Source organism: Phenylobacterium sp. (assembly GCF_035569475.1).
In the GTDB taxonomy this organism is placed as follows: domain Bacteria; phylum Pseudomonadota; class Alphaproteobacteria; order Caulobacterales; family Caulobacteraceae; genus Phenylobacterium.
Window position 1 is genome coordinate 1 of the sequence record NZ_DATMNA010000055.1, and the last position, 54,508, is coordinate 54,508.

Genomic DNA, 54,508 nt, shown 5'->3' on the forward strand with positions numbered 1-54,508 from the left:
ATGGGCCGCGGTTGCGAATAGAGGATGATGTTCTCGCCGGAGGAGCCGAAGATCTGGCCGGAAACGTTCGACGCGGCAGGCGTGACCATGGCCACCGAGAAGCGGGCCGGCTGGTCGGCGCGGACCTTCTCGGCCATCACCGCGCGGCGGGCGGCGGCGGCCTCGTCCTTGATCGGCACCGACTGGGTCATCCGCGTCCACGCGACCGGCGCCAGGCAGTTGGAGCGGACGTTGTTGCGGGCGCCTTCCATGGCGATGATGCGGGAGAGGCCGGCGATGCCCATCTTGGCCGCGCCGTAGTTGGCCTGGCCGATGTTGCCGAACAGGCCGCTGGTCGAGGTGAAGAACATGTAGGCGCCGTCGTTCTGTTCGCGGAACAGCTCGATAGTGGCGCGGGCCACGTTGAAGGAGCCGCGCATGTGGACCTCGATCACCTGGTCCCAGTCGCGCTCGGTCATCTTGTGGAACATCACGTCGCGGAGGATGCCGGCGGGATTGATCACCGCGTGCAGGCCGCCAAAGGTCTTCTTGGCCTGCTCGACCATGCCGTAGACGGCGTCCAGGTTGGTGACGCTGTCGGAGTTGGAGACGGCCTCGCCGCCGGCGGCGCGGATCTCTTCGCAGACCTTCTCGGCCGGGCCGGAGGAGCCTTCGTCGTCGCCCTTGAGGCCCGCGCCCAGGTCGTTGACCACGACCTTCGCGCCTTCCTGGGCGGCGATCAGCGCGCAGTCGCGCCCGATGCCGTTGCCGCCGCCTGTAACCAGGACCACCTTGCCGTCTAACGCGCCCATGGAAGTATCTCCCTATAAGAATAGGGCGACAGTTATTCGAGCCGGTCGGCCTTGCGCAAGGCGGGAAACAGCGCCCCCCAGGCGCCGGTGACGACCAGGGCGCCGATCCCGCCGAACAGGGCCGCGCCGACGGGGCCGAGGAGGCGGGCCACGACGCCGCTCTCGAACTCGCCCAGTTCGTTGGAGGCGCCGATGAACACCGACGACACCGCCGCCACCCGGCCGCGCATGGCGTCCGGGGTGACCAGCTGCACCAGGGTCTGGCGGACGTAGACGCTCAGCATGTCGGCGGCGCCCAGGATCGCCAGGGCGGCCACGGAGAGCCCGAGGCTGCGCGACAGGGCGAAGACGCAGGTCGCCGCGCCGAACATCGCCACCCCGCCGAACATGAACCAGCCCGCCCGGTGGCGGATCGGGTTGGCGGCCAGCAGCAGGGCCACCGCCGTGGCGCCGATGGCCGGGGCGGAGCGCAGGACGCCGAAGCCTTCGGCCCCGATGTGCAGGATGTCGCGGGCGAACACCGGCAGGAGCGCGGTGGCGCCGCCCAGCAGGACGGCGAACAGGTCGAGCGAGATCGCCCCGAAGACGATCTTCTGGTCCCAGACGTAGCGCAGGCCCTGCTTCATCAGCGTCCAGCGGGAGCCCGGGTTGACCGTCGGCTGGCCGGATTTGCGGATCATCAGCACCGCGGCCGCGGCGGCGAGGTAGAGGCCGAAGGTCACGAAATAGGCGTCGTGGGTCGAGCGTGCGACGAGGAGGCCGCCCGCCGCGGGCCCGACGATCGAGGCGGTCTGCCAGGCCAGCGAATTCCAGGCGATGGCGCGCGGCAGCAGCGCGCGGGGCACCAGCATGGGGCCGAGCGCGGTGCTGGCTGGGGCGAAGAAGGCTCGCGCCGCGCCGAACAGGAAGGCGACGACCAGCAGCAGCGGGACCGAGGCCCAGCCCTGCCAGGTGGCGATGGCCAGGGTCAGCACCGTGGCGATCTCGCCCACCCAGCAGAGCAGCAGGACCCGCTTGCGGTCGTGGCGGTCGGCGGTCTCGCCGGCGGTAAGCGCCAGCAGGAAGACCGGCATGAAGGCCGCCAGGCCCAGCATGCCCACCAGGAAGGAGCTTTCCCTGACCGAGTGGCCGGCGAGGCGGGCCAGGCTGTACATCTGCCAGCCCATGGCCACGCTCTGGATCTGGGCGGCGAAGCTGCCGGTCCAGCGCGAGACCCAGAAGCAGAGGTAGTCGCGCTCCTTCAGAAGCGCGCGGGCCGAAGGAACGGCGTCGGAAGCGGTCTCGGCCATGGGGCCGCGAACCTGCCCGCAGTCGCGGTCGCGGGCAACGCCTTACCTCCCCTCCCGCCATCGCCGCCAAGGTGGGGGCTGTAGAGCCGAAGCGTTGACCTGGGCCGCCATAGGCCCTATTTGCGCCCGCCTCGACCATGGGGTTGGCTTCCGATGCGACGCCTTCGACGAACCGGGCGCATGAACCGCGCCAAGTGATCCGCCTCCGGGCCGCGGCGACGCGCGTCCGGGCTCTCGTCGTCCTGTCAGTCGAAGTCCCTTAGTCAATGTCCGCACAACCTGCCGAGCCCGCGCCGGCTATCACCCTGCGATCCGAACGGCCGCAGGACGGCGCGGCGGTCGACGCCCTGATCGCGCGCGCCTTCGGGCCCGGCCGCTACGCCAAGTCCTCCGAGCGGGTGCGCGAGTTCGCGACCTTCGCGCCGGAGCTGTCGGTCTGCGCCTGGTCTGGAGAGCGGCTGCTCGGCTGCGCGCGGATGTGGCGGGTGCGGGTGGGCGGCCGGGCCGTCACCTTCCTCGGCCCGTTCGCCGTCGAGCTGGGCGAGCGCAACGCGGGCTTCGGCGCGCGGCTGATCGCGCGGGCCTGCGAGGCTGCCGCCGCCGCCGGCGAGAGCCATGTGGTGCTGGTGGGCGACGAGGCCTATTTCGGCCGGGTGGGCTTCGCCGCGGCGCCGGGACGTGCGGTGGTCATGCCCGGGCCGGTGGACCAGCGGCGGGTGCTGGTCCGCGCGCTGACGGCGGACGCCGGCGAACTGGCGGGAATGGTTGCGCCGCTCTGAGGCGCCCGCTCCTCTCCCCCGCGCAGCGAGAGGGAGAGGCCGGGAGAGGGCGGTTGGGACTCTCCATAGATTTGGCGGCGAACCCGGGAGCCTGGGCTTTCCGGCCGCGAAGCACGCTCGCATGCGCCGCCCTCTCCCTACCCTCTCCCTCTCGCTTCGCGGGGGAGAGGGGCGCAGGCGCGGCTTGAGGCGGACTGCGGGCGCGCCTAGGTTCCTGGGCATGGCGGACGAGGCGGTGAGACCGGGACTGGAGGGCGTGCTCGCCGCTGCGAAGCAGGCGCCGGGACGGGGCCTGCCGCCGGTTCACCTGTGGAACCCGGCGCACTGCGGCGAGATCGACATCGTGATCCGCAAGGACGGCGTCTGGTTCCACGAGGGCACGCCGATCGGCCGCGAGGCCCTGGTGCGGCTGTTCTCCACGGTCCTGCGCAAGGACCCCGACGGCATCCACCTGGTCACCCCCGTCGAGAAGATGAAGATCACCGTCGAGGACGCGCCGTTCATCGCCACCCGCGTGGACCGGGTGGGCCAGGCGCTGACGTTCCTCACCAACGTCGGCGACGAGGTCGAGGCGGGGCCGGAGAACTATGTCCGCGTCGAGATGGGCCCCGACGGGGAACCCAGGCCCTATCTGCACGTGCGCCGCGGCCTGGAGGCGCTGATCGCGCGGCCGGTGTTCTACGAGCTGGTGGAGCTGGCGGAGGAACGCGACACGCCCGAGGGGCCGACGCTGGGCGTGGCCTCCAACGGCGCCTGGTATCCGGTGGGTCCGCCCGGGGCGCATCGACTGTGAGCTTGCGGGGCGGGCGCGGCGACCTGCGCGACTGGATCGGCGACCACCTCGACCCGCTGGACGCGCACGAGCCGGCGGACGGGGTGATCCGCTCCGACTTCGACCTCGGCAGGGTCTATGGCCCGAACGAAGTCGACCTTCCCCTGACGCCGGCGGCGGTGCTCATCGCGCTCGTGGAGCGCGACGCGGGCCTGTCGGTGATCCTGACGCGGCGGGCCGACACGCTTCGCCGCCATACCGGCCAGATCGCCCTGCCGGGCGGCCGGCGCGACCCGGGCGAGACGCCATGGCAGACGGCGCTGCGCGAGGCCCACGAGGAGATCGGCCTGGAGCCGCGTTATGTCTCGCCGGTGGGGCTGTCGACGCCCTACCGCACTGGCACCGGCTTTCTGATCACGCCCGTGGTGGGGTTCGTGCGGCCGGGCTTCAGCCTGGCGCCCAACCCGGACGAGGTGGCGGAGATCTTCGAGACGCCGTTCGGCTTCCTGATGGACCCGCGGAACCTCGAGGAGCATGAGCGGGAGCTGCCGAACGGTGAGAAACGGCGGTTCTACGCCTACACTCACGAGGACCGGTTCATCTGGGGCGCGACGGCGGGCATGCTGCGCGCGCTCTACGACCGGCTCTATGGAGCCGCCGTTGCCTAGGATCGTCCTCATCCGCCTGCTGCTGGCCGCCGTGCCGTTCGCGGTCTGGTTCGCCTGGCGCGCGGTCGCCCGGCGTTCTGGGCGCGAGATGGGCTCGACGCCCTATGCCTGGCTGGTCGCGGCGGGCGCCGTGCTGGTGGGCCTGTCGCTGGCGGCCACGGTGGTCTTCCATCCTGATAACCGCCGCGAGCGGTATGTGCCGGGCGAGGTCAGGGCCGACGGCACGGTGAGCAAGGGCTATTTCGAGAAGCCGCCGACCGCGCCCGGGACCGCCCCCAAATGAGCGAGAGCCTCGGCCAGCGCCCCTGGATGACCGCGCCGGAGACGACGGCGGTGCTGGACGCCCTGGAGGCGGCCGGCGGGCCGGACTGCGCCCGCTTCGTCGGCGGCTGCGTGCGAAACACCCTGATCGGTAAGCCGGTCAGCGACCTGGACATCGCCACCCGCCTGACGCCGGAGGCGGTGACCGCGGCCCTGAAGGCGGCGGGTCTGAAGGCCGTGCCCACCGGCGTCGAGCACGGCACGGTCACCGCGGTCTGCCGCGGCAAGCCCTTCGAGATCACCACCCTGCGCCGCGACGTGGCCACCGACGGCCGCCGCGCGGTGGTGGCCTTCACCGACGACTGGGCCGAGGACGCCCAACGCCGCGACTTCACCCTGAACAGCCTCTATGCGCGCCGCGACGGGACCCTGTTCGACCCCACCGGCCACGGGGTCGCCGATGCGCGAGCCGGGCGGATCGTCTTTGTCGGCGAGGCCGAGCAGCGGGTGCGGGAGGATTTCCTGCGCATCCTGCGGTTCTTCCGCTTCTTCGCCTGGTACGGGACGCCGCCGCCCGACGCCGCGGCGCTGGAGGCCTGCGAGGCCCTGCGGGGCGAGCTGAAGACGCTGTCGGCCGAGCGGGTCTCCAGGGAGCTCCTGAAGCTGCTGGCCGCCGACGATCCGCGCCCGGCGGTGGCGCTGATGGCGCGGACCGGGGTGCTGGGCGAGGTGCTGCCGGCCCCCATCGACCTGGCGCGCTTCGAGGGCCTGGTGGCCATCGAGGACGACCAGCTCTTCGAGAACGACCCCCTGCTGCGGCTGGCGGCCCTGCTGCCCGACGACCAGTTGGGGGCGGTGAGGTTCGCCGAGGCCCTGCGGCTCTCCAACGCCGAGCGCGACCGGCTGGCCGCGGCGCTGGCGCCCGCGCCGGCCTTGAAGAGCTGGATGAGCCCCAGGGAGATCCGGCGCACGCTCTATCGGCTAGGCGCCCAGCCGTTCCGCGACCGGGCCAAGCTCGCCTGGGCGCGGGCGCCGCGCACGGCGGCGACGCCGCAGTGGCGGGGCATGATCGCGCTCGGCGAAGGCTGGAGCCCGCCGCCGTTCCCGCTGACTGGCGAGGACGTCATCGCCGCCGGCGCGCCCAAGGGCCCCATGGTCGGCCAGGTGCTGCGCGAGGTGGAGGACTGGTGGGTCGACCACGACTTCATCGACGACAGGCTGTCGACCATCGAGAAGCTGAAATCGGTGGTGCAGGGGATGGCGTTTTGAAACTCGGAATCCTGAAGACCGGCCGCCCGCCGTCGCCCTGCATCCCGGTCTACGGGACCTATCCGGACATGTTCCGCCACCTGCTGGGCGAGGACGCCTATGCGTGGCGGACCTATGCGGTGGACGAGGGCGAACTGCCGGCCAGCCTGATGGAGTGCGACGGCTATCTGGTCACGGGGTCCTCTGCTGGGGTCTATGAGGATCTGCCGTGGATCGCGCCGGCCGAGGCGTTCCTGCGCGCCGCGCGGGGCAAGGCGGCGCTGGTCGGGGTCTGCTTCGGCCACCAGCTCATGGCGCAGGCCTTCGGGGGGCAGGTGATCCAGTCGCCCAAGGGCTGGGGCGTCGGCGAACACGAGTACCGCGTCGTCCGCCACGAGCCCTGGATGGACAGTGACGCGCCGATCCGCCTGCCTGCCTCGCACCAGGACCAGGTGGTGAGCCTGCCGCCAGGGGCGCAGGTATATGCGGCCAGCGACTTCACGCCGTTCGCGGGCCTGGTCTGGCCGGAGGATCGGGCGATGTCGCTCCAGCCGCACCCGGAGTTCGAGCCGGCCTACGCCATCGACCTGATCGAACACCGGCGCGACGCGGTCTATCCCAAGGACCAGGCCGACCGGGCGGTGGCCAGCTTCGCAGGTCCCGACGACCGGGCCCGGGTCGGCCGCTGGATTGCGAATTTCCTCAGGCGCGCAACATAGCGGCAAGCTCGGGGGTTTAGGGCGTCGCGGACATCCGCGGGAAATGCCATGGCGCCCTTGAAGTTTATGATCGTGCTGAGCAGCGGCGCCGCGGCGCTGGCGGTGGGCCTGGGTGTCGAGCTGCAGTCCAGGGGCTCGGACATCCTGGCTATGATCAGCAACGCGCTCAGCGGGATCGGCTAGCCCAAATTCTGATCCGCTCATCCCGGCGTAGGCCGGGACCCAGATGGTCAGCTCAGACGCGGGTTCTTTGAACGCCGGGCTTGTCCAATCCGCCATCCAGCTTTGAGATCTGGATCCCGGTCTTCGCCGGGATGAGCGGCGATATGAACGACTGGCCCTAGGGCCACGCCACCATCGGCGGCATCGAGCTCAGGATCGTCTCGATGTTGCCGCCGGCCTTCAGCCCGAACATGGTGCCGCGGTCGTAGAGCAGGTTGAACTCCACGTAGCGGCCGCGGCGGACCATCTGCTCCATCCGGTCCTCGTCGGTCCAGGGCTCGTCCATGCGGTGGCGCACGATCTTCGGATAGGCGTCGAGGAAGGCTTCGCCGACCGCGCAGGTGAAGGCGAAGTCGCGCTCGAAGTCGCCGGTGTCGTGGCGGTCGTAGAAGATGCCGCCGACGCCGCGGGTCTCCTTGCGGTGCGGCAGGTAGAAGTACTCGTCGCACCAGGCCTTGTACTTCGGATACCACTCCGGATCGAAGGCGTCGCAGGCCTGCTGCATGGCCTTGTGGAACAGGACCGCGTCGTCGGCCTCCTGGCTGCGCTGCTCGTCCAGCATGGGCGTCAGGTCCGCCCCGCCGCCGAACCAGCTCACCGCCGTCGACAGGAAGCGGGTGTTCATATGCACGGTGGGCACGCGCGGATTGCGCGGATGGACGATCAGGCTGATCGAGGCCGAGACGTAGGAGGGGTTCTTGTCCGCGCCCGGCATGGTGGCGGCCATCTCCGGCGAGAACCGCGCCGTGGCCGCCGAGGTGTGCACCCCGGCCTTTTCGAACAGCCGGCCCTTGAAGTGGCCGCCGATCCCGCCGCCGACGCCGGTCTCCCGCGTCCAGGGGCGCATGTCGAAGCGGCCGGGCGGGTCCGGGTAGAGTTCGGCCGGCGCCTCGTCCTCCAGCCGTTCGAGTTCGGCCACGATCCGGGTCTGCAGCGACTCGAACCAGGCCTTGGCGCGGTCGCGGCGTTCGAGGATCTCCGGCGGCAGGGCGGCGGGCGGGCTGGACGGCTGGCTGGGCATGGCTGCTTGCTAGCCGGTCGGGGCGGCGGTTGGAAAGCCATTGGTCTGCCGAAGGGCCTCGGAAAGGGCGATGGCGGCGCTCACCGTCAGGTTCAGCGAGCGGGCGCCGGGCGCCAGCGGAATGAACAGCCGCGCGTCGGCCGCCGCGTGCACCTCGTCCGGCGCCCCGGCGCTCTCGCGGCCGAACAGCAGGGTGTCGCCCGGCCGGAACGCAAAGCCGTGGAAACCGCTGGCCCCCTTGGTCGTGAAGAGCAGCAGGCGGCCCTCCCGACGCTCCGGCGCCGCCAGGAAGTCGGCCCATGTGGCGTGCCGCGTGAGGTCCGCGAGCGCTCCGTAGTCCATGGCCGCGCGGCGCACGCCGGCGTCGGAAAGCGGGAAGCCGCAGGGCTCGATCACGTCGACCGGAACGTCCAGACAGGCGCCCAGCCGAAGTGCGGCGCCGAGGTTTTGCGGAATGTCCGGTTGAAAAAGGGCCAAACGCATTCTAAGCGATCCGCGACGGGTTAAGCCGGGCTGCACGACGAATCACGAAAGCGACCTCGAGGGACGTCGTAGGCGGTTCCGGCGAGCGTTTCCGGTGGGGGCGTTCTGTGCTGACCCGTCGTGATTTTAAAGGCCTTACCAGAGCGTCTGGCAGGGTCCAAAGACATGGCGCTCCCATCCGCTTTTGGGGAGCCTCGAACGAAGGGTAGCTTTAGGTGGCCGACACCGTCGCGGGCGCAAATCCCGATCCGCATGCTTCGGGCCCATCCCTGGGAGGGGACGATCCGAATCGTCGCGACTTTATCCACATCGCCGCCGGCGTCGCCGCGGCGGGCCTGGCCGGCGGCCTCGCCTGGCCGTTCATCGACCAGATGAACCCCGCCGGCGACACCCTGGCGCTGGCCTCCATCGAGGTCGACGTGTCCAAGGTGGTCGAAGGCCAGCAGATCGTGGTGAAGTGGCGCGGCAAGCCGCTGTTCGTCCGTTACCGGACGGCCAAGGAAATCGAGGCCGCGATCAAGGACGACCACGCCGACCTGCGCGACCCGGCCACCGACGAGAGCCGTCACAAGCCCGGCAAGGCCCAATACCTGGTCCTGGTCGGCGTCTGCACCCACCTGGGCTGCGTGCCGACCTTCGGCGGCGGCGACTACGGCGGCTGGCTCTGCCCGTGCCACGGCTCGGTCTACGACACCTCCGGGCGCATTCGCCGCGGTCCCGCGCCGCTGAACCTGCCGGTGCCGGACTACACCTTCCTCTCCGACACCAAGGTCAAGGTGGGCTGATCAGATGAGCGGACACTCGACCTATGAGCCGAAGACCGGCTTCGAACGGTGGCTGGACAGCCGCCTGCCGATCATCCGGTTCGCCAACGACACCATCATCACCTTCCCGACGCCGAAGAACCTCAACTACTGGTGGACCTTCGGGGGCATCCTGTCGCTGATGTTGGGCATGCAGATCGTCACCGGGATCATCCTGGCGATGCACTACGTCCCGCACGTCGACTACGCCTTCAACTCGGTCCAGCGGATCATGCGCGACGTCAACTACGGTTGGCTGATCCGCAACCTGCACGCCAATGGCGCCTCGATGTTCTTCCTGGCGGCCTACATCCACATCTTCCGCAACCTCTACTACGGCTCCTACAAGTCGCCACGCGAGGTGCTGTGGATCCTGGGCTGCGTGATCTACCTCCTGATGATCATCACCGCCTTCATGGGCTACGTTCTGCCCTGGGGTCAGATGAGCTTCCACGGCGCGGTCGTGATCACCAACCTGATCGGCGCCCTGCCGGTCGTCGGCCCCTCGATCACCACCTGGCTGTGGGGCGGGTTCGCGGTGGACGACCCGACGCTGAACCGCTTCTTCTCGCTGCACTACCTGTTGCCGTTCATGATCGCCGGCGTGGTGGCGCTGCACGTCTGGGCGCTGCACGTGCCGGGCAACAACAACCCGACCGGGGTGAACGTGAAGTCCAAGGAGGACACCGTTCCCTTCCACCCGTACTACACGGTGAAGGACGGCTTCGCGATTTCGGTCTTCCTGATCATGTACGCGGTGTTCGTCTTCTACCTGCCGGACGCACTGGGCGACGCCATCAACTACGTGAAGGCGAACCCGCTGCAGACGCCGCAGCACATCGTGCCCGAATGGTACCTCCTGCCGTTCTACGCCATCCTGCGGGCGGTCCCGAACAAGCTGATGGGCGTCATCCTGATGTTCGGCGCCATCGCCACCCTGTTCATCCTGCCGTGGCTCGATACGTCGAAGGTGCGCTCCATGCGCTATCGCCCGACGGCGCGGCTCTACTATTTCATCTTCATCTTCGCTTGCCTGGTGCTGGGCCTCTGCGGGGCGCACGCGCCGGACGACATGGTGATCCCGAACGTCGCGGGGCCGCAGTTCCTGGACGCCAACCTGAACAGCTACGTGTGGCTGTCGCGGATCGGCGCCCTCTACTACTTCGTCTACTTCTGGGTGATCACGCCGCTGCTGGGCCTTACCGAGACCCCGCTGCCGGAGCCGGAGTCGATCTCCTCGCCCGTCCTGTCGCATCCCGCCTCCGCGCCCGCCGGCGCCGCGGCGTCGCCTGAAAAGAGGGGTTGAGCCTGATGCTGCGCAAAGGTTTCGCGTTCGCGGCGCTCGGGTTCGCCTTGCTGGCCGGTCCGGCGCTCGCCGCGACCACCAATGAGGAGCCGGCGAACGTCCACTGGTCGTTCGAGGGCCCGTTCGGCAAGTTCGACAAGGAGCAGCTCCAGCGGGGCTACAAGGTCTACCGGGAGGTCTGCTCGGCCTGCCATTCGATGGACCTGATGTACTTCCGCAACCTCGGTCAGAAGGGCGGGCCGTTCTACGACCCGAAGTACCCGAACCCGAACAACAACCCGGTCGTGAAGTCGCTGGCTCATGACATCCAGGTCAAGGACATCGACACCGACACCGGCGACGTGGTCTCGCGCCCGGCGACCCCGGCCGACAAGTTCGCCGCGCCGTTCCCCAACGAGTATGCCGCCCGCGCGTCCAACGGCGGCGCGCTGCCGCCGGACCTGTCGGTCATGGCCAAGGCCCGCGAGGGCGGCCCGGCCTACATCTATTCGCTGCTGACCGGCTTCAAGCCCGCGCCCGCGGGCCTGACCCTGGCGGCCGGCAAATACTACGACCCCTATTATGCCGGCGACCTGTCGGGTAGCTGGCACGGGGCGCCGAACAAGGTTCCGGAGGGCGGCGCGATCAGCATGCCGCCGCCGCTGACCGACGGCAAAGTCACCTTCGACGACGGGAAGCCCTCGACGATCAAGGAAGAGGCCTACGACGTGGCCGCCTTCCTGGCCTGGGCCGCCGAGCCGAAGATGGAAGAACGCAAGGCCTTCGGCCTGGGCGCGATGATCTATCTGCTGATCTTCTCGGTCCTGCTGTGGTTCAGCTACCGCAGGATCTGGAAGAACGTCGCCCACTAGGGCCGGCGGTTTCCCGCGAGATCGAGAGGGCCTCGGCGTCGCGCCGGGGCCCTTTTCGTTCTAGCGACCGCGCAGCGCCGCCAAGGCTGTGACCGTGGCGACGGTCAGGGGTTGCGGCAGGTCATCCAGCTCGAACCAGCCGATCGCGGTGTGCTTCTCCGGCTCGCAGTTGCGCGGCTCGCCCGTGAACGCCTCGGCGAGGTAGGCCGGCGAGACCCAGTGATCACCCGTGGCCCGGTCGATCTGGTCGACGACACAGATCAGGTCGATGTGCTGCAGCGTCAGGCCGGTTTCTTCCTCCACCTCGCGGCGCACGGCGTCCGGAACGGTTTCGAACGGATCGACCTTTCCCCCGGCGATGCCCCAGCAACCGGCCTCGGGCGCTCGCGCGCGGCGCAGCAGGAAGACCCGGGAACCGCGCAGGATGACCGCGCCGCAACCCACCCGAGGACCGGCGTTCGCCAGATCAGACGCCATGGACATGTCCTTTCGGCGCCTTCGCGAGCCGCGGGGCGAGATAGAGCCGGCGGCCCGGAAAGTCGAAGCGCAGGCGCCAGTGTGACAGGAGCGGCGCGCCAAGCTGGCCCGCGAGCGCCGGGTCCTCGGCCTCGATCAGCCCGGCCGGCAGGTTCTCGGTAAGACCGCCGGCGAAGGAGAGCGCCCGCAGGCGCGGGAAGGTCACGCCGTAGGGATAGACTTCCTTGGGCTTGGGCGCGCCGGGCGCGCGGGCCAGCGCATCGCTGATCCGCACGGCGGTGTCGGCGCCGACGCCCGGGGTGAAGGCGCCGGCGAAGGCGTGGGCGCCGTCGGCGACGGCCGCGCGGACGACAGGGCGGCCGGCGACCCAGGCCATCGGCAGGCTCGTCGTCGCGGCGAAGCGGCTGCTCGCGCGGCGGGACAGGCGCACGCGGCAGGGCTTGAAATCCACGTCGAGCACGAAGCCGCGCAAGACGTCGGCGCCGATGATCCCGGCGATCGGCGTGGGCAGGGCCCCGGTGCGCAGGTCCACGCCCTCCACGGCCACCCGGCGGTCCTTCAGCGCCACGCCGGCCAGCCGCACCTCGCCCACCAGCGCGGTCTCGGCGAAGCCCGCGGTCTGGGCCTGGCTGTCGGCGAGCACGGTGTGCGGGGTGGCGGTGTCGAGGATGTAGTCGCCGCTGACGCCCATGACCTCCGCGCCCACGACCACCACGCCGTTCTCGAACCAGCAGGCGGCCTCCCCCGCCAGGACCGGCGTGGCGATGAGCGCCACAGCGGCGCCGAGGATCAGGGCGGATCGACTCACAGGCAAAGCATAGCGCCAACCCACGGTTCGGCGCCGCCGCGCCTTACGCCCGCCCAAAGGGGCGCCTAACTTGCCCAAATGGGCTTCACCACCGCCTGGCGGAATTTCAAGCGGATGCAGGACCTGACGGTGGCCGCCGCCAGCCTGATCTACGCCGCCGCGGTGATCGACGCGCTGGGCCGCCTGCCGGGCGGGCCGAACCTGATCGCGCGGTGGACGCTGTTGTGGCCGGCCGCCTACCTGGGCTTTTCGCTGGCCATCCCGCTGCTGGTCCCGCCGGTGAAGCGATGGCTCGCCAAATATGTCTGGATGAGCTTCCGCGCCGGCTTCGGCCAGACGCCGGGCTCGGTGGTTGTGGGCGTGGCCCTGCTGCTGGGCTCGGGCCTGTTCATCTGGGAAGAGGTGGGCCGCGCGGCGCGGGCCGGCCTCGCGGGGGCCAACGTGTTTTCCGCCTACGCCTCCGGCATCGGCATATTGGCGGCGCAGGCGATCCTGGTGCGGTTCCTGGAAGAGACGCCCGAAGTGCGGGCGCAGATCGAGGATCGGCCCTGACCTCTTTGGGACGGCGTCCCGCCTCGCCTCGCCTCGCCTCGCCGAGCCCGCCACACCTAACCTGGGCTGTATTGTCTCGAAAAACGATCTTGAGTTGTGCCTGGCGGTTGGATGTGCTTCACTATAGAGGTTCAGGAGCCTGACCTGTCGTCGCCTGAACTCGCTGAGCGACCTGCCCGTATCGTTCCCGTAGCGTAGTTGGCCCCGCGGCGATCCGGTTCTCCTGGAAGCGCCGCGCCCTCTGACATTTGAGTTCCCAACCGACGCACCCGCGCGGGCGACACCCTGCGCCTGGGCCGCAGCCTGGAGGCTTGTCATGGCCGGTACCTGGTCCACGCTCCTGCACCAACCTGGCGTCGCCATCGACACCATGCTGCTGCTTACCGACGGCACGGTCATGGCCCATGAGCTGAGCACGCCCAACTGGCACCGGCTCTCGCCCGACAGCGCGGGGCACTATGAAAACGGGCTGTGGTCGGCCATGCCCTCCATGCCCAACAACGCCGCCATCCCGGCTGCGCTCGGCGGTCCGACCTATGCGCCGCTGTTCTACGGCGCAGCGGTTCTGCAGGACGGGTCGGTCTTCATCGCCGGCGGCGAGTACAATCACAACGTGTCCGCCGACATGGCGGCGGCCGCGCGGTTCAATCCCCAGACGAACACCTGGACGACGCTCGGCGGCCCGGCCGGCTGGACCCATGTGGGCGACGTCAGCCTGTGCGTCCTGGCCAACGGGCACGTCCTGCTCGCCAGCATCGACGACAACCGAACCGCCTTCTTCGACCCGGCGACGAACGCCTATTCGGCGGGCCCGAACAAGCTGGACCGGGGGGCCGAGGAATCGCTCACCCTGATGCCCGACGGCACGGTCCTGGTGGTGCAGTGCACGGCGATACCGGGCAGCGAGAAATATGTGCCGGGGTCGAACAGCTGGGTTTCGGCGGGCAACACGCCGGCCACGCTGCCCCAGTCTCTCCCGGGCATCGTCGCCGAGATCGGGGCCACGGTCCTGCTGACCAACGGCCACGCCTTCGCCATCGGCGCCACCGGCGCCACCGCCCTCTATTCCCCGGGGCCGATGCCGGCCTCGCCCGGAACCTGGACCGCGGGCCCGACTCTGAAGAGCGGTGCGACGACCATGCATCCCAGCGATGCGCCCGCCGTGCTGCTGCCCAACGGCAAGGTGCTGCTCACGGGAAGCCCGCCCGCGACGGCGGCGAACAGCTTCCCGGGGCCGACGACCTTCTTCGAATACGATCCGACAACCAACACCGTCGCCGTGGTCGGGGCCTCGGCGAACGCCGCGACGCCCTGCTTCCAGGGCCGGTTCCTGCTGCTCCCGTCCGGCAAGGTGCTTTACTCGAGCCAGGGCGGCACGATCGCGGTCTACACGCCGGACCTGGCGCCCGCGGCCGCCTGGCGGCCGGTCATCACCAGCATCTCCTCGACCCTGCAGCCGGGGAACACCTACACGCTCACCGGGCAGCAGCTCAACGGCCTGTCGCAGGCCTGCTACTACGGCGACGACGCCACCATGGCGACGAACTATCCGATCGTGCGCCTGACCAACACAGGGACGGGGGTCGTCACCTACTGCCGGACCGCCAACCATTCGACCATGGCGGTCGCCACCGGCGTCGCCTCGGTCACGACCCAGGTTACGGTTCCGGCGGGCCTGCCCAACGGCGCCTATTCCCTGGAGGTGATCGCGAACGGCATCCCCTCGCTAGGGCGCCCCGTGACCGTGGCCACCAAGTCCCTGATCAAGGACCACAAGGACCTCAAAGACCTGAAGATCGAGATCAAGGAGATCAAAGAGCACAAGGAGTTCAAGGTCGAAAACAAGATCGAGGTCAAGGAACTCAAGCACGAGATCAAGGAGTTCGAGAAGCCGATCGTCGAAAACAAGCTGAAGGACGCCGAGGGGGACCTCAACCAGCTCCTTCAGATGGGGGGAGACCCGGCCTGGCAATCGTCCCTGCAGCAACTGTCGGACCGGGTCGACCAACTGGCGCAGAGCCTTCAACAGCGCGCGCCGATCACGCCAACGGAAAGGCCGGCCGTAGGCGATGCGCCGTTGCTGCATTCCAAGCACAAGAAAGCCGAGGGCGCAGCCCCGGCCAAGGGCGGCGGCGGCAAACCCGGAACCAAATCCTAGGGCCGCGTCATGCTCATTGTGGTGGGCGGCGCCCGCGACGCGCAGATCGACCGGCTGATCCGGCGCCTGGGCCCCGATCGCGCCGTGCGGATGGACGTGACGGACCTCTCCGCGACGGGCTGGCGGCTGGGGACCGACGACCGCGGCGACGGCGTAGTGGTCGCAGGCGGGCGACCGCTTCCGGTGGCGCAGGTGAGCGGCGTCCTGGTTCGGCGGCTTGCGATCTACCCGCAGGAACTGACCCACGTGCACGAGGACGACCGCGCCTATGTGGCGGCCGAGCTGACAGCGATGCTGATGTGGTGGCTGACGGTGCTGGAGGTTCCGGTGTTGAACCGGCCGGCCCGGGGCGTGCTTTGCGGACCCTTCGGTCGCCCGGAGCCCTGGCTGGCGCTGGGGGCGCAGTTGGGCCTGGCGGTGGTCTCGGAGACCCGGACCCGCGACCTGCGCCCGGCGCCGGCGCCGCCCCACTGGACCGTGAGCTTGGTGGGCGACGCCGCGATTGGGACCGCGCCGCGCAACGTGATCGCCGCCGCCCGGCGACTGGCGCGCGGCGCCGGCGCGACGGTGCTTCAGGCCGCGTTCGACGCCGAGGGACGGCTGACGGCGGCGGACAGCTTCCCCCCGCTGGATGAGCCGGTGATCGACGCCATCGCCGCCAGGGTCTGGAAGCCGGCCCCGCGAGCGCTCCTGGCGGCGTCATGATCCTCCTGTGGGGCGTCTCGGAGGATGGCCCCTTGCGCGCCGTCCGCGCGGCGCTGGAGGCACGAGGCGTCGACACCGTCTTCGTCGACCAGTTCGACGCGGAAGGCTTCGACTGCAGGATCGCCACGGCCGGCGGCGACGGCGGTCGGCTTCGGCTCGGCGCGGGCGAGCTCGACCTGGACACCGTCTCTGCGGTCTATCTGAGGCCCTATCCCGGACGGCGGGTCATGGAGCTGATGGAGGTCGAGGCGGCGGCCGCCGACCGCGTGGAGCGCTTCGAGGACGCCCTGCTGCAGTGGACGGAGCTGACGCCGGCCCTGGTGGTCAACCGGCCCTCCGCCATGGCGTCGAACGGTTCGAAGCCCCTGCAGGCCCATCTGGCGGAACGGCTCGGCTTCGCGACCCCGCCGACGCTGCTGACCAGCGACCGCGACGCCGCAGCGGCGTTCTGGGCCAAGCATGGGGCGGTGATCTACAAGTCCGCCAGCGGCGTCCGCAGCCGCGTCGCCCAGTTGGACGCCGTGGTGCTGGACCGGCTGTGCGCGCCGGCTTGCCCGATCCAGCTCCAGGCCCGGATCGAAGGCGTCGATTGGCGGGCGCACGTGGTCGGGGACGAGGTTTTCGCCTGCACGGTCGAGAGCGATGCGGTGGACTATCGCTACCCGGAGGCCGACGGGCCGCGGATCACGGCGGCGACCCTGCCGTCCGCGGTCGCCGACCAGTGCCTCGCCCTGGCCCGCAGCCTGGGATTCGTCCTCAGCGGCATCGACCTGCGGCGCACGCCCGACGGCCGCTGGATCTTCTTCGAGGCCAATCCCTCCCCGGGGTTCACCTACTACGAGGATGCCACCGGCGCGCCGATCTCCACCGCGCTCGCCGACCTGCTGGCCCGCGCCGAGGCGCCCGGGCTTGGCCGATAGGGAGCCGCGCCGGGTGAACGGAGGTTTTCAGGCAGAGTTCAGGCTCGGGCGCAGATAGCCGTCACTGCGGGGGCCTCCCAAGCATTGAAGGAAGCATCTGTGATTAAAAGGCTGATCCTTGGCGCCGCCGGCGCGGCGTCGCTCCTCGGTGGCGCGGTTGCGGCGAACGCCTCGCCGTTGCTGGTCAGGGGCGTCGATGAACCCGGCGCCGCGGTGGTTGAGCAGGCCCAGTACGTCTACTCCGGCCACAATTACTGCTGGTACGACGGCGGCTGGCGCGGGCCGGGCTGGTACTGGTGCGGCTATGCCGGGCGCCGCGGCCTGGGCTGGGGCGGCGTGGCCGGCTGGCGCGGCTGGTCCTACGGTCCCGCCTTCTGGCGCGGCGGCGCGTGGGTCGGCCCGCGCGGCTATCATCACCGCGAGTGGGGCGGCTGGCGCGGCGAACACGACCACTGGCGCCACTGACCCCGGGGGCATCATCCGGCCCGCCCCCCGCGGGCCGGGTGTTGTCCGGCTCGCGCTTTCGCCGAGGGGTGCGAGATGCGCCCGGACAAGCCGGAGCCGGCGATCAGGCCTCGCCCCTCACCCCGCTGTTCCGGCTGAAATGCGCCAGGGTGCGCAGCTTGGACAGGCGCGCGCTGTCCTCATGAAACCCATTCGGCGCCACGAAGGCGTGGCCGGCGTCGTACATGTAGACGGGCAAGTCGGGGTAGGCGGCGCGGATCGCCTCGACGTCGGCGGGCGGGATCAGTTCGTCGGCCTTGCCCAGGTGCAGGATGGTGGGCGCCTGCGGGGCGTCGGCCATGTAGTCGACGATCTGGCCGCCGTAGAAGGAGGCGACGGCCGCCAGGCCCGTGCAGCGCGCCGCCGCCAGCCAGGCGGTCGTGCCGCCGAAGCAGAAGCCCATGGCGAAGACCGGCGGGGCCAGTGCGTCGATGGCGGCCTGCACCGCGTCCAGCACGTCGGCGCCCCAGTGGGTCTGTTCGGCGAAGCCGTTCTGGCGGGCCATCAGGGCGGGATCGAAATTGGTCTCGGCGAAGCCGCGGCGGAGGCGGTCGAAGAGGCTCGGGACCAGCACTTCGTAGCCCGCCTCGGCGTAGTCGTCGGCCAGTTCGCTCAGGTGCGGCGTCACCCCCCAGATGGCGTGCAGCACGACCAGACCGCCGCGTCGGGCGTCGCTGACGCCGGCGCGGTAGGCCTCGTATTCGAAGCCGTCCCTGGCGCTCCTCAGGCGGACGATCTCGCCCATCTCGCGCCTCAGGCCTTGTCGAACAGTTCCAGGGTGCGGTGGCGCGCGAGGTCGGCGGCCTCGGCGTTGTAGCGCTCCGGGCTCTGGTTGTTGAAGCCGTGGCCGGCGCCTTCGTAGATATGGACTGGGACCTTGGGGTGGTGCTCGGCCACCGCCTTGGCCACGTCGTCGGCGGGGATGCCGGTGTCGGTGCGGCCCAGGTGGACGATGGTCGGGCACAGCAGGGCGGCCGCCGCGTTGGCCTGCACCATGCTGCCGTAGTAGCTCGACGCCGCCGCCAGGCCCTCGACCTTGGCCGCCGCCAGCCAGGCCAGGGAGCCGCCATAGCAGTAGCCGACCACGCAGACCTTATCGCCGCGGGTCTTCAGGAAGTTGCGGCAGGCGGCGATGTCGCCCATGGCCTGGTCCAGCGGCGTGCCCATGGCGTGGGCCACGCCGGCCTTGATGCCGTCGGGATCGTGCTTGGCGAGGAAGCCGGGCTCGCGGCGGTCGAACATGGCCGGGGCGATCGCCTCATAGCCCATCTTGGCCCAGCGCTCGACGTCGGCGCGGACGTATTCGTCCAGGCCGAAGATCTCCTGGATCACGATCACCCCGCCTTTGCGGGGTGTGAACGAAGGCTCGTGGTAGGCGGAAAACTCGAAGCCGTCCGCGCCCGCGATCTTGATCGTCTCGCCCATTTTCCGTCCCTCAAAAGCGTCCTGGCCGGCGGTTCGCCCGCGGCGCGGCCGCGGTCAACCCATGTCGGATATACAACCTGTAATCAGCGATTCGCGCATCTGCCACCTGTGCGTGACCGGCGCCTCGAGGCGCCCAACCGCCCTAGACGTTGAACCGGAAATTCATCACGTCCCCGTCCCTGACGACATAGTCCTTGCCTTCCTGGCGCAGCTTGCCGGCGTCGCGCGCGCCGGCCTCGCCCTTCAGGCGGACGTAGTCGTCGTAGCCGATCGTCTCGGCACGGATGAAGCCCTTCTCGAAGTCGGTGTGGATGACGCCGGCGGCCTGCGGGGCGGTGTCGCCCTTGTGGATGGTCCAGGCCCGCGCCTCCTTGGGCCCGACCGTGAAATAGGTCTGCAGGCCGAGCAGGTGGTAGGCCTCGCGGATCAGCTTGTTGAGGCCCGGCTCGCTGAGGCCCAGGGTCTCCAGGAATTCCTGGCGCTCGCCGGCGTCGAGCATGGCGATCTCGCTCTCGATCTGGGCGGAGATGACGACGCTGTCGGCGCCGTCGCGCTTGGCGCGCTCGGCCACCAGGCGGGACATCTCGTTGCCCTCGGCGGCGGAGGCTTCGTCGACGTTGGCGACATAGAGGGCGGGCTTGGAGGTCAAGAGCTGCAGCATCCGCCAGGCCTTCTCGTCCTCCGCGGCGACCATGGCCTTGCGGGCCGGGCGGCCCTCCTTCAACTCGGCCAGCGCCAGGTTCACCAGTTTCAGGGTCTGGGCGCTTTCCTTGTCCCCAGCCTTGGCGCGCTTCTCGAGGTTGACCACCCGCTTTTCGAGGCTCTCGAGGTCGGCCAGCATCAGCTCGATCTCGATGGTCTCCAGGTCGGCGATCGGGTCGACCTTGCCTTCCACGTGGGTGATGTCGTCGTCGATGAAGCAGCGGGCGACGAAGGCCACGGCGTCGCAGTCGCGGATGTTGGCCAGGAACTGGTTGCCGAGGCCCTCGCCCTTGGAAGCGCCGCGCACCAGGCCGGCCACGTCGACGAAGTTGATCCGCGCCGGGATAATCTCCTTGGACGGGATGATGGCGGCCAAGGCGTCCAGGCGCGGCTCGGGCACCGCCACGTCGCCGGTGTTGGGCTCGATGGTGCAGAACGGATAGTTGGCGGCCTGGGCCGCCGCGGTCTGGGTGAGCGCGTTGAACAGGGTCGATTTGCCGACGTTGGGCAGGCCGACGATGGCGACTTTCAGGGCCATGGTGTCCTTCGGGGAGTCTTTCGGGTCTTTGCAGAAGCTAGCGGTCGGGCGACCTAGCACAGGCGGCAGGTCGGGCCTAGGCCAGGGCCCACGAAGAAGGCCGCCGCCCCTGGGGGACGACGGCCTCTTTCGAAAGTTCGAGGGTGGCTCGGTCGGTCAGGCCGGGAGGGCCGCCTGCCGACGCTTCTGGCGCAGGATGGCGCCGACGCCGCCAAAGCCCATGATCATGAGCGACCAGGTGGCCGCTTCCGGGACCGGGACGCTCGCCAGGCTGAACTCGCCGTCACCCTTGGCGGTGAAGGACCGCAGGGCCGCCGTGGGGCTGGTGGCGCCGAAGTTCGGGGTCACCGCCAGAAGCGTGTAGGCGAACTCGGGATTGATGCCCGTCGCCACGGCCGGGTCCACGGCCGAGGTCAGGTGCATCACGCCGCCGTTGCCTACTGCGAGGTTCGTGGAGCCGGAAGCGCCGGCGCCTTGGATCCAGGCGTTGTTGAAGGTGCCGCTCAGCAGGTTCTCACCATTGGTCAAGGTGATGCCGCCGATCGTCGTGCCGGTCGTGCCGGAGAAGGTGTAGCTGAAGCTCCCGTTGAGTCCGGTCTGCGTCCAGAGGTCGTTCGGCGCGCCCGAGAAGGTCGCCGGGATGTTCACGCCCGTCGCGGTGAAGGTGAAGTTCGCGGGCAGGAACGTCAGCAGGTTCAGGATGGGCCCCGAGTTCTCGAAGCTGAACGCGGTGGAGCCGGTCCCCGTGAGGGTGCCGCCGGAGCCGGTGTCGCCGGCGCCATTGTTGGTCCAGGTGAAGTTCGGGCCCGGAGCCAAGGTCGTCGTCGTCGCAAAGACGGTCGTCGCCTGTGCGGGTAGAGCCAGGGCGCTCAAAGCCAGCGCCCCCGCGGTCGTCATCATGAGTAGGGTTTTCAACTGCAGCCTCCCAGATTATCCCGCCCGTGACCCCCAAACACAAACCCGCCACAGTTAGTTCCCGGCCGGATGCAGGGCGGGCGAAGGTTTTTTCGCGGCGGTGCGAGCGTGCACGGAACGGCGCGTACGGGGCGCTGTGGCAAAGCCGATTCCGACGCCGGCCGTCATTCGGCCCAGGAGGAAATCCTGGCCGTGACGCCCCTGCGAAAGCCTAGCGGCCGGTCAGGGCGCGGACGGCGAAGTCGCGCCAGGTCTGGGCTTCCCGGCGGAACTGGCCGCGCAGCTTGGCCATCCGCTTGTCCAGGTCGTCGACCACGGCGCGCGCCTCGTCGCGGCGGCCGTGGCGGGCCATGAAGGCGGCGTAGCGGGCCAGGGCCTCGAAGCCCGGCAATCGCTCCGCCGCCCAGGCGTAGGCCGTGTCGGCCTCCGCGATGCGGCCCAGTTCCTCGTAGGCGCGGCCCAGCGACATGGCGGCCGCCGGCGTGCGGCCGTGCGCCTCGTCATTGCCGAGCTTCTCCAGAACCTCCAGGGCGTCGGCGGGACGCCGGAGCTCCAGCAGCGCGTTGGCCAGGCCCAGCAGCAGGACCGGGTCGTCCGCATGCACCCCGTGGGCGGCCGTGCGGTAGAGCGCCTCGGCCTCGCCGTAGTGGCCCAGGTGGGCCGCGGCGGCGGCCAGTCGCGACTGGTTGCGCACCGTGGGGGTTTCCTCGCAGGCCTGCTTGGCCTCGCGGTACTCCCGATGCGGATCCAGCGTCTCGCGCGCCGCGCGGCCGATCTTGCGCGCGGTGGTTCCGCCGAAGATGTCGGGGACGATGTTGAGGGCGATGTAGACCAGGCCGCCCAGGGGCTGGGTCATCAGGATGATCCACAGCCACATGGAATTGCGGCCGGTCTTCACCGCATGCCAGCAGAGCAGGATCGCCATCACCAGCGAGAGCAGAAAACCAGGAATCATCATGTCGGCCGGTCCTAGAGTTCACCCCGCGCAGCCTTGCGGGGGTCAACCTTGTCGGCCGGCGCCAGGCGCATGACTTCCGTTTGATATTTCTCGTCCTCGCCCGCCGCCAGCAGGGGCAGGGCCTCGGCGACGGCCTCGATCAGGGGCTCGACCCACTTCCGGTCGGCCTTGTGGAATTCGGAGAGCACGTGGCCGTGCACCAGCTCCTTCTGCCCTGGATGGCCGGTGCCCAGCCGCGCGCGGCGGAAGTAGGGACCCACCTGCGAGGTGATCGAGCGCACGCCGTTGTTGCCCGCCGCCCCGCCGCCCGCCTTCATCCGGAAGCGGCCGGGCGCCAGGTCGATCTCATCGTAGAAGACGACCAGGTTCTCGGGCTCGATCTTGAAGAACTTCAGCGCCTCGCCCACGGCGCGGCCACTCTCGTTGTAGAAGGTCTGGGGCTTGAGGATCAGGGCGCGGACCGGGCCGTCGGGCGTCGGGATCGACCCCTCGGCGGCGAAACCCTGGAAGCGCGAACGGAAGGGGCCGAAGTCCCACCGGCGCGCGATCTCGTCGACGGCCGCAAAGCCGATGTTGTGGCGTGTCTTGGCGTAGGTCGGTCCCGGATTGCCGAGGCCCGCGATCAGCAGCATCTGGCCCTCCGAAGACGGCCCCTAAAGCAGGTTCGGGGAGGCGAGGCCTTAAGCCTCGCCGCCTTCTTCGGTGGCGCTTTCAGCCGCCGCGCCCTCGGCGACCGCGGTGTCGGCCGCTTCGTCTTCATCGGCCTGCGAGGAGGCGCCGCTGATGGTGGCCAGCACCGTGTCGGCGGGGACCGTGGCCGCCACATTGGCCGGCAGCTTGAGGTCCGAAACGCGGACCGAGTCGCCGATGTCGAGGCCGGTCAGGTCGAACACCAGTTCTTCCGGAATGTGGTCGGCGGCGCAGGCCACCTGCACGTCGTGGAACACCACGTTGAGCGTGCCGCCGCGCTTGATGCCCGGCGCGGCGTCGTGGTTCTGGAAGTGCACCGGAACGTTGATCTTGATCTGCTGGTTGGCGTCGACGCGGTAGAGGTCGAAGTGCCAGGGCGTGTCGGTGACCGGGTGCATGTCCACGGCCTTGGCGATCACCGGCTGGGTCTCGGAGCCGTACTTCAGGGTCACCAGGTGGCCCAGCAGCTTGCCGGTGTAGAGCGCCTTCTTGAACTCGTTCATCTTGACCGAGATCGCGACGGGATCCTTGTCGCCGCCGTAAAGGACGCCGGGAACCAGGCCTTCGCGGCGGGCGACGCGCGCGCCACCGGTGCCGGTGCGCTCGCGGACTTCGACGTTCAGAACGATATCGGCCATGGCCTTGCCTCAGAAACGAAACCGCCGCGCGAAGAGCGCGCGGCGACGCAGGATGCGACCCGGGTGGGCCGAAAGGTGCGCGTAGATACACAAAAGCCCCCGTCCGCGCAACGGGCGAGGGGCTTAAATTCGCTCAGCGCGCCCTGGTTCGCCGACAGAGTCCGGACACAATTCCGCTCATCCCGGCGAAGGCCGGGATCCAGATCTCGAAGCGGGATGGCTGATGGGACGAGCGCCGAGGCCGTAGAGCCCACGCCTGAGCCATTCCATCTGGATCCCGGCCTTCGCCGGGACGAGCGGTTGGAAAATCCTAAGTATCGGAATTTATTGCAGGCCTAGCGCTTCTTGCTGTGCGAACGCGATGAGGCGGGCGTCGAGGCCTTGGTCAGGGCCGCGTCGGCCAGGGCCTGGACGCGCGGATCGATCGGCGCGGGAACCCCGGCGCCCTTCATCAGGCAACTGCCGGTGTCCTCCAGCACGTGCTGGCCCAGGCAGAAGACGTCCTCGTAGTGCGGCCGGGCCACCGCCAGGCACTGGTAGAGGTTGAGCTTGGCCATGTTCAGGCAGACAGCCCCGGCGGGCTCCGCGAGGATCGGCATCACCTGGGCGAGGCTCGCATCGTCGGCGTAGCCGAGGGCGGCCAGGGCGGCCACGGCCAGGGCGTGGATCACCTCCGGCGTATAGGGCGGCTCGGCGCTCATCGGCGTCAGGCCCATCTGGCCGGGTCCCGACACCGCCGTCTGCAGGCGCACGGTCTCGGAGACCTCGCCCAGGGTCGGCGTGGCGGAGAGCTCCTTGGCGAGCGCCAGCCGGCTTTCGCGGGCCGGGACGTCGGCCTTCGACCAGGCCTGGTGCTGCACCTCATAGGCCGCCTGGCGCACGTTGCGGCCCAGCTCGACCAGCTTGCGGCCGTCCTCGCCGAGCGCGCTCATCACGAGGCCTGCGGCGCCGGCGGAGCCCGAGAAGCCCACGGCGTAGGCCGGATCCTTCATGATCTCGTAGGCGACGGTGCGGCGCTGTTCCGGGTCGGCCGCGAACTTGCGCACCCCGGCGACGAAGGCTGGGTCCTGCAGGGCCACCACCGCGCCGTAGGCGATGGCGCCGCGCAGCAGGGCGCCGGGTTCATAGGACTCGCCGGTCTTCAGGCTCTGGGCCACGTCCGAGCCGGTGGCGAACCCCGTGGAGATGGCGCTGGCGCGGTTGACGTAGGCCCGATAGCCGCTGGCCAGTTCGACGACCCGCGGCGAGAGGCTGACGGACGGGATCACCACGGCGACGGGCGCGGGGGGCGGCGGCGGGGCGGGCGGCGGCGCGGACGAGCAGGCGGCCACGACCAGGGCCAGGGCCGCCGCAAGGGCGCTCGGGGCGAGGCGGCCATGAACGAAATGCTCAGGCGCGCGGCGGGCAGGAGTCGCGGAGGTCATCGGAAGGCTTTTCCCACAGTCGCGTGGCGTCACGCTCAGATTCGTCCCCCGACAGGAATGTGGACTCGCACAGTAAACGCCCGGTGAGCAAGCGTCGCCGCGGGCGAACCCTCAAATCCTCAGTCGAACAGTTTCGACACAGACTCCTCGTTGGCGATGCGGCGGATCGCCTCGCCGATCAGCTTGTCGCAGCTCACATAGCGGATCTTGCCGCCCTCGCCGGCCCGGTCCGGCGGGGCGATGGAATCGGTCATCACCAGCTCCTTGAGGATCGAGCTGTTGACCCGCTCGACCGCGGCGCCGGACAGCACCCCGTGGGTCACATAGGCCGAGACCTCGGACGCCCCGTGGTCGACCAGGGCCTGGGCCGCGTTGGTGAGCGTGCCGCCGCCGTCGATCATGTCGTCGAACAGGATGCAGCGGCGGCCGGAGACGTCGCCGATGATATTCGCCACCTCGCTCTTGCCGGGGCCGGAGCGGCGCTTGTCGACGATGGAGAGCTCGGCGTTGAGCCGGGTGGCGACCGCGAGCGCCCGGACCACGCCGCCCACGTCCGGCGAGACGATCATCAGCTCGTTGGTCTTCTTGTGGTTGTCCTTGATGTCGGCGGCCAGGATCGGCGCGGACAGCAGGTTGTCGGTGGGGATGTCGAAGAAGCCCTGAATCTGGCCGGAGTGCAGGTCCATGGTCAGCACCCGGTCGGCGCCGGCCCGGGTGATGAGATTGGCCACCAGCTTGGCGGAGATCGGCGTGCGGCCGCCGGTCTTGCGATCCTGCCGGGCGTAGCCGAAGTAGGGCATCACCGCCGTGATCCGCTTGGCCGAGGCGCGTTTCAGCGCGTCGATGCAGATCAGGAGTTCCATCAGGTTGTCGTTGGCCGGGTAGCTGGTGGACTGGATCACGAAGACGTCCTCGCCCCGGACGTTCTCGTCGATGGTCACCCAGACCTCGTTGTCGGCGAAGCGCTTTACCTGCGCCTTGGTCAGCGGCAGGTCCAGGTGGGCGGCCACGGCCTCCGCCAGCGTGCGATTGGAGTTGCCAGCCAGCAGCTTCATCGGGGCTCCACGGAAAATGCGCTTATGCGGCGGGCTTGTAGCAGGGGAGGCCCGGGAGTCTATCCCCGCGCTTCATCCGTCCCCGCGCCAGGGAGGTTGGCGGAGCGAAGCGAGGTCGAGTGGGGAAGCGGCGCCCAGGCGCGGAGTCGGCGTTCCGGCCCACGCTTCCCCACTCGTCCCGGCTTCGCGGCCTGCCCCTGCCCTCAAGAGGAGGGATGACGAGTCGAGCACGATCGCCGAGAGCAGGCGGCCGTAGTCGGGCTCGCCGAGCTTGAAGGCCCGGCGATTGGAGAAGAAATCGTCCGCCTGCGCGCAGGTGTCGTGGCCGATCCATTCGCAGGCCCGGACGCCGGCGGCGGCCAGGCGGGCCAGGACGAAGGCCGGCAGGTCGAACATCCGCTTGTCCGGCGCGGCGCCGGGGGCGAAGAACCGGCCGTGGGCGGGATCGGCCTCGGTGAACCGCTCGAGGAACTCCAGCCCCACCTCGTAGGAGGCCGGGCCGATGCACGGCCCCACGGCGGCGCGCAGGCGCTCGCGCCGGGCGCCCAGGGTCTCCATGCGCGCCACGGCCGCCTCGATGACGCCGGTGAGCGCGCCCTTCCAGCCCGCGTGGGCGGCGGCGACGACGCGGGCCAGCGGGTCGACGAACAGGATCGGGGCGCAGTCGGCGGCGAGCGCGCCGGCGACCACGCCGGGCGTGGCGGTGACCACCGCGTCGGCCTTCGGGGGCTCGCCCGGCCAGACGCCTTCGGTCGCCAGCGCCGTGGCGGAGTGGACCTGATAGGCGGTGACGACGGCGTCGGCGCCCAAGTGGGCGGCGCAGCGGCGGCGGTTCTCGCGCACCGCGTCGGGGTCGTCGTTCGAACCCAGGCCGACGTTCAGGCTGGCGTAGACGCCCTGGGAGACGCCGCCGCGGCGGGTGAAGAAGGCGTGGCGCACGCCGGGCGCCTCCAGCAGCTTCGAGGTCAGGACCGGGAGTTCGCTCATTCGGCCTCCTCGAAGGCGGGTGGGGTCCAGCCGGGCGCGTGGATCGCGCAGGCCTTGAACAGCTCGCCCATCTCGTCGCCGGCGATCAGGCGGGTGAGCTGGCGGCCGATGGCGCCGCTGCGGCCGGGCGCGGCGCGGACCAGGGCCTCGGCGCGCTGGCCGATCCCCATCCGGGCCAGGAACTCGCCCTGGGTGAGGATCGCGGCCTCGGCGCCCTGGCCGCGGGCGGCGGCCATCACCGCGGGGAAGTCGGCGTGGACGGTGAGGTCCGCCGCGCCGGGGTCGGCCAGGGGATCGACCTTCTCGTGGCGGCGGAGCGCCTGCAGGGTGTCGCCGAAGCCGGGCTCGGCGCGGCCGTAGTCGATCAGGAGCGCCGCCCCGCCGTCGGCGGCGATCCGCGCGCCGAGCTCGGCGCCCAGGGCCGCCTGGGCCGCGGACTGCTCGAACACCTGGCCGGGCGCGGCGTCGGGCAGCAGGCCGGCCACCGGCGTCGGGGCGAGGCCGAAGGCGAGCTCGCCCTCGGCGTCCAGGCCCACGACCTGCTCGGCCCAGCCGATGGCGGTGCGCACGAACTGGCGCGCCGGCAGGCAGTCGAGCAGTTCGTTGGCGATCAGCATCAGGGGGGCTTCGGCGGGGACCTCCGCCAGGCTCCGCGCCCACTGCACGCGTCCGCCCAGCCGGTCGGCCTGAAGGGCGCGGAGCGGCGCCGAGGTCTCCACCAGCCAGACGTCGGCGGCCTCGAGCAGGCCGGGCGCATGGCGGATCGTCTTCAGGATGTCGCCCATCAGGGTCCCGTCGCCCGGGCCCATCTCCACCAGCCGCACCGCGTCGGGCCGGCCCATCAGCTCCCAGGCGGCCGCGGCCCAGACGCCGATCAGCTCGCCGAACATCTGGCTGACCATGGGGGCGGTGATGAAGTCGCCCGCCTCGCCGAGCGCCGGGCGGGTGGCGTAGTAGCCGAAGTCCGGGTCGTGCAGGCAGGCGCCCATGTACTGGGCGACGGTGATCGGGCCGCCGGCGGCGATCTGCGCCGTCAGCCGGTCACGCAGGGGCATCTGCGGCCTTGGGGGCCTCCGCGCCCTCGATCGCCGCCGGCAGGGGCTCCTTCAGGCCGCGCCAGACCAGCCAGGCGCCGATCGCCACCATGGGCGCCGACAGCATCATCCCCATGGTCAGGCCGAATGGGAAGGTGGGCATCCAGTAGTCGGGCTGGCGGACGTTCTCCAGGCTGATGCGGATCAGGCCGTAGCCGGCCAGGAACAGGCCCATGACCACGCCGCGGCGGTTCAGCCAGTGCTTGCGGTGGGTCGCCCAGCGCAGCAGGCAGAACAGCACGACGCCCTCCAGAGCCGCCTCATAGAGCTGGCTCGGGTGGCGCGGCAGGGGGCCGGCGTCGGGGAACACCATGCCCCAGGGGAGGGTGGTCGGCCGCCCCCAGAGCTCGCCGTTGATGAAGTTGGCGATCCGCACGAAAAAGCCCCCGATCGGCTCGGCGGCGACGATGATGTCGCCCAGCCTGAGAGGGTCGATCTTCTTGGCGCGGGCGAAAGCCAGGCCTGCGACAAAAACGCCGATGGCTCCGCCGTGGAAGCTCATCCCGCCATGCCAGGTCTTCAGGATCTCGACCGGGTCCGTCCAGATCAAAGAGGTCCTGTAGAACAGCACATCGCCCAGCCGGCCGCCGACGATGACGCCCAGGGTGAGCCACAGGATCAGGTCGTCCACCTGCTCGGCCGTGGCCGGCGCCGCGCGGAACGTCCAGAGCTTCGGGTTGCGCACCATGGTGACGACGTAGCGCCAGCCCAGCAGGATCGCGGCCACATAGGCCAGAGCATACCAGCGGATCGCGAAGGGCCCGATCTGAATCAGCACCGGGTCGATGTTGGGAAAATGCAGCAGCGGCCCGCTCCGGCGTTAGGGTTGACTGTCGCTTTAGAGGAGAACCTCTTCGCTTTCACCCCTTGGCGACCATATAAGGGTTATCCGGCAGGCCTGTTGTCCGCCGGTCAGAGTACGAGATGCAGACACAGAATCCCTTCCTCGACGAAATGGCCAAGCTGTCGACCGCGGCCATGGGCCTGGCCCAGGCGGCCGGCGAGGAGGCCAAGGCCGCGTTCCGCGCCCAGGCCGACCGGATGGCCGCCGACTTCGACCTGATCCGCCGCGACGACTTCGACGCGCTGAAGGCCGAGGTGGCCCAGCTTCGGGCCGAGGTCGAAGCGCTGCGGGCGGCAAAGCCCGCCCCCAAGGCTGCGCCCAAGGCGGCCAAGGCCCCGGGCGCGGGGCCGAAACCGGGCGTCGGCGGCTGAAAACGCAACCGCACACAACAATGTGGGCGACTTCTGGAAAGAACCGGATGACGCCCAAGCCGCGAAGCAGATTAGTTTCACTATCGCAGGCGATTCGGGGGCGGCCGTCTGCTCCCCGCCCGCTGCGAAAGGGGTCTCATGGACACCACCAGCCCGTCTGACGACAGCGTCCAGCTCGGCGCCGATCCCCTCGACGTGGTCGAGCACGTGCTCGCCGCGGAGAACCTGCCCTTCGACCGCACGGAAGATGGCGACCTGGCCTTCTCCCTGGCCGGCGACTGGAAGGACTACGAACTCTGGTTCGCGTGGCGGCCGGAGGGCGACTGCCTGCAGCTCTGCCTCTCCATGGACCTGACGGTGCCCGCCGACCAGCGGCCCGCCGCCCAGGAGCTGATCGCCCAGGTGAACCCGCGGGTGTGGCTGGGCCACTTCGAGCTTTGGGAAGACGGCGAAGTCATCTTCCGCCACGGCATGGCCCTGATGACCGGGGAACAGCCGAGCCTGGCCCAGGCCGCGGCGATGATCGACGTGGCCGTGGAAGGCGCCGACCGGTTCTACCCGGCCTTCGACTTCCTGGTGCAGGGCTCGAAATCCCCCGCCGAAGCCATCGCCGCCTGCATGTTCGAGACAATCGGCGAGGCCTGACCACCCCCAGCTTGTCATCCTCCGGTCGCGTTCGCGCGATCCGGGGGACCCAGGCTTGCTTCTTACGGGGCAGCGGGCTCGTGCGCCTCCGTCCGGCGTTGGGCCGCAAGCCGGGCGTGAACCGCCTGGACAACCACGGAGCCCTCGCCGACGGCCGAGGCGACGCGCTTCACCGACCCCGCGCGGACGTCTCCCACGGCGAAGACGCCGGGCAGGCTGGTCTGGAACAGGTTGAACGGCTGCGGCGTCTCGTCCCCGCAATGCTCGCCGGTCAGCACGAAGCCGCGATCGTCCAACTTCACCGCGCCCTCGAGCCACCCGGTGCAGGGATCGGCGCCGATCATGACGAAGAGCCCTTCGGCGGCGTGCTCCGCCACGCGCTCGTCGCTGTCGCGGAGCTTCACGGCCCGCAAGCGGCTGTCCCCGACCAGCTCCACGACCTGCGACCGCATCACGATCTCCACATTGGCGGCGTGGCGCAGCCGATCGACGAGGTAGCTGGACATGGTGTCCGCCAAGTCGTTCCCGCGATGCACGAGGCGCACGGTCGAGGCGCGTGAGGCCAGGAACATCGCGGCCTGGCCCGCCGAGTTGCCGCCGCCGACGACAACGACCTCCTTGCCCTTCAACGCCCGGGCCTCGAGCTCGGTGGCGGCGTAGTAGAGGCCGGCGCCTTGAAAGCGGTCCTCGTCGGGCACGCCGAGCCTTCGGTAGCGGGCGCCGGTGGCGATGATCACCGCCCGTCCGAGCAGGACCGCGCCGTCGTCGAGCGTGACCTCGTAGTATCCCGGCCTGGCGCTGGGCTGGAGCTTCTGCGCGTGGCGCGGCGTCGCCACCCGGACGCCGAACTTGACCGCCTGAAGCTCGGCTCGGAACGCCAGGTCGGCGCCCGACACCCCGGTGGGAAAGCCCAGGAAGTTCTCGATCCGCGATGACGACGCCGACTGGCCTCCGATCGCCACATCGTCGAAGAGAACGGTGCGCAAGCCCTCCGACCCGCCATAGACCGCCGCAGACAGGCCGGCGGGGCCCGCTCCGGCGATGATCAGGTCCACCGGCTCGGGGTCATCGACGGCCAGGTCGAGTCCAAGGGCGCGCGCCACCTGCGAGACGGACGGCTCCGTCAGCACGTACCGGCCGCGCACCACCACCTTCGCCTCGGCGCCGACGGCCCCCAGGGCGGCGAGCTCCGCTTGTTGGGCCGGGTCCGCGCCGTCCATCCACCGATAGGGAATGCGGTTACGCTCCGCATAGGCCTGCACCTTCCGCAAGGCCGGCGATTCCTCGGGACCCGCCAGCGTCAGGGTGCCCTGCTGGCGCTGGACCAGCAGCAGCCGGCGCGCGGCGAAGGCCTGCAGCAGGAGATCGCCGATCTCGGGATCGACCTGGGTCAGCTCCACGATTTCCGCCTGGGGGACGACCAGGACCTCGCCGGCCTCGACGACGATGCAGTCCGAGAACGCGGTCTGGCCCAGCAGCAGGGCGATTTCGCCGGTGAACTGGCCCGGCGTCATGACCCCTAGGACCATGCCGGCCGGGTCGCGGATCTGCACCGTCGCCGACAGGAGGTAGATGAGGGGGTAGTCGCGGTCGTCCGAGCGGTACAGCACCTCGCCCACGGCGACGCGCCGCCGCTCGCCGTGCGCCTCCAGCCTCGCGACCGCGGGCGCGGCCATGGTCGTGTTCGCCCGCCGCCTCATCTCGTCGTAGGTCAGGTCGTCGAACATGGCCGCCTCCATCGCCAAGGCCTGCGCATCGTGGCGCTTGGTTCTACCGAAAAGAGGGCCCGGATCGCCGGCAGCGTCCAGCTTTCGTCGCCGTTGAAGGTCGGCAGCTGTCGTTCTTGAGGCTCTCGTAGAGCTCGATCAGGTCCGGAAGCCCTTCGCTCAACTCTTCAAGCCGGCCCAGAGCTCGTGCAGGCGCGTCGCCGCGAGCTTCGGGCGGCGGTCGCGGGTGAAGACGCCCTTCTGGTTCAGGGAGCCCACCCGCATGGTGCTCTGGGCTGTCTTGAAGTCGGCGAAGGCCCAGGGGTGGGCGCCGACGATGAACGGGCTTTGGCGCAAGGTCTTCCAATAGGCCTCGATGAGGTCGGCCTGGTAGTCCTCGCTCCACATCTCTGACGGATGGGCGTGGACGCCGGCCACCGCGTCGGCGCCGAACTCCGTGAACACCACGGGCTTGTCGCCGTGGCGCGCGCGCAGGGCGGCGATCTCCCGCTCCAGGGTGGCGACGGCCTCGTCGATCTGGCCCGACACCGCGTACCAGCCGTTGTAGGAATTGGTGCAGATGACGTCGCCCAGGCCCACCCACTCCGGCGGGCCGTTCTGCACGCTGACCAGCGCGACCGGCCGCGTGCGGTCCAGGCTGCGGGCCTTGTCGAACAGGCGCTTGAAGAACTGGGCGCCCGCTTCCACGGCCCCGGTCGGGGCTTCGTCGGTGGTGTGGAAGGGCTTGGGGATCGGCTCGTTGGCCAGCGACCAGAGGATCACGCAAGGGTGGTTCTTGTCCCGCCGCACCAGCTCGCCCAGCGCCCGTTCGAGCTGGCGGTAGCGCGCCTCGATGATCGCCGGCGGATCGGAGAACACCAGGCTGACCCCGGGCGTCTCGGCGATGACCAGGAACCCGTATTCGTCGGCGAGCATCATCGCCTCTTCGGAATAGGGATAGTGCGAGGTGCGGAAGCTGTTGGCGCCGATCCACTTGAGCAGCTCGAAGTCCCGCACCAGCACGGCCAGGTCGAGGCCCTTGCCGTGCATGGGGAAATCCTCGTGCTTGCCGAAGCCGGTGAGGAACACGGGCTTGCCGTTCAGCCGGATCTCGCTGCCGCGCACCTCGACGGTGCGCACGCCCACCTTGAGGGGGTACTCGTCGATTGGCGCTTCGGCGCCGCCCAGCCGCACGGTCAGCCTGTAGAGGTGCGGGTCGTCCGGCGACCAGGCGCGCACGGCCGGCACGCGGATCCGGCTCGCGCCGGCGCCGCCTTCCACCTCGACCGGGACGGAGATGGGTTTCGGGCCATCGCTCAGGATCAGGGTCGCGGGGCCCGACCAGCCGCCGTTCACCTCGAAGGCCACGTCGACTATCCCCACGGCGCCGGCGAACCCGGTGGTCACCGTCACGTCCTGAACGGCGATGTCCGGGGTGGCGAACAGCGCCACCGGGCGGTGCAGGCCGCAATAGGGAAAGAAGTCATAGGCCGTCTGGGGATAGTCCTGCAGGTAGAAATGCGAGGTCCTGGGGTCCGGCGTCGCCGGGACGCGATCGAGCTGGAGCCTGTTCTCGACGCTGACGGTCAGCCGGTTGGGCGCTGCGTCCCGCGCCACGCCGGTGACGTCGAAGGCGAAGGGCAGGTGGCCGCCCACATGCTCGCCCAGGTATTCGCCGTTGAGCCAGACGCGGGCGCGATAGACCGCGGAGCCGAAGCGCAGGCAGACCCGGCGTCCCCGCCAGCCCGGATCCAGTTGGAACTCGGTTTCGTGCCAGGCGGTCCCGAAGTAGTCGCGGGCGTCGTCGAACAGGTCGTTCCAACTGCAGGGCACCGGGATGTGGCGCGGCGCCGGCAGGCCGCGCTCGAACCAGCGGTCGGCCTCGCCGCGGTCTCCCGCGTCGAGCTGGAAGCGCCAGAGGCCGGAGAGGTCGCGCGTCGAGCGCGTGGGGCTCTCATGCGGATAGAGCAGGCTGGCCTCGCCGCGCCGGACGCCCGGACGGGGCTGGGCGGCGGCGTCGCTCGCCGCGGTCGCGGCCGTGGCGACCAGGCCCAGGGCGCCGACCGCCTGGCGGCGCGTCAGCGCGGGAGCCGCCCCCGGCGGCGTCGTCTCGTCGGCCATGCTTTCCCTCCCACCAATAGCCGCCGCCCTGAACGGACGGTCGGCGGCCGCGCCCCAGGGGTCTAGGGGACCCTGCCGTAGCGCTTGCGTTCGGCCGCGATGCGCGCGCGGGCCTGTTCCAGCTCCTGCACCTCGGTGGCGGCCAGGAGCGATTCCAGCACCCGGGTCAGGTGCTCGCGCATGGCGCGGCGCGCGGCCTCGGGCGAGCGTTGGCGCAGGGCGTCGAGGATCGCGGCGTGCTCGTCGATCCGCGGCGTCACCCCGGCCGCGTGGGCCTTGGCGCTGAGGAGCTGGGTCTGGGGCGAGCGGGCGCGGGCGTCCCAAAGCATCTGGACGGCGGCGACCATGGCGCTGTTCTGGGTCGCGGTGGCGATCAGCATGTGGAAGCGGCGGTCGGCATCCTCGGACATCACCACGTCGCGGGCGTTCTCGGCCTGCATTTCGGCGACGAGCTGCTGCAGCTCCTGCAACTGCTCGTCGGAAATCAGCCCCGCGGCGAGTGCGGCGCTCTCGCCCTCGATGGCGCGGCGGGCCTCCAGCAGTTCGAACGGGCCGACGTCCATCGCCCCGGCCGCGCCGCCGCGCGGCAGGCGGGCGGTGACATAGACGCCCGAGCCGAGGCGCACCTCCACGAGCCCGTCCAACTCGAGGGCGATGATCGCCTCCCGGATCGTGGGGCGGGAGACGGCGTAGGCCTGGGCGAGATCGCGCTCGGAGGGCAGCCGCCGCCCCAGCACGTACTCCCGGGCGGCGATCCGCCGGGCGAGATCCTCCGCGACCCTCTCGTACAGCCGGCCGGTTTCCGATTTTGCGATCATCGCCGAACCATATCTGGTCAGGCCAATTACGACAAGCCGGGGCGCTTGCCGGCGATGCTTACGCGGCGCCGTCGCGCGCTCTGCGTCTGCGTTTGATATTTCTGTTATACCAGTCATTGTGGGCGGCCTTACCAATATGGTAGGACCAATTTCAAGGAGCGGTCATAACGCTCGTCGGGATCAGGGGGAGGAAACCATGAGGCGCTTGTTTTCCAGTACGTCGCTGTCGAGCTGGTTGGTCGCCGGCATGATGGCCGCGGGCGGCGCGGGGGCGGCCCATGCGGCGGCGGCCCCCGCGGTCGACGAGGTCATCGTCACCGCCGAGAAGCGCGTCGAGAACGTCCAGAGCGTTCCCCAGGCCGTGCAGGTCGTCGGCCCGAGCCAGCTCGCCGCAGCCGGAGTGCGCGAGTTCACCGACCTGACCAAGCTCGCGCCGTCGCTGGTGGTCCGGCCGGCCGAACAGCCGGTCAACTCCTCGGTCTCGATCCGGGGCGTCGGCACCTTCGCCTTCAGCATCGGCGTCGAGCCCAGCGTCGCCATCCAGGTGGACGACGTGCCGGTGGCCTTCCAGGCCCGCGCCTTCACGGATCTCTCGGACATCGAGCGCATCGAGGTGCTGCGCGGCCCGCAGAGCACCCTCTACGGCAAGTCGGCCTCGGCCGGCCTGATCAATATCGTGACGCGCTCGCCCTCGAAAGTCTTCACGGCCGACCTCAACGCGCTGGTCACCACCGACCAGGAATATGGCGTCGGCGGCTCGGTGTCCGGACCGATCAACGACCAGGTGGCCGTCCGCCTGAGCGCCAACTACGACGACTTCGAAGGCAACGCCCGCAACGTCTTCAACGGCGCCAAGGCCAGCGGGCGCGAGTTCGCCTCCGTGCACGGCAAGCTGCTCTGGACCCCCACCGACAAGTTCACAGCCACCCTCGGCTGGAGCTATGTCGACGGCAAGACGACCGTGGGCCGCCCGTTCATCGCGCTTGCGCCCACCGCGACCCTGCGCGGCAACCCGGCCCTGCCGCCGTCGGTCTTCGAGGCGGGGATCACCGTCGGTCCGGACAACACCAACTTCGCCAACAACTTCGGGGCGCGGACCGACTACAACGACAACAGCCAGTCGCTGAAGCTGGAGTACGACTTCGGCCCGGCGACCCTGGTCTCGATCACCGGCAACGACAACTACAAGGTCACCGACCTGCTGGACGTGGACGAGACCGCGGTCAGCCAGATCGACAACCGGCAAATCGGCGACTTCAAGTCGGGGCAGGTCACCCAGGAGGTCCGCGTCGTCTCGCGCGGCGATCAGCCGTTGCGCTACACGGCGGGCGTCTTCTACGCCGACATCGATTTCGTGCGGAACTTCTTCCGGGGGCCGGTCTTCTCGCTCGCCCGCTGGTACGCGACCTCAAGCTCGCAGCAGGAGGCGGCGTTCGGCCAGGTGGACTGGGAATTCGTGCCCGGGACGACCCTGACGGGCGGCATCCGCCGTCAGCACGAGAAGATCGACTACACCTTCCAGGACATCCTCAACAACGCCTTCTTCTCAGGCGGCGCGAGCGAGACCTTCAACACCTATCGCGGGGCCTTGAACCACAAGTTCACCGACGACGTCATGGCCTATGTGTCCTACGCCACGGGCCACAAGGGCCAGACCTACGACCTGACCACCGGCTTCAACCAGAACCGTTTCCTGGCCGGGCCGGTGAAGCCCGAGACCTCCAAGAGCTGGGAGACCGGCGCCCGCACCCAGTTCTTCGAGCACCGCCTGACCCTGAACGTCACCGCCTTCCACACCATCTATCAGGACTTCCAGGCCCAGGGGATCGAGACGCTCCCCGACGGCACGTCGAACTTCCGTCTGGCCAACGTGGGGCGGCTGCGGACCCAGGGCGTCGAGGTCGACTCCGCGGCGCGGCTCAGCGACGACCTCCAACTGATGGTCTCCGGCGCCTACATCGACGCCAAGATCACCGACTTCCCGTTCGCCCAGTGCTATCCGCTGCAGACCGCGGCGCAAGGGTGCGCAGGCAGCCCGGCGCGCCAGAACCTCGCCGGCAAGCCGCCGGCCCAGGCGCCGAAGTTCAAGATGTCGGCGGACGTCAACTACACCCATCCGCTGGCCGGCACGCCGTTCGAGGTGCTGGCGATCGGGTCCTACGCCTATCAGAGCAAGATGAACTACTCGCTGAACCAGGACCCTCAGACAATCCAGAAGGCCTATGGCATCCTCAACCTGAGCGCGGGAATCCGGAATCCCGGCCAGCACTATGAGGTGGTGGCGTTCGTAAACAACGTCTTCGACGAGCACTACTACTCGAACATCTTCGACCAGGCCGGCACCTACAACAACCAGCTCGCCACCCAGGTCATCCTCCCGCGCGACTTCAAACGTTTTGCGGGGATTCGCGCGTCCTACTCGTTCTAGGATCGCCGCGCAGAGTCGCCGGACAGGTCTCCTCCCCGACCTGTCCGGCGGCGTCCCTTCAGAAGAATCGGCGCCCCCGAACATGGTCCAGACGCTCGAAGGTCCCACGACGACCGATCCTCCCTCGCTGGACGCGGACGCGGACGCGCACGCCGGGGACGGCGCCGAAGCGCCGGCGCTGCGCGGCTTCGTCTTCGCCCTGTTCTTCATCTTCGGCGGCGTCACCAGCCTGAACGACGTCATCATCCCGAAACTGAAGGAGCTGTTCACGCTCAGCTACGCCGAGGCGATGCTGGTGCAGACGGCCTTCTTCGCAGCCTATTTCCTGATCTCCATCCCGGCCTCGGGCCTGGTCCGCCGGGTGGGCTATATGCGCACCGCCGCGTTCGGCCTGGTGACCATGACCGCCGGCTGCCTGCTGTTCGTGCCGGCGTCCGCTTCCGGCGCCTTCCCGGTCTTCCTGCTGGCCCTCTTCGTGCTGGCGGCGGGCATCACCACGGTGCAGGTGGTGACCAATCCGCTGATCTCGATGCTCGGGCCGGCGCGCACGGCGCACAGCCGGCTGACCTTCGCCCAGGCGTTCAACTCGATCGGGACGACGGTCTTCCCCTACGTCGGATCCCTGCTGATCCTGGGCTCGCTCGCCAAGGTGGACGCCCACGCCCTCGCCGGGCCCGCGCTGGCGGCCTATCGCGCGGCCGAGACGCACATGGTGGTCCGCACCTACCTCGGCCTGGCGCTTGCCCTGGTGGTCGTGGCGGCGGTCGTCTGGAGCGCCCGAAACCGGCTGGCCGAGACGCCCGAGCACAGCCCGAGCCTGCTCAAGTCCTTCGACCTGCTGCGACGGCCACGCTTCGCCTTCGGCGCCGCCTGCATCTTCCTCTATGTCGGCGCCGAGGTGGCGATCGGCTCGGTGATCGTGAACTTCCTGACCCAGTCCGACGTCCTGGGCCTGGGGCCGGAGGCCGCGGGCAAGCATGTCGCCTTCTACTGGGGCGGCGCCATGGTGGGGCGCCTGGTCGGCGGCTTCCTGCTCAGGATGTTCTCGCCGGGCAAGGTGCTGGCCGTCGCGGCGGCCGGGGCGATCTCCCTGGTGGCGGTGGCCGCCGGGGCCACGGGAGCGATTTCCGGCTGGGCGCTGCTGGCGGTCGGGCTGATGAACTCGATCATGTTCCCGACCATCTTCAGCCTGGCCAACGAAGGCCTCGGCCGCCGGGCCGCCGAGGGCTCCGGGCTGATCTGCGTGGCCATCGTCGGCGGGGCGATCATCCCGCCGCTCACCGGCCGGCTGGCCGATCTCTCCAGCCTGCGCGTCGCCTTCGCCCTGCCGGCGCTTTGCTATCTGCTGATCGCCGCGTTCGGCCTCTACGCGCGCCGCCCCGCGGCGGTCAGAAGCTGAGGGCCGCGCGCGGTTGGCCGCTTCCAAGCCGATCGTAGGCGGCCTCCAGCGCGGCGCGGAAGGCCGGGGCGGCGGGCAGGTCTCGGTCAAACACGGCCGCAAGGTCCAGGAAGGCCGCGACATCGTTCGCCGGCTCGCCCGTGCAGCGCCGCGCCGCCGCTTCCAGCGCAGGCGCGAGGGGATCGGCGATGGCGGCGCCGGCGGCGGCCTGCCGGCGCACGAACTGCATCCAGGCGGCGACGCCGACCGCGGGCCGCGCGACCGGCCGCCCGGCTGTCAGCGCCTCCCGGATCGGCGCCAGGAGCCGGACGGGCAGCTTCTGCGAGCCGTCCGCGGCGATCTGGATCAGCCTGTGCACGATGGCCGGATTGCGGAAGCGCGCGAGGATCTGGCCGATGTAGGCCGCCGGGTCGAGGCCGCGGGTCGGCGACAGGCTGGGGGCCATGTCCTGGCGCGCCATCCGTTCCACGAACCCCGCCAGCGCCGGATCGGCCATGGCTTCGAAAACGCTCTCGTAGCCGAGGCGCAAGCCCACGTAGGCCAGGGTCGAATGGGCGCCGTTGAGCAGCCGCAGCTTCGCCCGCTCGAAGGCCGCCACATTGTCGGTGAGGATGACGCCGGCGGCGGCCAGCGGTTGGCCGAGCGGCCCGAGTTCGTCGGCGATCACCCACTGGGTGAACCGTTCGCGCTGGATCGGCCAGGCGTCCGCGAGCCCGAGGCGTTCGGCGGCCTCGGCGCGCAGGCCGTCATCGGTGGCCGGCGTGATGCTGTCGACCATGGTGTCGGGAAAGGCCGTCTGCCCGGCGATCCAGCGCGCCAGGTCGGCCTCGCCGCGGGCCTCCGCCAACTGGGCGACGCTGCGGCCCAGGCGCGCGCCGTTGCCCGACAGGTTGTCGCAACTGACGACGGCCAGCCCGCCCAGCCCGCTCGCGTGGCGGCGGCCGAGGCCCGCGAGCAGCCAGCCGGCCAGCGTTCGCGGCGGTGCGTCGCCGACCAGGTCGTGGCGCACCTGCGGATGGTCCAGGTCAAGGTCGCCCGCCGGCCCGAGGCAATAGCCCTTCTCCGTCACCGTGGCGGTGACCAGCCGCAGGTCGGGGTCAACCAGGCGGGCGAACACCGCCTCGGGCGTGCGGGGCGCGGTCAGGGTCTCGCGGATCGCGCCGATCACCCGCAGGCTGGGCTCCGCCTCGCGCTCGGTCAGGCTATAGAGTCCGTCCTGCGGCTCCAGGGCGGCGCGAACCTCGTCGCTGTGCAGCGAGATGGCGCTGATCGCGAAGCCCGGGTCGGAATGCAGCAGGCGATCGAAGTAGAAGGCCTGATGGGCGCGATGGAAGGCTCCGGGACCGAAGTGGGCCACGCCGATCCGCGTGGCGGCGCGGTCATAGTCTGGTCGCAGCACCTGGGGCCGCGCTTGCGCGAGAGTCAGGTCGCTGAGTCTGGGCTGCAGCGCGGGAGACGGATCCATGCCGCCAAGCTAGCGGGTGTCCGCTCGTCCGTCCTATGCGGATCGGGCCTTCGAAGCCGTCTGGAGCGCTGAAATCCATGCCAAGGCCCCTGTCGTTGAACGAGGATCGGCTGTTCCCCTCCGACCCCGCGACCCGCGCGGTGGCGCGGCGGCTCTACGGCGAGGTCAAGGGCCTGCCGATCGTCAGCCCGCACGGCCACACCGACCCGGAATGGTTCGCCTCGGACGCGCCGTTCAAGGATGCGACGAGCCTGCTGCTGGCGCCCGACCACTATCTTTTCCGAATGCTCTACAGCCAGGGCGTAGGGATGGCGGCGCTCGGCGTGCCGTCCCGCCAGGGGCCCAGTGAGGCCGACCCGCGCGAGGCCTGGAGGCTCTTCGCGAGCCACCAGCACCTGTTCCGCGCCACGCCCTCGGCCATGTGGCTGGCGCATGTCTTCGCGACCGTCTTCGGCTTCGACGTGGCCTTGGACGCCTCGACGGCGGACCTCTATTTCGACCGCATCGGCGAGGCCCTGGCGACGCCGGCGTACCGTCCGCGAGCGCTGTTCGAGCGGTTCAACATCGAGCTGCTCGCGACGACCGAGTCGCCCGTCGACGATCTGCGCCATCACGCCGCGATCCGGCGCAGCGGCTGGTCCGGCCGGGTGGTCACAGCCTACCGGCCGGACCCGGTGATCGACGCCGAGCATGAGCAGTTTCCGACCGCCCTGCAGCGGTTCGGGGAGCTTACCGGCCAGGACGTGCGAAGCTGGCGCGGCTATCTCGAGGCGCACCGGCGGCGGCGCGCCGCCTTCGCCGAGATGGGCGCGACCTCCACGGACCACGGGCACCCGACCGCCGCCACGGCGGATCTCGCGCCGGCCGAGGCCGAGGCCCTGTTCGGCAGGATCGTCGGCGGCGCCTTCGACGCCCAGGACGCCGAGCTGTTCCGAGCCCAGATGCTGACCGAAATGGCGCAGATGAGCCTGGACGACGGCCTGGTGATGCAGATCCATCCGGGCAGCTTCCGCAACCACAACGCCCTGTTGTTCCGGGACTTCGGCCGAGACCGCGGCGCCGACATCCCCACGCCCACGGACTATGTCGGCGCGCTGAAGCCGCTGCTCGACCGTTATGGCAACGAGGCGGGCCTGACCGTGATCGTCTTCACGCTCGACGAGACCAGCTACAGCCGCGAACTGGCCCCGCTCGCGGGCCACTATCCGGCGCTGCGCCTGGGCCCGGCCTGGTGGTTCCACGACAGCCCCGAGGGCATGCGGCGGTTCCGCGAGCAGACCACCGAGACGGCCGGCTTCTACAACACCGTGGGCTTCAACGACGACACGCGGGCCTTCCTGTCGATCCCGGCCCGCCACGACATGGCCCGCCGCGTCGACTGCGGCTTCCTGGCCCGGCTGGTGGCCGAGCATCGGCTGGACGAGGAAGAAGCGGCCGAGACCGCCGTCGACCTGGCCTACAATCTGGTCAAGCGGGCCTACCGGCTGGGCTAGGGATCGAGGTCCACGCGCCGCCAGTCGCCCTCGATGCGGTCGGCGAGCGGCTCGCCCGACGGCCGGCAGACCGGCCGGGTGTCGGCAGGCCGCAGCAGCAGGGCCAGCGGTCCGCGCGGCGGGCGCGGGCCGGCTGCGCGGGCGTCCACGGTCAGCCGCTCGGCGGAGGCCTCCACCGAGAGCGCCCAATGTCCCACGCCCGCCTCGCGCCCGATGTCGGCCTCGCCGTCGTCCTCGAAGCAGGTGGCCGAGACCTGGCCCTCCGCCGGGGCGAAGAGGGCGAAGGCGCGGGCGTCCGCGCGGCGGTCGAAGCTCTGCTCGGCGATGTTGAGCGGGATGGCCGAGCCCTCGCGGACCAGCAGGGGCGGCCGTCCCCAGGGCGCGGGCAGGCTGACGCGGCGGCCGCCCTCGAACCTCGCGCCCGTCCAGAAGTCGAACCAGGCCGCGCCGGTGGGCAGGCGGACCTCTCGCGTCGTCGCACCGGGCTCGACCACCGAGGCGACCAGCAGCGAGGGGCCCAGCATGAGGTCGTCGGTGTCGGCATAGGCCTCCGGGTCGTCGGGGAAGTCGTGGAAGGTCGGCCGCGCGATCGGCTCGAACGCGCTGTGGTGACGCCAACTCAGGTCGTAGAGGTGGGGCAGCAGCCGGTAGCGCAGCCGGATCAGGTCGCGCACCGTGGCGGTGGCCTTCGGGTGCATCCAGGGTTCGTTGGCGGTCCCGTCGTCGTTCCAGGAATGGATGCTGAAACGGGGCATGAAGACCCCGGCCTCGACCCAGCGGACGAACAGCTCGGCGTCCGGCTGCGGGCCGCTGAAGCCGCCGATGTCGTGGCCGCTGTTGGAGACCCCGCTCAGCGCCAGGCCCAGCCCCATGCGGCTGTTCCAGCGGAGGCTTTCCCAGGCCGTGGCGTTGTCGCCCGACCAGGTCTGGACGTACCGCTGCATGCCGGCCGCCCCGGCGCGCGACACCAGGAACGGCCGCCGCCCCGGCGCGTGCGCCTGCTGCGCCCGCCGCGAAGCGCGCAGCATCAGCAGGGTCTGCAGGGGTTTGCTCTCCGCCGCCGGCGCCGGCGCGCCGAACATGGCGGCCAAGGCTTCCGGGTCGGTGACCTCGAACTCGTTGTTGTCGTTCCAGGTGGCCTCGAGGCCGAGGTCGAGCAGGTCGGCGGTCACGTGCTCGCGCCACCAGGCCTGGGCCTCGGGATTGGTGAAGTCGAGATAGGCGCCCAGGCCGTCCCAGAACTGAACCCAGGCGGGTTCTCCGTCGGGGCCGCGGATCAGCAGGCCCCTGGCGTGCGCTTCTTCGAACAGCGGATGGTCGTCGAGGAGGCACGGCTTGATGTTGGCGCAGAGCCGCAGGCCCGCGGCGCGGAAGCCCGCGGCGAAGGCCGCCGGGTCGGGGAACTTGTCGCGGTTCCAGTGGAAGACGTAGCGGCGCGGCCCGATCGAGGTGTAGCCGGACGACAGGTGGAAGCTGTCGCACAGGATGTCGTGGCGGCGGCAGTTGTCGATGAAGTCGGCGAGTCGCGCCTGGGCGTCCGGCGCGTCCGTGTAGCTCATGGTCGAGCCCGAATAGCCGAGGCCCCAGCGCGGCAGGAACGCCGGCCGCCCGGTGAGCCAGGTGAACCGCCGCGTGACGTCGGCCACCCGGGGCCCTGCGATCACATAGTAGTCGAGGTCGCCCGCCTCGGCGTGGAACCCGCGGAACAGGCCGTGGTAGTTGCTGCGCTCGGCGCCGAAGTCGAACTCGCAGTCGGCGTAGGTGTCGTAGAAGAGGCCGAACGCGAGGCCGGTGCTCCCGTGCTGCGTGATGTAGAACGGAATGTGCTTGTAGAGCGGGTCGGACGTGCGCGCGTCATAGCCCATGGCGTCGACGTTGCTCATCCGGAACCGGCGGCCGGCCCGGTCGAGTTCGCCCGACCTCTCACCCAGGCCGAAGTAGCGCTCGGCCGGATCACGGACGAGGTAGTGGCGCACGCCCTGACCCCACCAGCCGAAGTTGTAGGCCTGGGTCGGCCGGTCGCGGGCGATCGGCTCCCAGCCCGCGCCGCCGGCCATCTCCCACCGGCAGGAAAGGCCCTCCAGCCGGACCGTGAGCCGCAGCCGGCCGGTGGCGACGACGAGGCGGCCGTCAGCCTCGTCGAGCGTGAAGTCAGGGCCGGAAAAGCCGCTGACGTCCAGCCGGTCGCGGCCCGCGTCGGCGACGTCCTCGGCGCCGGGCGCGATCGCCCAGGTGCGTGGGCCCCGCAGCCCGCCGGGCGGCCGGTGCAACACCCGCACGATGTCCGGCTCCAGCACGAAGATGTCGACCTCGAAGCCCGTGTCGGAGACCAGGCTCACCCGCGGCCCCTCCCGCGAGGCCAGCCTGAACCGCGGCGGCCGGGCGATCGAGGCCCTCATGCGAAGGCGACCCGGCTGTCCAGCCGCACGGGCCGCAGCACGGCGAACAGGATCATCGCGCCGGCGATGTCGAACACCGCCAGCAGGCGGAACAGCGGCCCATAGCCGACGGTGTCAGCCAAGGCGCCCACCAGCAACGAGAACAGCAGGCCGCCGATCCAGCCGCACATGCCGACGAACCCGTTGGCCCGCGCCACGCTCTCGCGGGGGAAGACGTCGGTGGTCAGGGTGTTGAGCGAAACCGAGAGCATCTGGTGGGCGAAGCCGCCGACGCAGAAGAGCGCGATCGCCGTGTAGGGGCTGAGCGCCAGGCCCACGCTGGCCGGGGCGATCATCATCACCGCGCCAAGGGTGAAAGCCGTCGCGCGCGACGTGAGCAAGCCCAGCCGGAAGTGCTTCATCAGCAGCGGCGACAGGTAGCCGCCGAGGATGCCGCCGGCGTCGGAGGCCAGGAACGGCAGCCAGGCGAACAGCGCGATGGACTTCAGGTCCATGCCCCGCTCGCGCGCCAGGTAGAGCGGGATCCAGAAGCTGAAGGTCTGCCAGGCCGGCTCGATCAGGAAGCGGGGGATCGCCAGGCCCCAGAAGCTGCGCTGGACGACGAGCGAACGGAAGGTGAGCGGCGGCTGGGTCGACGCCTCCACGATGGAGGGCGCGAGCGCGCGCTCCGCGGGGCTGAGCGCCGGGTGGCGGGCTGGATTGTCATAGAGCAGGTACCAGGCGGCGGCCCAGACCAGGCCCAGCGCGCCGGTCACCACGAAGGCCGAGCGCCAGCCGTAGGCCAGCGACAGGAAGATCACGATCGGCGGGGCGATGGCGGCCCCGAGCGAGGTGCCGGCGTTGAAGAAGCCGATGGCGACCGAGCGGTCCCGGGCCGGGAACCACTCGCTGACCGCCTTCACCCCGGCCGGGATCGCCGCGGATTCGCTGACCCCGAGCAGTCCGCGGAACACGGCCAGCGACATCCAGCCCCCGGCGAAGCCGTGCGCCATGTTGGCGAGCGACCAGGCGACCGCGAAGAGGGCGAAAGCCACCTTCAGGCCAAGGGAGTCGATGATCGCCCCGCAGACCGGCTGCATGGCGGTGTAGGTGACCTGAAAGGCCGCCACGACCCAGGAATACTGCTGGGTGCTGAAACCCAGGTCACGGGTGAGCTGCGGCGCCAGCACGCCCAGCGAATTGCGGGCCAGGTAGTTGAGCACGGTCCCCATGCAGACGAGGGCGACGATCCACCAGCGCAGGCGCTTGAGCGTCGCCATCGCCCGGACGGTCACCAGTTCCACATGGTGCCGTCCTCGAGACGGGCGATCGGAAGCTGCTTGGGGTCGTAGGGATATTTGGCGGCCAGCGCCTCGTCGATGTCGACGCCGTGGCCGGGGGTGTCCCCGGGGAACAGCAGGCCGGCCTCGAAGCGGTAGGCGTGGGGGAAGACCGCGTCCGTCTCCGGCGTGTGCCGCATGTATTCCTGGATGCCGAAGTTGGGGACCCAACTGTCGAAGTGCAGGGCCGCGCCCATGGTCACCGGCGAGAGGTCGGTCGCGCCGTGGCACCCGGTGCGCACCTGCCAGACGGCCGCGAAGTCGGCGATCCGCCGCAGGTGGCTGATCCCGCCCGCGCCCACGACGGTGGTGCGGATGAAGTCGATCAACTGCTCCTGGATCAGGTCCTTGCAGTCCCAGATCGTGTTGAAGATTTCGCCGACCGCCAGCGGGGTCACGGTGTGCTGGCGGACCAGGCGGAACGCCTCCTGGTTCTCCGCCGGGGTCACGTCTTCCAGCCAGAACAGGCGGTAGGGCTCCAGCGACTTGCCGAGGCGCGCGGCCTCCAGCGGCGTCAGCCGGTGGTGGGCGTCGTGCAGCAGCTCCACCCCGAAGCCGAGCCGATCCCTGAGCGCCTCGAAGAGCTTGGGGGTGTGGTCGAGGTACTTCGATGTCGACCAGACGGTCTCGGTGGGCAGGGCGGCGTCGGCCGGCTCATAGAACATCCGCCCGCGCCCGACCCCGTAGGGCTTGTCCAGGCCGGGCACGCCGCTCTGGGCGCGCACGGCCTTGTAGCCCAGCCCGACGTAGCGCTCGACCTCGTCGCAGGTCTCTTCGATGTCGGCGCCGTTGGCGTGGCCGTAGACCATGACGCCCTCGCGGCTCTTGCCGCCCAGCAGATCGTAGAGCGGCATGCCGGCGGCCTTGGCCTTGATGTCCCAAAGCGCCACGTCGACGGCCGCGATGGCCCGCATGGTCACCGGCCCGCGCCGCCAGTAGGCGCCGCGGTAGAGAAGCTGCCACGCATCCTCGATCTTCCGCGCGTCGCGCCCGATGAGCAGAGGCGCGACGTGCTCCTCCAGATAGGCCGCGACGGCCTTCTCCCGCCCGTTGAGGGTCGCGTCGCCGATCCCGTAGACGCCTTCGTCGGTGACGATCTTCAGGGTGACGAAATTCCTGCCCGGGCAGGTGGTGATGACCCTTACATCTGCGATCCGCATGGCGCGTGAAATCTCTTCCGTTCGATCCCTGAATCTCAGCCCTGCGGCAGATCTTGCAACCTTCCGATCGAAAGGGTTCGCCAACCCCCTTAAGCGCGGCAGTCTCTCTGCTACGTCCTAATAATTGGCTTGTCCACACTGGACTGACCAATTCTGGCACACGAAGTGCGCGGCGCCGATTTTCCGGGTGGCGAAGGCAGGCGGCGCCATATGCTGCCTTGGCGGGGCGTCGTCTGCGCCGAGCTGATCGAGGGAGCTGGCCTTTGCGGACAATCTTGGCGGCCTGGTTCGCGAGCCTGCTCACCTTGTCGGCGCTTTGCACGCCGGCGCAAGCCGCCGGCGGCGCGCGGGCCCTGAGCGCCGGGGCGGTGGCGTCGCCGGACGGCTATGGAGCGGCCGCCGCGCGCGAGGTCCTGAAATCCGGCGGCAACGCGGTCGACGCCGCGGTGGCCACGGCCTTCGTTCTGGCCGTCACCTTTCCCGAGGCGGGAAACCTGGGCGGCGGGGGCTTCATGACCCTCTATGTCGACGGCAAGCCCTACTTCCTGGACTATCGGGAGACGGCGCCCGCCAAGGCCAGCGCGGGCATGTACCTGGACGCCGCGGGCAAGCCCATCGCCAGCCTCAGCCTCGTGGGCGTGCTCTCCAGCGGGACGCCGGGGACGGTGCGGGGCATGGCCGAGGCGCATCGGCGCTTCGGCAAGCTGCCCTGGGCGCGGGACCTGGCCCCGGCGGTGCGGCTGGCGCGCGACGGCTTCGTGGTCCCGCCCGGGCTGATCGCCGAGCGCGAGGCGGACCGCCACAGCTTCGCCGGCGTCACCAATTTCGACCGCTACTTCGCCGCGATGGCCGCCGGGCGCCGCTTCCGGCAACCGGAGCTGGCCGCCACCCTGTCGCGCATCGCCCGCGGCGGCGACCGCGAGTTCTACGAGGGCCGGACCGCCGACCTCCTGGTGCGCCAGATGCAAAAAGGCGCCCCTCAGGGCCTGATCGGCAAGGCGGACCTGGCCGCCTACAAGGCGGTCTGGCGCGAGCCCGTGCAGGGCGACTGGTGCGGCTACCGCCTGATCACCGCCCCGCCGCCCAGCTCCGGCGGGATCGCGCTCCTGCAGATGCTGGCCATGAAGGCCGACGCCGGGCCGCTGTTCGGCGGGGTGGGCCTGAACTCGCCGCAGTACGTCCACCTGGTGAGCGAGATCGAGAAGCGGGTCTTCGCCGACCGGGCGGAGTACCTCGGCGATCCGGACTTCGTGCAGGTTCCGGTGGGCCGCCTCACGGACCCGGCCTATCTCGCCCGCCGCGCGGCGGAGATCGACCCGAAGGCGCCGTCGCGGCTGGCCTCTGTGGCGCCCGGCCTCGAGAAGCCGCAGACCACCCACTTCTCCATCGTCGACCGCTGGGGCAATGCGGTGTCGAACACCTACACCCTGAACGGCTCCTTCGGGGCCGGAGTGGTCGTCGAGGGCGCGGGCTTCCTGCTGAACGACGAGATGGACGACTTCTCGGTCAAGCCCGGGGCGCCCAACCAGTTCGGGGTGGTCGGCGGGGACGCCAACGCCATCGCTCCGTTCAAGCGCCCGCTGTCCTCGATGACCCCGACGATCCTCACCCGCGACGGCCGGGTTGCGATGGTGCTGGGCACGCCGGGCGGCTCGCGCATCTTCACCTCGGTGTTCCAGGTCCTGGCGGACGTCTACGACTTCGACCGGCCCCTGGCCGCCGCGCTCAAGACCCTGCGGTTCCATCACCAACTGCTGCCGGAGAACACCCTCTATTCGGAGCCCTATGCGCCGTTCCCGCCGGCCCTGCGCCAGGCGATGGAGAAGCGCGGCTACCGGGTGGAGGCGCAGGACTTCAACGGCGACGTCGAGGCGATCCAGGTCGTTGGCGCGGTTCCCCATCCCGCGTCCGACCCGCGCGGCCGGGGCAGGGCCCTGACGGCGCCATAAGGCCGCCGCGTCCGCGGGGCCGCGGCCAGGGCAGGCCCCCCGCACTGGTTGTGGCCTTTATGCAAGACCAGCGGAAATAGCGCCCCGCCACGGCGCGAGGCGGTTTGACACCGCAACCGATCAGTCGTCGGATAATGTTCGTCGAACTCTGGAGTCTGCCCGAAGGGCGGACGCGCGCCGATCTCGTCGGCGTGTTCAATCAGAGGCTTAGGGGAGGCCAATCATGAGAAGCCTGTACATGGGCGCGAGCGTGCTCGTGCTTTCCGCGTTCATCGCGCCCGCCGCCTCGGCCGCGGCAGCGCCCGCGGAAGCCGCGGCCGGGGTGTCCGAAGTCATCGTCACCGGCACGCGCCAGACGGGGTTGAAGGCCGCCGACAGCGCCGCGCCGGTCGAGGTCCTGGGCTCGGACGCGCTCAAGCGGGTCGGCCAGCCGGACCTGATCCAGTCGCTGACCCAGAACCTGCCTTCGTTCAATTCCGAATCGTTCGGCACCGACACCGGGCAGCTCACGCTGTCGGCGCAACTGCGCGGCCTCAATCCCAACAACACCCTGGTGCTGGTCGACGGCAAGCGCCGCCATTCGACGGGCAACCTGCACGTGGCGCCTGGCGTCTTCCAGGGCGCGGCGACGCCCGACCTCGGCCTGATCCCGGTCGGCGCCATCGACCACGTCGAGGTGCTGCAGGACGGCGCGGCGGCCCAGTACGGTTCCGACGCCATCGCCGGCGTGGTCAACATCATCATGAAGACCGCCAATCACGGCGGGACCATCAGCGCCACCGGCGGCTCGTACTACACGAACGGCGGGGCCACGGGCGCGGCGTCGGCGAACATCGGCCTGCCGCTCGGCGACAAGGGGTTCCTCAACCTGACCGCCGAGACGCGCTACCACGACTTCAGCCACCAGGGCGGCGCGGACCGGCGCCTGTTCAACCTCGACGGTTCGCTGAAGGCGGGCCTCGACGCGGTCGACGCCGCGGGTGTTAAGGGCGCGCCGGACTACCCGAGGGTCAACCACATCTACGGGGACGCCTCGTCCAACCTCTACAACGGCTTCTACAACGCCGGCTACGAGCTGGGCGAGGGCGTGCAGCTCTACAGCTTCGGCAGCTACAGCCACCGCAAGGCCTCGGCGTTCGAGAACTACCGGCTACCCTCGCGGGTGATCGCCTCGCCGGTGCTCGGCGTCGGCGGCAGCGTCACCACGCCCGGCGAGCTGATCCCCTTCCCCAACGGCTTCAATCCGCGGGAAGCGCTCCGCGAGGACGACTATTCCGTCACCGGCGGGATCAAGGGCGTCATGGACGAGTGGAACTGGGACCTCTCGACGACCTACGGCCGGGACAAGAACGAGATCTCGACGCTCAATTCGGCCAACGCGTCGCTGTTCATCGACACCCACACGACGCCGCGCAACTTCTACGACGGCGCCTTCGTCAGCTCCGAATGGACCGGCAACCTGGACATCTCCCGGGGGTTCGACGTGGGCATGGCCTCGCCGCTCAACCTCGCCTTCGGCGCGGAAGGGCGACGCGAGACCTACGACATCTCCACCGGCGACCCGGCCTCGATCTACAAGGAGGGCGGCCAGTCCTACCCGGGCTTCCAGCCCAGCGACGCAGCGAACCATTCGCGCACCAATTACGCCGGCTACATCGACCTCGCGGTCGATCCGATCGCCGGCCTCAAGGTGGATCTGGCGGGCCGGTATGAGCACTACAGCGACTTCGGCTCGACGACGGTCGGCAAGCTGACCGGGCGCTACGACTTCAACCCGGCCTTCGCCATTCGCGGCACCGTCAGCACGGGCTTCCGCGCGCCCACCCTGGCCGAGGAGTTCTATTCGGCCACCAACGTCGCCCCGACCTTCGCGGTGGTGAACCTGCCGCCCAACTCACCGGCCGCGCACCTGGTCGGCTTCCAGAACCTGAAGCCGGAGAAGTCCACCAACTACAGCATCGGCTTCGTCGCCCATCCGATCGAGCGGTTGCAGATCACCGCCGACGCCTACCAGATCGAAATCCGCAACCGGATCGTCAACACCGGCACCCTGCTGGGCCTGCTGGGCACGACGGTGGTGTCGCAAGGGGCGCTGAACGCCATCCGCGCCCACGGCAACATCCTCGACCCGAGCGTCACCTACGTCGGCATCGCGGTGTTCACCAACGGGGCCAACACCCGCACCCGCGGCGTCGAGCTCACGGCCAACTACGCCTCCGACTTCGACGACTACGGCCACGTCGACTGGTCGGCGGCCGTCAACTACAACGAGACCACCATCACCAGCCTGCAGCCCCTGCCCGCGCTGGTGGCCAATGCGGCGTTCAGCCAGACCAGCATCCTCAGCCCCACGGCCCGCAGCACGCTCACCTCGGCGAGCCCGAAGGAAAAGGCGGTCCTCGGAGCCTACTGGACCAAGGGCAGGTGGAGCGTGAACCTGCGCGAGGAGATCTACGGCGAAGTGAGCGAGATCATCGACTTCAGCGGCGCCGGCACCGACCCGGAGGCGCGGAAATTCACCGTGCCCGCCACGGGGATCACCGACCTCGACGTGGGCTTCAACCTGACCGACTCCGTGAAGATCGACGTGGGCGCCAACAACCTGTTCAGCAAGCGTCCGCCGGGCGTGCCCAACGTGCCCGACGGCTCCGGCGGGGTCAGGCCGCTGAGCGGCAACAACGTCTATGGCGAGCCGGCGCAGTTCTCGCCCTACGGCATCAACGGCGGCTACTACTACGGCCGGCTGACCTTCACCTTCTGAACCGGGACAGGGCTAGGGGCGGACCGCGCGGAGCGGTCCGCCCATGGCGCATCGGGCGTGAGGGTTGCCAGCGCCGCGGAGGCCCCTAAGGTCGAACCCGGATTCGCTCGGGGGACGATCGCGATGTTGAGGACGCTGGCGGTTTCGGTGGCGCTTGGGGCGCTTCTTGGGAGTTCCGCCCTGGCCCAGGGAGCCGCGCCGCGGCCCGACCAGCTCGAGTACCGCGCCCTCTACAAGGAGCTGGTGGAGACCAACACCACGCTCTCGGCCGGGAGCTGCACCTTGGCCGCAGAGCGCATGGCCGCGCACCTGAAGGCCGCGGGCTTCCCCGACACCGACCTGCACCCCTTCGCCGCGCCCGACCATCCCAAGGAGGGCGGGCTGGTGGCGATCCTCCCCGGCCGCGATCCCAAGGCCAAGGCGGTGCTGATGCTGGCCCACCTGGACGTGGTGGAGGCCAAGCGCGAGGACTGGACGCGCGATCCCTTCACCCTGGTGGAGGAGAACGGCAACTTCTACGCCCGCGGCGCCGCCGACGATAAGGCCATGGCCTCGATCTGGGTGGACACCCTGGTCCGCTACAAGAAGGAAGGCTTCAAGCCGCGCCGGACGCTGAAGATGGCGCTGACCTGCGGCGAGGAGACCAACGGCGCCTTCAACGGCGCGGAGTACCTGGCGAAGAACAAGCGCGACCTGATCGACGCGGCCTTCGCGGTGAACGAGGGCGGCGGCGGGCTGGTGGACGCCAACGGCAAGCCGGTGTTCCAGGGAATCCAGGTGGGCGAGAAGCTCAGCCAGAACTTCACCCTGGAGGTGACCAATCCCGGCGGCCACTCCTCCCGGCCGCTGCCGGACAACGCGATCTATCACCTGGCCAACGCCCTGGTGAAGATCCAGGGCTACCGCTTCCCGGTGATGTTCAGCGACACGACGCGCGACTTCTATGCCCGCATGGCGAAGACGCGGACGCCGGAGGAGCAGGCGGCCATCGCGGCCCTGCTGAAAAACCCCAGGGACGAGGGCGCCCGCGCGATCCTGGAGAAGGATCCGGACAACAACGCCATCCTGCACACCAACTGCGTGGCGACCATGCTGGACGCGGGCCACGCCACCAACGCCCTGCCGCAACGGGCGCGGGCCAACATCAACTGCCGCATCTTCCCGGGGACCAGCGCGGCCGACGTGCAGGCGACGCTGGAACAGGCCATCGGCGACCCGAAGGTGAAGGTGTCCGTGCGCGAGATCCGCAACGCGGTCTCCCCGCCGCCGCCGCTGGATCCCAAGGTGCTGGGACCGGCCGAGAAGCTGGCGGCCGAGATGTGGCCGGGCGTGCCGCAGGTGCGCGAGATGTCGGCGGGCGCGACGGACGGCGCCTTCCTGACCCCGGTGGGCATCCCGACCTATGGCATCAGCGGCGACTTCGGCGATCCGGACGGCGACGGGGTGCATGGGCTGAACGAGCGCATCCGGGTCAAGGTGCTCTACGACAGCCGCGACTACCTCTATCGCCTGATGAAGATCTACGCCGACCAGGCGGACTGAGCGCCCGACCGATCGGGCGCCGCGCCGAACCGGCCGGGGCAGGGGAGACCGCATGGACCGCAGACGCCTGTTGGCCGCCGCCGGCGCCAGCGCCCTGTTGGCCGGGACCGCCGCGCGCTCGGCGGGGCCGGCGCCGAAGCGGCCGCCGAACTTCATCGTCGTGCTGTGCGACGACCTGGGCTACGGCGACGTCTCGATCTATGGCCCCGGCGGCCTGCCGACGCCGAACCTGGAGCGGATGGCGCGCGAGGGCGTGGTCGCCACCGACTACTACGCCCCGGCCAATCTCTGCAGCCCCTCCAGGGCCGGGCTCCTGACCGGGCGCTATGCGGTGCGCACGGGCCTCGGCTACGAGGTGATCATGCAGCAGGACGACCGCGGCCTGCCGCTGTCGGAAGTGACCCTCGCCAAGGCGCTGAAGCCGGCCTACGCCACCGCCCTGTTCGGCAAGTGGCACCTGGGCCATCTGGGCCCCGCCTGGCCGCCCACCAGACATGGGTTCGACGCCTTCTTCGGCATCCCCTACAGCCATGACATGGCGCCGCTGTCGCTGTTCGAGAGCCATGCGGGTTCGGACGAGGTCGCCAAACTCCCGGTCGACTATCCGCAGCTCCAGCAGCAGTTCTACGACCATGCCGAGCGGTTCATCGAGGCGAACAGGGACCGGCCGTTCTTCGTCGAGCTGGCGCTGTCGTCGCCGCACCTGCCGGAGCATCCGCACCCCGGCTTCAAGGCCGACACCTTCGCCGGGCCCTACGGCGCGGTGGTGGCGGAGATCGATTCCATCGTGGGCCGCCTGCTGGCCAAGCTTCGGGCGCTGAAGCTGGAGAACGACACCGTGGTGGTCTTCACCTCGGACAACGGGCCCTGGTTCGAGGGCTCGCCGGGCGGGATGCGTGAGCGCAAGGGCGGCGGCGGCTATGACGGCGGCTACCGCGTGCCGTTCGTGGCCTGGGCGCCGGGGCGGATCCCCGCGGGGCGGCGGGTGAAGTCGATCATCTCGGGCATCGATCTCCTGCCCACCTTCCGCGCCATGGCGGGCCTTCCGCCGCTCGAGGGCGTGACCCTGGACGGCCGCGACATCTCAGATGTGCTGATCCGGGGCGCGGCCTCGCCGCATGAGGAACTGGTGCTCTTCGACAACGAGGTCCCGGTGGCGATCCGCACCCAGGACTGGAAGTACGTGGACGCCATCTACTATCGCGGCAACCGGCTGCCGATGTCGCTGTTCCCCTACCAGGAACTCTACGACCATCGCGCCGACCGCACCGAGAACTACAGCGTCGCCGTCGGCAATCCGGAGGTCGCCAAGGCGATGAAGGCCCGGCTGGAGGCCGCCAAGGCGACCTTCGCGCCCTTCAGGCACAAGGACATCCCACAGGCCTTCAAGACCCTGAAGGCGCAGTTCGAGCATATCCAGGATTAGGTTGTGGGCCGCAGGTCCAGCGGCACAAACTTGCCGCGATGGCCGAACTCCAGCTCGGCCTCCCGGCGGCGGCGCGCGCCGTCGTCCGCCCGCAGGGCCGCCAGCAGCTCCGGCGGCGTCGTATCGTCGATCAGCGGCGCGTGGCCCATGCGGAAAGCCGAGGCGTACATCTCGCCGTTGATCTTCTCGACCAGCGGCGCGCCCCGGGCCGCCGGCGTGCGCTGCATCTCGATCAGCCAGGGATGGCCGGCGTCGTCGAGCAGCACGTCCAGGCCGAACAGCTTGGCCGGGAAACCCCGGGGCGGCGAACTCGCGGCCTGGCGCGCGAACAGCCCCTCGGCGGCCAGCAAGCGGACGTACCACTCCACCAGCGCCTTGATCTCGCCGAACACCGCCTGGCCGTCGAGCCCGTCGGCGGTCATGCGCCGCAGCAGCGCCGAGAGGCTGCGGATCGAGCCCACGTCGTCCTGCTTGGGATCCTGGCTGATCGCCAGCCCGGGGTGCCCGATGTGAAGGGCGGTGTTGGTCACGTGCATCGACGGCCCGCCGCCGCGGTCGGGGCTGGGATCGTAGGGCTCCGGCGCGATACGCACGATGCCTTCCGAATAGACATAGGCGCGCAAAGGTTCGGCCGAGGTGACCAGGCAATAGATGCGGCAGTGGCCCTTGCGGCCCTCGATCAGGTAGGGCCGGTCGATGTAGCGCTGGACCACCACGTCCTTCTGGCCGAGGGCGGCGGCGACGTCGGCGGTGACGCTGATGCCCTGGCCGCCGCTGCCGCGGATCGGCTTGACGATATAGAGGGGCGGCGCGTCCGGCCCCTTGGCGAAGGCCTCCAGCCCCGCGCGGTCGGCTGGCAGGACGAAGGTCTCGGGGAAGCGGCCCGCCGGGTCGAGCGC

At 70.1% G+C, this 54,508-nt stretch carries 50 protein-coding genes; 24 read left to right on the forward strand and 26 right to left on the reverse strand.

The features are described 5' to 3' along the window. A partial coding sequence (locus VNW53_RS08770; RefSeq protein WP_325555075.1) for an SDR family NAD(P)-dependent oxidoreductase occupies nucleotides 1-791 on the reverse strand: 791 nt, incomplete at its 3' end. A 32-nt stretch (nucleotides 792-823) separates the two neighbouring features. Continuing rightward, a complete protein-coding gene (locus VNW53_RS08775; protein ID WP_325555076.1) occupies nucleotides 824-2,080 on the reverse strand; it encodes an MFS transporter in 1,257 nt (418 codons plus the stop codon). Between the two features lie 266 nt (nucleotides 2,081-2,346). On the opposite strand from VNW53_RS08775, the gene VNW53_RS08780 reads away from it, so the two are divergent. The 7 genes from VNW53_RS08780 (at nucleotide 2,347) to VNW53_RS08810 (ending at nucleotide 6,710) form a co-directional block, all read left to right on the forward strand. Beyond that, entirely contained in the window at nucleotides 2,347-2,859 is a 513-nt protein-coding gene (locus VNW53_RS08780; protein ID WP_325555078.1) for an N-acetyltransferase, read from the forward strand. A gap of 220 nt (nucleotides 2,860-3,079) precedes the next feature. Further along, entirely contained in the window at nucleotides 3,080-3,652 is a 573-nt protein-coding gene (locus VNW53_RS08785) for a DUF1285 domain-containing protein (RefSeq protein WP_325555079.1), read from the forward strand. Then, nucleotides 3,649-4,299 (forward strand): CoA pyrophosphatase, encoded by a 651-nt coding sequence (locus VNW53_RS08790; RefSeq protein WP_325555081.1) that lies wholly within the window; start codon nucleotides 3,649-3,651, stop codon nucleotides 4,297-4,299. Before VNW53_RS08785 ends, VNW53_RS08790 begins: the two co-directional genes overlap by 4 nt. Then, complete coding sequence (locus VNW53_RS08795) at nucleotides 4,292-4,582, forward strand: hypothetical protein (RefSeq protein WP_325555082.1); 291 nt, start codon at nucleotides 4,292-4,294, stop codon at nucleotides 4,580-4,582. Before VNW53_RS08790 ends, VNW53_RS08795 begins: the two co-directional genes overlap by 8 nt. Continuing rightward, nucleotides 4,579-5,829, forward strand: coding sequence for a CCA tRNA nucleotidyltransferase (locus VNW53_RS08800; protein WP_325555084.1), 1,251 nt, complete (start codon nucleotides 4,579-4,581; stop codon nucleotides 5,827-5,829). The genes VNW53_RS08795 and VNW53_RS08800 overlap by 4 nt, the downstream gene beginning before the upstream one ends. Further along, nucleotides 5,826-6,527 (forward strand): type 1 glutamine amidotransferase, encoded by a 702-nt coding sequence (locus VNW53_RS08805; RefSeq protein ID WP_325555085.1) that lies wholly within the window; start codon nucleotides 5,826-5,828, stop codon nucleotides 6,525-6,527. The genes VNW53_RS08800 and VNW53_RS08805 overlap by 4 nt, the downstream gene beginning before the upstream one ends. A gap of 57 nt (nucleotides 6,528-6,584) precedes the next feature. Beyond that, entirely contained in the window at nucleotides 6,585-6,710 is a 126-nt protein-coding gene (locus tag VNW53_RS08810; RefSeq protein WP_325555087.1) for a hypothetical protein, read from the forward strand. 157 nt (nucleotides 6,711-6,867) lie between these two features. On the opposite strand, the gene hemF is transcribed toward VNW53_RS08810, so the two are convergent. Together hemF and VNW53_RS08820 are read right to left on the reverse strand one after the other, a co-directional pair. Then, nucleotides 6,868-7,770 carry an oxygen-dependent coproporphyrinogen oxidase gene (gene hemF / locus VNW53_RS08815; protein ID WP_325555088.1) on the reverse strand — a complete coding sequence of 301 codons (903 nt, stop codon included), beginning with the start codon at nucleotides 7,768-7,770 and terminating at the stop codon, nucleotides 6,868-6,870. A gap of 9 nt (nucleotides 7,771-7,779) precedes the next feature. Next, nucleotides 7,780-8,253, reverse strand: a complete 474-nt coding sequence (locus VNW53_RS08820; RefSeq protein WP_325555089.1) for a tRNA (cytidine(34)-2'-O)-methyltransferase — start codon at nucleotides 8,251-8,253, stop codon at nucleotides 7,780-7,782. 215 nt (nucleotides 8,254-8,468) lie between these two features. On the opposite strand from VNW53_RS08820, the gene petA reads away from it, so the two are divergent. The 3 genes from petA to VNW53_RS08835 are packed head-to-tail and all read left to right on the forward strand — an operon-like array spanning nucleotide 8,469 to nucleotide 11,213. Next, nucleotides 8,469-9,038, forward strand: coding sequence for a ubiquinol-cytochrome c reductase iron-sulfur subunit (gene petA / locus VNW53_RS08825; protein WP_414693259.1), 570 nt, complete (start codon nucleotides 8,469-8,471; stop codon nucleotides 9,036-9,038). Between the two features lie 4 nt (nucleotides 9,039-9,042). After that, nucleotides 9,043-10,362 (forward strand): cytochrome b, encoded by a 1,320-nt coding sequence (locus tag VNW53_RS08830; RefSeq protein ID WP_325555091.1) that lies wholly within the window; start codon nucleotides 9,043-9,045, stop codon nucleotides 10,360-10,362. A 5-nt stretch (nucleotides 10,363-10,367) separates the two neighbouring features. After that, nucleotides 10,368-11,213 (forward strand): cytochrome c1, encoded by an 846-nt coding sequence (locus tag VNW53_RS08835; protein WP_325555093.1) that lies wholly within the window; start codon nucleotides 10,368-10,370, stop codon nucleotides 11,211-11,213. A gap of 60 nt (nucleotides 11,214-11,273) precedes the next feature. On the opposite strand, the gene VNW53_RS08840 is transcribed toward VNW53_RS08835, so the two are convergent. Next, nucleotides 11,274-11,690 (reverse strand): NUDIX hydrolase, encoded by a 417-nt coding sequence (locus tag VNW53_RS08840; protein WP_325555094.1) that lies wholly within the window; start codon nucleotides 11,688-11,690, stop codon nucleotides 11,274-11,276. Beyond that, nucleotides 11,680-12,498, reverse strand: a complete 819-nt coding sequence (locus VNW53_RS08845; RefSeq protein WP_325555096.1) for a hypothetical protein — start codon at nucleotides 12,496-12,498, stop codon at nucleotides 11,680-11,682. The genes VNW53_RS08840 and VNW53_RS08845 overlap by 11 nt, the downstream gene beginning before the upstream one ends. A gap of 78 nt (nucleotides 12,499-12,576) precedes the next feature. Between VNW53_RS08845 and VNW53_RS08850 the strand changes: the two genes are divergently transcribed. The 5 genes from VNW53_RS08850 (at nucleotide 12,577) to VNW53_RS08870 (ending at nucleotide 17,298) form a co-directional block, all read left to right on the forward strand. Beyond that, complete coding sequence (locus VNW53_RS08850; RefSeq protein WP_325555097.1) at nucleotides 12,577-13,050, forward strand: hypothetical protein; 474 nt, start codon at nucleotides 12,577-12,579, stop codon at nucleotides 13,048-13,050. A gap of 316 nt (nucleotides 13,051-13,366) precedes the next feature. After that, nucleotides 13,367-15,208, forward strand: coding sequence for a kelch repeat-containing protein (locus VNW53_RS08855; RefSeq protein WP_325555099.1), 1,842 nt, complete (start codon nucleotides 13,367-13,369; stop codon nucleotides 15,206-15,208). 9 nt (nucleotides 15,209-15,217) lie between these two features. Further along, the gene (locus tag VNW53_RS08860; protein WP_325555101.1) at nucleotides 15,218-15,913 is read left to right on the forward strand and encodes a hypothetical protein; all 696 of its coding nucleotides are present in this window, start codon (nucleotides 15,218-15,220) and stop codon (nucleotides 15,911-15,913) included. Beyond that, nucleotides 15,910-16,833 (forward strand): hypothetical protein, encoded by a 924-nt coding sequence (locus tag VNW53_RS08865; RefSeq protein WP_325555103.1) that lies wholly within the window; start codon nucleotides 15,910-15,912, stop codon nucleotides 16,831-16,833. Before VNW53_RS08860 ends, VNW53_RS08865 begins: the two co-directional genes overlap by 4 nt. Before the next feature lie 99 nt (nucleotides 16,834-16,932). Then, nucleotides 16,933-17,298 carry a hypothetical protein gene (locus VNW53_RS08870; RefSeq protein ID WP_325555105.1) on the forward strand — a complete coding sequence of 122 codons (366 nt, stop codon included), beginning with the start codon at nucleotides 16,933-16,935 and terminating at the stop codon, nucleotides 17,296-17,298. Between the two features lie 103 nt (nucleotides 17,299-17,401). Here VNW53_RS08870 and VNW53_RS08875 read toward each other — a convergent pair whose 3' ends face one another. From VNW53_RS08875 to lgt, 12 genes are all read right to left on the reverse strand, one after another. Then, complete coding sequence (locus tag VNW53_RS08875) at nucleotides 17,402-18,082, reverse strand: dienelactone hydrolase family protein (protein ID WP_325555106.1); 681 nt, start codon at nucleotides 18,080-18,082, stop codon at nucleotides 17,402-17,404. A gap of 8 nt (nucleotides 18,083-18,090) precedes the next feature. Continuing rightward, nucleotides 18,091-18,762: a dienelactone hydrolase family protein gene (locus VNW53_RS08880; RefSeq protein ID WP_325555107.1), complete on the reverse strand. Its 672-nt coding sequence runs from the start codon at nucleotides 18,760-18,762 to the stop codon at nucleotides 18,091-18,093. A gap of 142 nt (nucleotides 18,763-18,904) precedes the next feature. Continuing rightward, nucleotides 18,905-20,002 carry a redox-regulated ATPase YchF gene (gene ychF, locus VNW53_RS08885; RefSeq protein ID WP_325555109.1) on the reverse strand — a complete coding sequence of 366 codons (1,098 nt, stop codon included), beginning with the start codon at nucleotides 20,000-20,002 and terminating at the stop codon, nucleotides 18,905-18,907. Between the two features lie 156 nt (nucleotides 20,003-20,158). Further along, nucleotides 20,159-20,917, reverse strand: a complete 759-nt coding sequence (locus VNW53_RS08890; protein WP_325555111.1) for a PEPxxWA-CTERM sorting domain-containing protein — start codon at nucleotides 20,915-20,917, stop codon at nucleotides 20,159-20,161. Nucleotides 20,918-21,128: 211 nt separating this feature from the next. Further along, nucleotides 21,129-21,875 carry a tetratricopeptide repeat protein gene (locus VNW53_RS08895; protein WP_325555113.1) on the reverse strand — a complete coding sequence of 249 codons (747 nt, stop codon included), beginning with the start codon at nucleotides 21,873-21,875 and terminating at the stop codon, nucleotides 21,129-21,131. Between the two features lie 11 nt (nucleotides 21,876-21,886). Continuing rightward, nucleotides 21,887-22,507, reverse strand: a complete 621-nt coding sequence (gene pth / locus VNW53_RS08900; protein ID WP_325555115.1) for an aminoacyl-tRNA hydrolase — start codon at nucleotides 22,505-22,507, stop codon at nucleotides 21,887-21,889. A gap of 48 nt (nucleotides 22,508-22,555) precedes the next feature. Beyond that, nucleotides 22,556-23,203 (reverse strand): 50S ribosomal protein L25/general stress protein Ctc, encoded by a 648-nt coding sequence (locus VNW53_RS08905; protein WP_325555116.1) that lies wholly within the window; start codon nucleotides 23,201-23,203, stop codon nucleotides 22,556-22,558. 335 nt (nucleotides 23,204-23,538) lie between these two features. After that, nucleotides 23,539-24,627: a hypothetical protein gene (locus tag VNW53_RS08910; protein ID WP_325555117.1), complete on the reverse strand. Its 1,089-nt coding sequence runs from the start codon at nucleotides 24,625-24,627 to the stop codon at nucleotides 23,539-23,541. A gap of 119 nt (nucleotides 24,628-24,746) precedes the next feature. Further along, the gene (locus VNW53_RS08915) at nucleotides 24,747-25,682 is read right to left on the reverse strand and encodes a ribose-phosphate pyrophosphokinase (protein ID WP_325555118.1); all 936 of its coding nucleotides are present in this window, start codon (nucleotides 25,680-25,682) and stop codon (nucleotides 24,747-24,749) included. Nucleotides 25,683-25,754: 72 nt separating this feature from the next. Then, nucleotides 25,755-26,669, reverse strand: a complete 915-nt coding sequence (gene pgeF / locus VNW53_RS08920; RefSeq protein WP_325555119.1) for a peptidoglycan editing factor PgeF — start codon at nucleotides 26,667-26,669, stop codon at nucleotides 25,755-25,757. After that, the gene (locus VNW53_RS08925) at nucleotides 26,666-27,724 is read right to left on the reverse strand and encodes a class I SAM-dependent methyltransferase (RefSeq protein ID WP_325555120.1); all 1,059 of its coding nucleotides are present in this window, start codon (nucleotides 27,722-27,724) and stop codon (nucleotides 26,666-26,668) included. Before VNW53_RS08925 ends, pgeF begins: the two co-directional genes overlap by 4 nt. Further along, nucleotides 27,711-28,565, reverse strand: a complete 855-nt coding sequence (lgt, locus tag VNW53_RS08930) for a prolipoprotein diacylglyceryl transferase (RefSeq protein ID WP_325555152.1) — start codon at nucleotides 28,563-28,565, stop codon at nucleotides 27,711-27,713. The genes VNW53_RS08925 and lgt overlap by 14 nt, the downstream gene beginning before the upstream one ends. Before the next feature lie 122 nt (nucleotides 28,566-28,687). Between lgt and VNW53_RS08935 the strand changes: the two genes are divergently transcribed. Next, nucleotides 28,688-28,978, forward strand: coding sequence for an accessory factor UbiK family protein (locus tag VNW53_RS08935; RefSeq protein WP_325555122.1), 291 nt, complete (start codon nucleotides 28,688-28,690; stop codon nucleotides 28,976-28,978). A 138-nt stretch (nucleotides 28,979-29,116) separates the two neighbouring features. Further along, complete coding sequence (locus VNW53_RS08940; protein WP_325555124.1) at nucleotides 29,117-29,623, forward strand: YbjN domain-containing protein; 507 nt, start codon at nucleotides 29,117-29,119, stop codon at nucleotides 29,621-29,623. Between the two features lie 62 nt (nucleotides 29,624-29,685). Here the strand turns inward: VNW53_RS08940 and VNW53_RS08945 are convergent, their stop codons facing one another. The 3 genes from VNW53_RS08945 to VNW53_RS08955 form a co-directional block, all read right to left on the reverse strand. Beyond that, the gene (locus tag VNW53_RS08945; RefSeq protein WP_325555126.1) at nucleotides 29,686-31,350 is read right to left on the reverse strand and encodes an FAD-dependent oxidoreductase; all 1,665 of its coding nucleotides are present in this window, start codon (nucleotides 31,348-31,350) and stop codon (nucleotides 29,686-29,688) included. Nucleotides 31,351-31,509: 159 nt separating this feature from the next. After that, nucleotides 31,510-33,450, reverse strand: coding sequence for a glycoside hydrolase family 2 TIM barrel-domain containing protein (locus tag VNW53_RS08950; RefSeq protein ID WP_325555128.1), 1,941 nt, complete (start codon nucleotides 33,448-33,450; stop codon nucleotides 31,510-31,512). A 62-nt stretch (nucleotides 33,451-33,512) separates the two neighbouring features. Continuing rightward, on the reverse strand, nucleotides 33,513-34,268 hold the full coding sequence (locus VNW53_RS08955) for a FadR/GntR family transcriptional regulator (protein WP_325555130.1): 756 nt from the start codon (nucleotides 34,266-34,268) through the stop codon (nucleotides 33,513-33,515). Between the two features lie 196 nt (nucleotides 34,269-34,464). Between VNW53_RS08955 and VNW53_RS08960 the strand changes: the two genes are divergently transcribed. Both VNW53_RS08960 and VNW53_RS08965 read left to right on the forward strand, forming a co-directional pair. Continuing rightward, nucleotides 34,465-36,696: a TonB-dependent receptor gene (locus tag VNW53_RS08960; RefSeq protein WP_325555131.1), complete on the forward strand. Its 2,232-nt coding sequence runs from the start codon at nucleotides 34,465-34,467 to the stop codon at nucleotides 36,694-36,696. Nucleotides 36,697-36,778: 82 nt separating this feature from the next. Next, on the forward strand, nucleotides 36,779-38,095 hold the full coding sequence (locus VNW53_RS08965; RefSeq protein ID WP_325555132.1) for a sugar MFS transporter: 1,317 nt from the start codon (nucleotides 36,779-36,781) through the stop codon (nucleotides 38,093-38,095). Here VNW53_RS08965 and VNW53_RS08970 read toward each other — a convergent pair. Then, nucleotides 38,085-39,560, reverse strand: a complete 1,476-nt coding sequence (locus tag VNW53_RS08970) for a mannitol dehydrogenase family protein (protein ID WP_325555134.1) — start codon at nucleotides 39,558-39,560, stop codon at nucleotides 38,085-38,087. The two genes, VNW53_RS08965 and VNW53_RS08970, sit on opposite strands and share 11 nt — an antisense overlap. Before the next feature lie 77 nt (nucleotides 39,561-39,637). On the opposite strand from VNW53_RS08970, the gene uxaC reads away from it, so the two are divergent. Continuing rightward, entirely contained in the window at nucleotides 39,638-41,053 is a 1,416-nt protein-coding gene (gene uxaC / locus VNW53_RS08975) for a glucuronate isomerase (RefSeq protein WP_325555136.1), read from the forward strand. On the opposite strand, the gene VNW53_RS08980 is transcribed toward uxaC, so the two are convergent. The 3 genes from VNW53_RS08980 to manD are packed head-to-tail and all read right to left on the reverse strand — an operon-like array spanning nucleotide 41,050 to nucleotide 45,931. Further along, nucleotides 41,050-43,452, reverse strand: coding sequence for a glycoside hydrolase family 31 protein (locus VNW53_RS08980; protein WP_325555138.1), 2,403 nt, complete (start codon nucleotides 43,450-43,452; stop codon nucleotides 41,050-41,052). The two genes, uxaC and VNW53_RS08980, sit on opposite strands and share 4 nt — an antisense overlap. Continuing rightward, nucleotides 43,449-44,735, reverse strand: a complete 1,287-nt coding sequence (locus VNW53_RS08985) for an MFS transporter (protein ID WP_325555140.1) — start codon at nucleotides 44,733-44,735, stop codon at nucleotides 43,449-43,451. The genes VNW53_RS08980 and VNW53_RS08985 overlap by 4 nt, the downstream gene beginning before the upstream one ends. After that, on the reverse strand, nucleotides 44,723-45,931 hold the full coding sequence (gene manD / locus VNW53_RS08990; protein ID WP_325555141.1) for a D-mannonate dehydratase ManD: 1,209 nt from the start codon (nucleotides 45,929-45,931) through the stop codon (nucleotides 44,723-44,725). The genes VNW53_RS08985 and manD overlap by 13 nt, the downstream gene beginning before the upstream one ends. A gap of 263 nt (nucleotides 45,932-46,194) precedes the next feature. Here manD and ggt point away from each other — a divergent pair, with 263 nt between their 5' ends. From ggt to VNW53_RS09010, 4 genes are all read left to right on the forward strand, one after another. Then, complete coding sequence (ggt, locus tag VNW53_RS08995; protein ID WP_325555142.1) at nucleotides 46,195-47,880, forward strand: gamma-glutamyltransferase; 1,686 nt, start codon at nucleotides 46,195-46,197, stop codon at nucleotides 47,878-47,880. Nucleotides 47,881-48,103: 223 nt separating this feature from the next. Next, nucleotides 48,104-50,641: a TonB-dependent receptor gene (locus VNW53_RS09000; protein WP_325555144.1), complete on the forward strand. Its 2,538-nt coding sequence runs from the start codon at nucleotides 48,104-48,106 to the stop codon at nucleotides 50,639-50,641. Between the two features lie 123 nt (nucleotides 50,642-50,764). Then, a complete protein-coding gene (locus tag VNW53_RS09005; protein ID WP_325555146.1) occupies nucleotides 50,765-52,183 on the forward strand; it encodes a M20/M25/M40 family metallo-hydrolase in 1,419 nt (472 codons plus the stop codon). A gap of 52 nt (nucleotides 52,184-52,235) precedes the next feature. Continuing rightward, nucleotides 52,236-53,609: a sulfatase-like hydrolase/transferase gene (locus tag VNW53_RS09010; protein WP_325555148.1), complete on the forward strand. Its 1,374-nt coding sequence runs from the start codon at nucleotides 52,236-52,238 to the stop codon at nucleotides 53,607-53,609. Here VNW53_RS09010 and VNW53_RS09015 read toward each other — a convergent pair. Beyond that, nucleotides 53,606-54,508 (reverse strand): hypothetical protein (locus tag VNW53_RS09015; protein WP_325555150.1); only part of this gene is annotated, 903 nt, incomplete at its 5' end. The two genes, VNW53_RS09010 and VNW53_RS09015, sit on opposite strands and share 4 nt — an antisense overlap.

What these genes read in the sequence shown, in the direction of transcription:
- VNW53_RS08875 (WP_325555106.1), bottom strand. Translation starts at nt 18,082, where the DNA reads ATGGGCGAGATCGTCCGCCTGAGGAGCGCCAGGGACGGCTTCGAATAC.
- VNW53_RS09000 (WP_325555144.1), top strand. Translation starts at nt 48,104, where the DNA reads ATGAGAAGCCTGTACATGGGCGCGAGCGTGCTCGTGCTTTCCGCGTTC.
- VNW53_RS09005 (WP_325555146.1), top strand. Translation starts at nt 50,765, where the DNA reads ATGTTGAGGACGCTGGCGGTTTCGGTGGCGCTTGGGGCGCTTCTTGGG.
- manD (WP_325555141.1), bottom strand. Translation starts at nt 45,931, where the DNA reads ATGCGGATCGCAGATGTAAGGGTCATCACCACCTGCCCGGGCAGGAAT.
- VNW53_RS08820 (WP_325555089.1), bottom strand. Translation starts at nt 8,253, where the DNA reads ATGCGTTTGGCCCTTTTTCAACCGGACATTCCGCAAAACCTCGGCGCC.
- pth (WP_325555115.1), bottom strand. Translation starts at nt 22,507, where the DNA reads ATGCTGCTGATCGCGGGCCTCGGCAATCCGGGACCGACCTACGCCAAG.
- VNW53_RS08915 (WP_325555118.1), bottom strand. Translation starts at nt 25,682, where the DNA reads ATGAAGCTGCTGGCTGGCAACTCCAATCGCACGCTGGCGGAGGCCGTG.
- VNW53_RS08910 (WP_325555117.1), bottom strand. Translation starts at nt 24,627, where the DNA reads ATGACCTCCGCGACTCCTGCCCGCCGCGCGCCTGAGCATTTCGTTCAT.
- VNW53_RS08860 (WP_325555101.1), top strand. Translation starts at nt 15,218, where the DNA reads ATGCTCATTGTGGTGGGCGGCGCCCGCGACGCGCAGATCGACCGGCTG.
- VNW53_RS08785 (WP_325555079.1), top strand. Translation starts at nt 3,080, where the DNA reads ATGGCGGACGAGGCGGTGAGACCGGGACTGGAGGGCGTGCTCGCCGCT.
- VNW53_RS08830 (WP_325555091.1), top strand. Translation starts at nt 9,043, where the DNA reads ATGAGCGGACACTCGACCTATGAGCCGAAGACCGGCTTCGAACGGTGG.
- hemF (WP_325555088.1), bottom strand. Translation starts at nt 7,770, where the DNA reads ATGCCCAGCCAGCCGTCCAGCCCGCCCGCCGCCCTGCCGCCGGAGATC.
- VNW53_RS08840 (WP_325555094.1), bottom strand. Translation starts at nt 11,690, where the DNA reads ATGGCGTCTGATCTGGCGAACGCCGGTCCTCGGGTGGGTTGCGGCGCG.
- VNW53_RS08800 (WP_325555084.1), top strand. Translation starts at nt 4,579, where the DNA reads ATGAGCGAGAGCCTCGGCCAGCGCCCCTGGATGACCGCGCCGGAGACG.
- VNW53_RS08945 (WP_325555126.1), bottom strand. Translation starts at nt 31,350, where the DNA reads ATGTTCGACGACCTGACCTACGACGAGATGAGGCGGCGGGCGAACACG.
- VNW53_RS08960 (WP_325555131.1), top strand. Translation starts at nt 34,465, where the DNA reads ATGAGGCGCTTGTTTTCCAGTACGTCGCTGTCGAGCTGGTTGGTCGCC.
- ychF (WP_325555109.1), bottom strand. Translation starts at nt 20,002, where the DNA reads ATGGCCCTGAAAGTCGCCATCGTCGGCCTGCCCAACGTCGGCAAATCG.
- VNW53_RS08950 (WP_325555128.1), bottom strand. Translation starts at nt 33,450, where the DNA reads ATGGCCGACGAGACGACGCCGCCGGGGGCGGCTCCCGCGCTGACGCGC.
- VNW53_RS09010 (WP_325555148.1), top strand. Translation starts at nt 52,236, where the DNA reads ATGGACCGCAGACGCCTGTTGGCCGCCGCCGGCGCCAGCGCCCTGTTG.
- uxaC (WP_325555136.1), top strand. Translation starts at nt 39,638, where the DNA reads ATGCCAAGGCCCCTGTCGTTGAACGAGGATCGGCTGTTCCCCTCCGAC.
- VNW53_RS08940 (WP_325555124.1), top strand. Translation starts at nt 29,117, where the DNA reads ATGGACACCACCAGCCCGTCTGACGACAGCGTCCAGCTCGGCGCCGAT.
- VNW53_RS08980 (WP_325555138.1), bottom strand. Translation starts at nt 43,452, where the DNA reads ATGAGGGCCTCGATCGCCCGGCCGCCGCGGTTCAGGCTGGCCTCGCGG.
- VNW53_RS08895 (WP_325555113.1), bottom strand. Translation starts at nt 21,875, where the DNA reads ATGATGATTCCTGGTTTTCTGCTCTCGCTGGTGATGGCGATCCTGCTC.
- VNW53_RS08775 (WP_325555076.1), bottom strand. Translation starts at nt 2,080, where the DNA reads ATGGCCGAGACCGCTTCCGACGCCGTTCCTTCGGCCCGCGCGCTTCTG.
- VNW53_RS08935 (WP_325555122.1), top strand. Translation starts at nt 28,688, where the DNA reads ATGCAGACACAGAATCCCTTCCTCGACGAAATGGCCAAGCTGTCGACC.
- VNW53_RS08835 (WP_325555093.1), top strand. Translation starts at nt 10,368, where the DNA reads ATGCTGCGCAAAGGTTTCGCGTTCGCGGCGCTCGGGTTCGCCTTGCTG.
- VNW53_RS08780 (WP_325555078.1), top strand. Translation starts at nt 2,347, where the DNA reads ATGTCCGCACAACCTGCCGAGCCCGCGCCGGCTATCACCCTGCGATCC.
- VNW53_RS08965 (WP_325555132.1), top strand. Translation starts at nt 36,779, where the DNA reads ATGGTCCAGACGCTCGAAGGTCCCACGACGACCGATCCTCCCTCGCTG.
- VNW53_RS08970 (WP_325555134.1), bottom strand. Translation starts at nt 39,560, where the DNA reads ATGGATCCGTCTCCCGCGCTGCAGCCCAGACTCAGCGACCTGACTCTC.
- VNW53_RS08855 (WP_325555099.1), top strand. Translation starts at nt 13,367, where the DNA reads ATGGCCGGTACCTGGTCCACGCTCCTGCACCAACCTGGCGTCGCCATC.
- pgeF (WP_325555119.1), bottom strand. Translation starts at nt 26,669, where the DNA reads ATGAGCGAACTCCCGGTCCTGACCTCGAAGCTGCTGGAGGCGCCCGGC.
- VNW53_RS08865 (WP_325555103.1), top strand. Translation starts at nt 15,910, where the DNA reads ATGATCCTCCTGTGGGGCGTCTCGGAGGATGGCCCCTTGCGCGCCGTC.
- VNW53_RS08925 (WP_325555120.1), bottom strand. Translation starts at nt 27,724, where the DNA reads ATGCCCCTGCGTGACCGGCTGACGGCGCAGATCGCCGCCGGCGGCCCG.
- VNW53_RS08850 (WP_325555097.1), top strand. Translation starts at nt 12,577, where the DNA reads ATGGGCTTCACCACCGCCTGGCGGAATTTCAAGCGGATGCAGGACCTG.
- VNW53_RS08905 (WP_325555116.1), bottom strand. Translation starts at nt 23,203, where the DNA reads ATGGCCGATATCGTTCTGAACGTCGAAGTCCGCGAGCGCACCGGCACC.
- VNW53_RS08880 (WP_325555107.1), bottom strand. Translation starts at nt 18,762, where the DNA reads ATGGGCGAGACGATCAAGATCGCGGGCGCGGACGGCTTCGAGTTTTCC.
- VNW53_RS08955 (WP_325555130.1), bottom strand. Translation starts at nt 34,268, where the DNA reads ATGATCGCAAAATCGGAAACCGGCCGGCTGTACGAGAGGGTCGCGGAG.